Origin of the sequence: Roseomonas alba, assembly GCF_019430885.1 — a bacterium.
In the GTDB taxonomy this organism is placed as follows: Bacteria; Pseudomonadota; Alphaproteobacteria; order Acetobacterales; family Acetobacteraceae; genus Neoroseomonas; species Neoroseomonas alba.
Window position 1 is genome coordinate 56,730 of sequence record NZ_JAHYBZ010000012.1, and the last position, 54,870, is coordinate 111,599.

General features: G+C 68.8%; 57 protein-coding genes, 1 tRNA gene and 1 pseudogene (2 of these 59 running past the window's edge). 40 read left to right on the top strand and 19 right to left on the bottom strand.

Annotated features, from left to right (window positions below; translation table 11 throughout):
- The 3 genes from KPL78_RS26925 to KPL78_RS26935 form a co-directional block, all read left to right on the top strand.
- Window positions 1-628: the 3' portion of an aldolase gene (locus KPL78_RS26925; protein WP_219766236.1), read on the top strand. It extends 161 nt beyond the left edge of the window; the window shows 628 of its 789 coding nt (coding positions 162-789); its start codon lies off the left edge, out of view; its stop codon occupies window positions 626-628.
- A gap of 26 nt (window positions 629-654) precedes the next feature.
- The gene (locus tag KPL78_RS26930; protein WP_219766238.1) at window positions 655-1,536 is read left to right on the top strand and encodes a DMT family transporter; all 882 of its coding nucleotides are present in this window, start codon (window positions 655-657) and stop codon (window positions 1,534-1,536) included.
- Window positions 1,537-1,805: 269 nt separating this feature from the next.
- The gene (locus KPL78_RS26935) at window positions 1,806-3,386 is read left to right on the top strand and encodes an ABC transporter substrate-binding protein (protein ID WP_219766240.1); all 1,581 of its coding nucleotides are present in this window, start codon (window positions 1,806-1,808) and stop codon (window positions 3,384-3,386) included.
- Window positions 3,387-3,614: 228 nt separating this feature from the next.
- On the opposite strand, the gene KPL78_RS26940 is transcribed toward KPL78_RS26935, so the two are convergent.
- Window positions 3,615-4,787 (bottom strand): CaiB/BaiF CoA transferase family protein, encoded by a 1,173-nt coding sequence (locus KPL78_RS26940; RefSeq protein WP_219766242.1) that lies wholly within the window; start codon window positions 4,785-4,787, stop codon window positions 3,615-3,617.
- Between the two features lie 123 nt (window positions 4,788-4,910).
- On the opposite strand from KPL78_RS26940, the gene KPL78_RS26945 reads away from it, so the two are divergent.
- The 4 genes from KPL78_RS26945 (at window position 4,911) to KPL78_RS26960 (ending at window position 6,641) form a co-directional block, all read left to right on the top strand.
- Window positions 4,911-5,693, top strand: a complete 783-nt coding sequence (locus KPL78_RS26945) for an enoyl-CoA hydratase/isomerase family protein (RefSeq protein ID WP_219766243.1) — start codon at window positions 4,911-4,913, stop codon at window positions 5,691-5,693.
- 247 nt (window positions 5,694-5,940) lie between these two features.
- A complete protein-coding gene (locus tag KPL78_RS26950) occupies window positions 5,941-6,147 on the top strand; it encodes a cold-shock protein (protein WP_168043352.1) in 207 nt (68 codons plus the stop codon).
- 63 nt (window positions 6,148-6,210) lie between these two features.
- Window positions 6,211-6,393: a hypothetical protein gene (locus tag KPL78_RS26955; protein WP_219766245.1), complete on the top strand. Its 183-nt coding sequence runs from the start codon at window positions 6,211-6,213 to the stop codon at window positions 6,391-6,393.
- Window positions 6,394-6,413: 20 nt separating this feature from the next.
- Window positions 6,414-6,641 (top strand): hypothetical protein, encoded by a 228-nt coding sequence (locus tag KPL78_RS26960; RefSeq protein WP_219766247.1) that lies wholly within the window; start codon window positions 6,414-6,416, stop codon window positions 6,639-6,641.
- 40 nt (window positions 6,642-6,681) lie between these two features.
- On the opposite strand, the gene KPL78_RS26965 is transcribed toward KPL78_RS26960, so the two are convergent.
- From KPL78_RS26965 to KPL78_RS26985, 5 genes are all read right to left on the bottom strand, one after another.
- Window positions 6,682-8,052 carry an MmgE/PrpD family protein gene (locus KPL78_RS26965; protein WP_219766249.1) on the bottom strand — a complete coding sequence of 457 codons (1,371 nt, stop codon included), beginning with the start codon at window positions 8,050-8,052 and terminating at the stop codon, window positions 6,682-6,684.
- Between the two features lie 10 nt (window positions 8,053-8,062).
- A complete protein-coding gene (locus KPL78_RS26970) occupies window positions 8,063-9,037 on the bottom strand; it encodes a hydroxyacid dehydrogenase (protein ID WP_219766251.1) in 975 nt (324 codons plus the stop codon).
- Between the two features lie 8 nt (window positions 9,038-9,045).
- Complete coding sequence (locus KPL78_RS26975; protein ID WP_219766253.1) at window positions 9,046-10,008, bottom strand: Bug family tripartite tricarboxylate transporter substrate binding protein; 963 nt, start codon at window positions 10,006-10,008, stop codon at window positions 9,046-9,048.
- Window positions 10,009-10,084: 76 nt separating this feature from the next.
- Window positions 10,085-10,687 carry a thiamine pyrophosphate-dependent enzyme gene (locus KPL78_RS26980; protein WP_255569515.1) on the bottom strand — a complete coding sequence of 201 codons (603 nt, stop codon included), beginning with the start codon at window positions 10,685-10,687 and terminating at the stop codon, window positions 10,085-10,087.
- A gap of 4 nt (window positions 10,688-10,691) precedes the next feature.
- Complete coding sequence (locus KPL78_RS26985) at window positions 10,692-11,243, bottom strand: thiamine pyrophosphate-binding protein (protein ID WP_219766255.1); 552 nt, start codon at window positions 11,241-11,243, stop codon at window positions 10,692-10,694.
- A gap of 87 nt (window positions 11,244-11,330) precedes the next feature.
- Between KPL78_RS26985 and KPL78_RS26990 the strand changes: the two genes are divergently transcribed.
- From KPL78_RS26990 to arfB, 3 genes are read left to right on the top strand one after another with little or no spacing between them, the layout of a single operon-like run.
- Window positions 11,331-12,695 (top strand): ethanolamine ammonia-lyase subunit EutB, encoded by a 1,365-nt coding sequence (locus tag KPL78_RS26990; protein WP_219766382.1) that lies wholly within the window; start codon window positions 11,331-11,333, stop codon window positions 12,693-12,695.
- Window positions 12,692-13,420, top strand: a complete 729-nt coding sequence (gene eutC, locus KPL78_RS26995) for an ethanolamine ammonia-lyase subunit EutC (RefSeq protein WP_219766256.1) — start codon at window positions 12,692-12,694, stop codon at window positions 13,418-13,420. Before KPL78_RS26990 ends, eutC begins: the two co-directional genes overlap by 4 nt.
- Window positions 13,417-13,842, top strand: coding sequence for an alternative ribosome rescue aminoacyl-tRNA hydrolase ArfB (arfB, locus tag KPL78_RS27000; RefSeq protein ID WP_219766258.1), 426 nt, complete (start codon window positions 13,417-13,419; stop codon window positions 13,840-13,842). Before eutC ends, arfB begins: the two co-directional genes overlap by 4 nt.
- A 105-nt stretch (window positions 13,843-13,947) precedes the next feature.
- Here the strand turns inward: arfB and lhpI are convergent, their stop codons facing one another.
- Window positions 13,948-14,886 carry a bifunctional Delta(1)-pyrroline-2-carboxylate/Delta(1)-piperideine-2-carboxylate reductase gene (gene lhpI / locus KPL78_RS27005; RefSeq protein ID WP_219766260.1) on the bottom strand — a complete coding sequence of 313 codons (939 nt, stop codon included), beginning with the start codon at window positions 14,884-14,886 and terminating at the stop codon, window positions 13,948-13,950.
- A gap of 301 nt (window positions 14,887-15,187) precedes the next feature.
- Here lhpI and KPL78_RS27010 point away from each other — a divergent pair, with 301 nt between their 5' ends.
- The 6 genes from KPL78_RS27010 (at window position 15,188) to KPL78_RS27035 (ending at window position 21,850) form a co-directional block, all read left to right on the top strand.
- Complete coding sequence (locus tag KPL78_RS27010; RefSeq protein ID WP_219766384.1) at window positions 15,188-16,147, top strand: amino acid ABC transporter substrate-binding protein; 960 nt, start codon at window positions 15,188-15,190, stop codon at window positions 16,145-16,147.
- 96 nt (window positions 16,148-16,243) lie between these two features.
- On the top strand, window positions 16,244-17,446 hold the full coding sequence (locus KPL78_RS27015) for an amino acid ABC transporter permease (protein ID WP_219766262.1): 1,203 nt from the start codon (window positions 16,244-16,246) through the stop codon (window positions 17,444-17,446).
- A 10-nt stretch (window positions 17,447-17,456) separates the two neighbouring features.
- A complete protein-coding gene (locus KPL78_RS27020) occupies window positions 17,457-18,599 on the top strand; it encodes an amino acid ABC transporter permease (RefSeq protein WP_219766264.1) in 1,143 nt (380 codons plus the stop codon).
- Window positions 18,600-18,651: 52 nt separating this feature from the next.
- Window positions 18,652-19,449 (top strand): amino acid ABC transporter ATP-binding protein, encoded by a 798-nt coding sequence (locus KPL78_RS27025; protein WP_219766266.1) that lies wholly within the window; start codon window positions 18,652-18,654, stop codon window positions 19,447-19,449.
- A gap of 143 nt (window positions 19,450-19,592) precedes the next feature.
- Complete coding sequence (locus KPL78_RS27030) at window positions 19,593-21,482, top strand: potassium transporter Kup (RefSeq protein WP_369412875.1); 1,890 nt, start codon at window positions 19,593-19,595, stop codon at window positions 21,480-21,482.
- A 2-nt stretch (window positions 21,483-21,484) separates the two neighbouring features.
- Complete coding sequence (locus tag KPL78_RS27035) at window positions 21,485-21,850, top strand: hypothetical protein (RefSeq protein ID WP_219766268.1); 366 nt, start codon at window positions 21,485-21,487, stop codon at window positions 21,848-21,850.
- 237 nt (window positions 21,851-22,087) lie between these two features.
- Here KPL78_RS27035 and KPL78_RS27040 read toward each other — a convergent pair whose 3' ends face one another.
- From KPL78_RS27040 to KPL78_RS27050, 3 genes are read right to left on the bottom strand one after another with little or no spacing between them, the layout of a single operon-like run.
- On the bottom strand, window positions 22,088-23,056 hold the full coding sequence (locus KPL78_RS27040; protein ID WP_219766270.1) for a membrane dipeptidase: 969 nt from the start codon (window positions 23,054-23,056) through the stop codon (window positions 22,088-22,090).
- Window positions 23,057-23,070: 14 nt separating this feature from the next.
- Entirely contained in the window at window positions 23,071-24,639 is a 1,569-nt protein-coding gene (locus tag KPL78_RS27045) for an ABC transporter substrate-binding protein (protein ID WP_219766272.1), read from the bottom strand.
- 11 nt (window positions 24,640-24,650) lie between these two features.
- Window positions 24,651-25,649, bottom strand: coding sequence for a LacI family DNA-binding transcriptional regulator (locus KPL78_RS27050; protein ID WP_219766274.1), 999 nt, complete (start codon window positions 25,647-25,649; stop codon window positions 24,651-24,653).
- Window positions 25,650-25,806: 157 nt separating this feature from the next.
- Here KPL78_RS27050 and KPL78_RS27055 point away from each other — a divergent pair, with 157 nt between their 5' ends.
- From KPL78_RS27055 to KPL78_RS30940, 6 genes and pseudogenes are all read left to right on the top strand, one after another.
- Window positions 25,807-26,583, top strand: a complete 777-nt coding sequence (locus KPL78_RS27055) for an ABC transporter ATP-binding protein (protein ID WP_219766276.1) — start codon at window positions 25,807-25,809, stop codon at window positions 26,581-26,583.
- Window positions 26,580-27,389 carry an ABC transporter permease gene (locus KPL78_RS27060; RefSeq protein ID WP_219766277.1) on the top strand — a complete coding sequence of 270 codons (810 nt, stop codon included), beginning with the start codon at window positions 26,580-26,582 and terminating at the stop codon, window positions 27,387-27,389. The genes KPL78_RS27055 and KPL78_RS27060 overlap by 4 nt, the downstream gene beginning before the upstream one ends.
- A 14-nt stretch (window positions 27,390-27,403) precedes the next feature.
- Complete coding sequence (locus KPL78_RS27065) at window positions 27,404-28,402, top strand: ABC transporter substrate-binding protein (RefSeq protein ID WP_219766279.1); 999 nt, start codon at window positions 27,404-27,406, stop codon at window positions 28,400-28,402.
- 6 nt (window positions 28,403-28,408) lie between these two features.
- Complete coding sequence (locus KPL78_RS30935) at window positions 28,409-30,022, top strand: phytoene desaturase family protein (RefSeq protein ID WP_219766281.1); 1,614 nt, start codon at window positions 28,409-28,411, stop codon at window positions 30,020-30,022.
- A gap of 2 nt (window positions 30,023-30,024) precedes the next feature.
- The gene (locus KPL78_RS27075; protein WP_219766283.1) at window positions 30,025-31,026 is read left to right on the top strand and encodes an amidohydrolase family protein; all 1,002 of its coding nucleotides are present in this window, start codon (window positions 30,025-30,027) and stop codon (window positions 31,024-31,026) included.
- Window positions 31,027-31,305: 279 nt separating this feature from the next.
- Window positions 31,306-31,512, top strand: a pseudogene (locus tag KPL78_RS30940) (integrase); the annotation flags it as partial.
- Here the strand turns inward: KPL78_RS30940 and KPL78_RS30565 are convergent.
- Both KPL78_RS30565 and KPL78_RS27085 read right to left on the bottom strand, forming a co-directional pair.
- Window positions 31,467-32,087, bottom strand: a complete 621-nt coding sequence (locus KPL78_RS30565; RefSeq protein ID WP_369412876.1) for a LysR family transcriptional regulator — start codon at window positions 32,085-32,087, stop codon at window positions 31,467-31,469. The pseudogene KPL78_RS30940 and the gene KPL78_RS30565 overlap by 46 nt on opposite strands.
- Window positions 32,088-32,451: 364 nt before the next feature.
- A tRNA-Arg gene (locus KPL78_RS27085) sits at window positions 32,452-32,528 on the bottom strand.
- A 105-nt stretch (window positions 32,529-32,633) separates the two neighbouring features.
- Between KPL78_RS27085 and KPL78_RS27090 the strand changes: the two genes are divergently transcribed.
- Window positions 32,634-33,164 carry a GNAT family N-acetyltransferase gene (locus KPL78_RS27090; RefSeq protein ID WP_219766285.1) on the top strand — a complete coding sequence of 177 codons (531 nt, stop codon included), beginning with the start codon at window positions 32,634-32,636 and terminating at the stop codon, window positions 33,162-33,164.
- A gap of 32 nt (window positions 33,165-33,196) precedes the next feature.
- Complete coding sequence (locus KPL78_RS27095) at window positions 33,197-34,909, top strand: cation:proton antiporter (protein ID WP_219766287.1); 1,713 nt, start codon at window positions 33,197-33,199, stop codon at window positions 34,907-34,909.
- 147 nt (window positions 34,910-35,056) lie between these two features.
- On the opposite strand, the gene KPL78_RS27100 is transcribed toward KPL78_RS27095, so the two are convergent.
- Window positions 35,057-35,533, bottom strand: coding sequence for a YbaK/EbsC family protein (locus KPL78_RS27100; RefSeq protein ID WP_219766289.1), 477 nt, complete (start codon window positions 35,531-35,533; stop codon window positions 35,057-35,059).
- A 10-nt stretch (window positions 35,534-35,543) separates the two neighbouring features.
- Window positions 35,544-35,936 (bottom strand): MAPEG family protein, encoded by a 393-nt coding sequence (locus KPL78_RS27105; RefSeq protein WP_219766291.1) that lies wholly within the window; start codon window positions 35,934-35,936, stop codon window positions 35,544-35,546.
- A 40-nt stretch (window positions 35,937-35,976) separates the two neighbouring features.
- Here KPL78_RS27105 and hemW point away from each other — a divergent pair, with 40 nt between their 5' ends.
- The 7 genes from hemW (at window position 35,977) to KPL78_RS27140 (ending at window position 42,427) form a co-directional block, all read left to right on the top strand.
- Window positions 35,977-37,140, top strand: a complete 1,164-nt coding sequence (hemW, locus tag KPL78_RS27110) for a radical SAM family heme chaperone HemW (RefSeq protein ID WP_219766389.1) — start codon at window positions 35,977-35,979, stop codon at window positions 37,138-37,140.
- Window positions 37,141-37,352: 212 nt separating this feature from the next.
- Complete coding sequence (locus tag KPL78_RS27115; RefSeq protein WP_219766292.1) at window positions 37,353-37,595, top strand: YMGG-like glycine zipper-containing protein; 243 nt, start codon at window positions 37,353-37,355, stop codon at window positions 37,593-37,595.
- A 352-nt stretch (window positions 37,596-37,947) separates the two neighbouring features.
- Window positions 37,948-38,517, top strand: a complete 570-nt coding sequence (locus tag KPL78_RS27120) for a NifU family protein (RefSeq protein WP_219766294.1) — start codon at window positions 37,948-37,950, stop codon at window positions 38,515-38,517.
- A gap of 242 nt (window positions 38,518-38,759) precedes the next feature.
- A complete protein-coding gene (locus KPL78_RS27125; protein WP_219766296.1) occupies window positions 38,760-39,356 on the top strand; it encodes a malonic semialdehyde reductase in 597 nt (198 codons plus the stop codon).
- Window positions 39,357-39,553: 197 nt separating this feature from the next.
- On the top strand, window positions 39,554-40,447 hold the full coding sequence (locus tag KPL78_RS27130) for a DUF6683 family protein (protein ID WP_219766298.1): 894 nt from the start codon (window positions 39,554-39,556) through the stop codon (window positions 40,445-40,447).
- A 397-nt stretch (window positions 40,448-40,844) separates the two neighbouring features.
- Window positions 40,845-41,684, top strand: a complete 840-nt coding sequence (gene panC / locus KPL78_RS27135; RefSeq protein WP_219766300.1) for a pantoate--beta-alanine ligase — start codon at window positions 40,845-40,847, stop codon at window positions 41,682-41,684.
- Window positions 41,685-41,794: 110 nt separating this feature from the next.
- The gene (locus KPL78_RS27140) at window positions 41,795-42,427 is read left to right on the top strand and encodes a hypothetical protein (RefSeq protein WP_219766302.1); all 633 of its coding nucleotides are present in this window, start codon (window positions 41,795-41,797) and stop codon (window positions 42,425-42,427) included.
- 225 nt (window positions 42,428-42,652) lie between these two features.
- Here KPL78_RS27140 and KPL78_RS27145 read toward each other — a convergent pair whose 3' ends face one another.
- The 3 genes from KPL78_RS27145 to KPL78_RS27155 form a co-directional block, all read right to left on the bottom strand.
- The gene (locus KPL78_RS27145; RefSeq protein ID WP_219766304.1) at window positions 42,653-43,765 is read right to left on the bottom strand and encodes an NADH:flavin oxidoreductase/NADH oxidase; all 1,113 of its coding nucleotides are present in this window, start codon (window positions 43,763-43,765) and stop codon (window positions 42,653-42,655) included.
- Entirely contained in the window at window positions 43,762-44,580 is an 819-nt protein-coding gene (locus tag KPL78_RS27150) for a DUF2272 domain-containing protein (protein ID WP_369412878.1), read from the bottom strand. Before KPL78_RS27150 ends, KPL78_RS27145 begins: the two co-directional genes overlap by 4 nt.
- Before the next feature lie 101 nt (window positions 44,581-44,681).
- The gene (locus tag KPL78_RS27155; RefSeq protein ID WP_219766308.1) at window positions 44,682-46,472 is read right to left on the bottom strand and encodes a hypothetical protein; all 1,791 of its coding nucleotides are present in this window, start codon (window positions 46,470-46,472) and stop codon (window positions 44,682-44,684) included.
- 46 nt (window positions 46,473-46,518) lie between these two features.
- On the opposite strand from KPL78_RS27155, the gene KPL78_RS27160 reads away from it, so the two are divergent.
- A complete protein-coding gene (locus KPL78_RS27160; RefSeq protein WP_219766310.1) occupies window positions 46,519-47,343 on the top strand; it encodes a hypothetical protein in 825 nt (274 codons plus the stop codon).
- 425 nt (window positions 47,344-47,768) lie between these two features.
- A complete protein-coding gene (locus tag KPL78_RS27165) occupies window positions 47,769-48,248 on the top strand; it encodes a hypothetical protein (RefSeq protein ID WP_219766312.1) in 480 nt (159 codons plus the stop codon).
- Between the two features lie 183 nt (window positions 48,249-48,431).
- Here KPL78_RS27165 and KPL78_RS27170 read toward each other — a convergent pair whose 3' ends face one another.
- On the bottom strand, window positions 48,432-49,133 hold the full coding sequence (locus tag KPL78_RS27170) for a ribonuclease activity regulator RraA (protein WP_219766314.1): 702 nt from the start codon (window positions 49,131-49,133) through the stop codon (window positions 48,432-48,434).
- Window positions 49,134-49,324: 191 nt separating this feature from the next.
- Here KPL78_RS27170 and KPL78_RS27175 point away from each other — a divergent pair, with 191 nt between their 5' ends.
- The 3 genes from KPL78_RS27175 (at window position 49,325) to KPL78_RS27185 (ending at window position 51,262) form a co-directional block, all read left to right on the top strand.
- A complete protein-coding gene (locus KPL78_RS27175) occupies window positions 49,325-49,819 on the top strand; it encodes a hypothetical protein (RefSeq protein WP_219766316.1) in 495 nt (164 codons plus the stop codon).
- A 193-nt stretch (window positions 49,820-50,012) separates the two neighbouring features.
- Window positions 50,013-50,891 carry an alpha/beta hydrolase gene (locus KPL78_RS27180; protein ID WP_255569517.1) on the top strand — a complete coding sequence of 293 codons (879 nt, stop codon included), beginning with the start codon at window positions 50,013-50,015 and terminating at the stop codon, window positions 50,889-50,891.
- A 53-nt stretch (window positions 50,892-50,944) separates the two neighbouring features.
- Window positions 50,945-51,262, top strand: a complete 318-nt coding sequence (locus tag KPL78_RS27185) for a plasmid stabilization protein (protein WP_219766320.1) — start codon at window positions 50,945-50,947, stop codon at window positions 51,260-51,262.
- Window positions 51,263-51,271: 9 nt separating this feature from the next.
- Here the strand turns inward: KPL78_RS27185 and KPL78_RS27190 are convergent, their stop codons facing one another.
- On the bottom strand, window positions 51,272-51,934 hold the full coding sequence (locus KPL78_RS27190; protein WP_219766322.1) for a hypothetical protein: 663 nt from the start codon (window positions 51,932-51,934) through the stop codon (window positions 51,272-51,274).
- A 97-nt stretch (window positions 51,935-52,031) separates the two neighbouring features.
- Here KPL78_RS27190 and hemJ point away from each other — a divergent pair, with 97 nt between their 5' ends.
- The 4 genes from hemJ to KPL78_RS27210 all read left to right on the top strand — a co-directional run.
- Window positions 52,032-52,484: a protoporphyrinogen oxidase HemJ gene (gene hemJ / locus KPL78_RS27195; RefSeq protein ID WP_219766324.1), complete on the top strand. Its 453-nt coding sequence runs from the start codon at window positions 52,032-52,034 to the stop codon at window positions 52,482-52,484.
- A 219-nt stretch (window positions 52,485-52,703) separates the two neighbouring features.
- Window positions 52,704-52,919: a hypothetical protein gene (locus tag KPL78_RS27200; protein ID WP_219766326.1), complete on the top strand. Its 216-nt coding sequence runs from the start codon at window positions 52,704-52,706 to the stop codon at window positions 52,917-52,919.
- A gap of 249 nt (window positions 52,920-53,168) precedes the next feature.
- Window positions 53,169-54,443, top strand: coding sequence for a transcription termination factor Rho (rho, locus tag KPL78_RS27205; RefSeq protein WP_219766327.1), 1,275 nt, complete (start codon window positions 53,169-53,171; stop codon window positions 54,441-54,443).
- Window positions 54,444-54,556: 113 nt separating this feature from the next.
- Window positions 54,557-54,870, top strand: partial view of an AsmA family protein gene (locus KPL78_RS27210; RefSeq protein WP_219766329.1) — the 5' end (the start) only. It continues 1,573 nt past the right edge of the window; the window shows 314 of its 1,887 coding nt (coding positions 1-314); the start codon lies at window positions 54,557-54,559; its stop codon lies off the right edge, out of view.

Below are 54,870 nucleotides of genomic sequence, written 5' to 3' on the forward strand. Positions count from 1 at the left end.
GGTGCCCGGGCGCGACGACCTGTTCCTGGTGAACCCCTATGGCTGGGCGTTCAGCGAGATCACCGCCTCCCGCCTGTTGGTCTGCGACTTCACGGGCAATGTCATCGCCGGGGACGGCGTGCCCGAGGCGACCGCCTTCTTCATCCATGCGCGCGTCCACAAGAATGTCGGCCGCGCCAAGGCCGCCTTCCACACCCACATGCCGAACGCGACCGCGCTCGCCATGCTGGAAGGCCCGCCGCTGGTCTGGGCCGGGCAGACTGCGCTGAAGTTCTACGGCCGTACCTTGGTGGACGAGGAATATGGCGGCCTGGCGCTGGACGAGCAGGAAGGCGACCGCATCGCGGCGAGCATCGGCAATGCCGACATCGTCTTCATGAAGAACCACGGCGTGATGGTGGTCGGCGGCAGCGTCGCCGAGGCCTGGGACGATCTGTATTACCTGGAGCGCGCCGCCGAGGTGCAGCGCATGGCCATGGCCACCGGCCGCACTCTCAAGGCCGTCCCGCCGGAGATGGCCCAGCGCACCTACGAACAGATGCGCGAGGGCGACCGCGAGAGCGCCCGGCTGCATCTGGAAAGCGTGAAGCGCATCCTGTCGCGCGAAGAACCCGACTTCATGCATTGAACGGCGCCTCGGCGCGGACTGTCCCCATGTCACGAACCCTGCGGCCCGATGCGTCGGGTCTCGGCCTGCTGTTCGCCACCACGATCGGCTGGGGGCTGAACTGGCCGGCGATGAAGGTGCTGATCGCGCATCTGCCGGTTCTGAGCACGCGCAGCCTGGCCGGGGTGCTCGGCCTCGCCGTACTGACCGTCGTCGCGCTGGTGCGGCAGGAGTCCCTGGCGGTGCCGCGGCGGCTTTGGCCGCGGCTGGTTCTGGTGTCGCTGCTGAACGTCACCGCCTGGATGGGGCTCGCCTCCTTCTCTCTCCTCTGGCTGGCAGCGGCGGAGGCGACCATCGTCTGCTACACCATGCCGGTCTGGGCTGCCCTGATGGCCTGGGCGGTGCTGGGCGAGAAGCCGGGCCCGGCACGCGTCGCCGGTCTCGCGCTCGCCATGTCGGGGCTGGCGCTGCTGGTGCTCGGCCGCGGCGTCGCGGTCGGGCTGGAGAAGGCGCCCGGCGTCGCGCTCGGCCTCGGCTCGGCCGTGCTCTTCTCGCTCGGCACGGTCATCACCAAACGCTGGCCGCTGGGCCTGCCACCGACAACCGCCTCAGCGTGGCAGGTGGGGATCGGCATCCTGCCGCTGGCGCTGCTGGCGCTGGTCTTTGACGATGCGCGGCTGGACGCCATCACGCCGCGCGATTGGGCTCTGCTGGCCTATGGCGGGGTCTTCGCGCTGGGGCTTTGCTACCTGTCCTGGTTTGGCGCGTTGCGGCGGTTGCCGGCCTCGCTCGCCTCGCTCGGCACGCTGCTGACGCCGATGATCGGCGTGGCAAGCGCCGCGATCTTTCTCGGCGAACCGTTCGGCTGGCGGGAGGCCCTGTCACTCGCCCTGACGCTGTCGGGCGTGGCGCTGGCGCTGCGAGGGTAGAGCCGGTCGCTGCGGGTTCTTCCTGTCGCGGGCTGCGAGCACGGTGCGAGGCCGGGCTGCCGGCCCCGGCGTTCGCGATCCCACACGGCTGCAAGATCGCCCCGGCCGATGTCGGCGTCTCATGCCAAGCCGGCACGGGAGGCGGAGCCACCTCCCGGACCTCGCCTGTTACCTGCGAAGACGCTTGCGGAAGTCGGCCCCCGCCTGCTTTGCTTGGCACAGGGCAGGGCGCAAGTCGTCAACGGCAGTGTCGTTGAGGAGCTATGCGCATGCGACGTCGACACGTCTTCGCCCTTGCGGGAACATCCCTGCTCGCCCGTCCCGCCTTTGCCCAGCCGGCGTCCGCGCGGACTCTGCGATACGTGCCGCAGACCGATCTGACCGTGCTCGATCCGGTCTTCACCACGGCCTACATCACGCGACACCACTCGCTGATGATCTACGATCAACTCTTTGGTCTCGATTCCAACCTGCGGCCGCAGCCGCAGATGGTGGAAGGCTATGAGTCCAGCACCGATGGCCTGACCTGGAGTTTCCGCCTGCGCGAGGGCCTGAAATTCCATGACGGAGAGCCGGTGCGCGGCAAGGACTGCATCGCCTCCATCCGGCGCTGGGGGCAGCGGGATTCGCTCGGCCAGGTGCTGCTGTCTCGCGTGGCGGACATGACGAGCCCGGACGATCGCAGCTTCACCATCCGGCTCAGCCGTCCCTTTGGCCCGATCCTGGACGCGCTGGGCAAGATCGGTCCCTCGGCGCTGTTCATCATGCCAGAACGCATCGCCGCCACCGATCCCAACACGCAGATCCGCGAGACGATCGGCAGCGGTCCCTTCCGTTTCGTCGCGAATGAACGCATCGTGGGCTCCCGCGTCGTCTATGAGCGCAATCCCGACTATCGTCCGCGCGAGGACGGCACGACGAGCTGGGCCGCCGGCCCCAAGCGCGTCCATTTCGATCGCGTCGAATGGACCGTGATGCCTGACCCGGGCACCGCCGCCGCCGCCATCCGCAACAATGAGATCGATTGGTGGGAGAACCCGCCCAATGACCTGGCGCCCGTGCTGCGCCGCGCCCGCGACGTGAATGTGAGGCGTGCGAGCCCGCTCGGCACCTTCGGCACCGGTATCTTCAACTGCCTGCACCCGCCCTTCGACAAGCCGGCGGTCCGGCGCGTCATCCTCAACGCCATGTCGCAGGAGGATTTCATGACCGCTGCCGCGGGCGCCGATCCGTCGCTGTGGAATGCGAAGACGGGCGTCTTCACGCCAGGGTCGCCGCTGGCCAGCGACACGGGCATGGAGGCCATTACCGGTCCGCGCGACATAGAACGCTCCAAGCGCGAGCTGCGCGAGGCCGGTTATGCCGGCGAGACCATCGTCATGCTCGCACCGTCCGACCAACAGGCGCTGATGGGGATTGCGGAGGTCGGCCGCGACCTGTTCATCCGCCTGGGCATGGAGGTCGACTACCGCATCTCGGACTGGGGGACGCTGGTGCAGCGTCGCGCCAGCCGCGAGCCGCCGGACAAGGGCGGCTGGAACTTCTTCCACACCACCTGGAACGGGCTCGATGGCATCAATCCGGGCGTCATGACCTTCCTGCGCGCGAACGGCACGCAGGCCTGGTTCGGCTGGCCGACCGTGCCGAAGCTGGACGCGCTGCGCCAGCAATGGTTCGACGCGCCGGATCTCGCGAGCCAACGCGCCGCGGCGGCGGAAATCCAGAGCACCGTGTTCCAGGAGGCACCCTACCTGCCCTCCGGTCAGTATTTCAGCAACACGGCCTATCGCAGCTCGATCACCCAACCGATCTCGGAAATCTTCGCGTTCTGGGACGTGAAGCGGGTCTGATACCGGCGAGCCGGCGTTCTGATCCGTGGGACCGAGAGGGGCCTTGCCCCTCTCGGTCCCACCAAAGCCCGGAGGGCATCCCTGATGATCGGGCTGGTTTCGCGGTCGAGACGCTGAGGGGCTCTGCCCCTCCGAACCACTCCTCCAATCTTCCGACCTCACAGGTACCGACGGGGACCGCAGGCCCCACGCCGGCCGACCTTGCGGAGTCTTCGTTGCGCGCGGCCGTCACACGGCCTTTGCTGCCTTCAGCGCCGCGATCTCCTCCGTGCTGAAGCCGAACTCCGCCAACACTTCCTCGGTATGCTGACCGCGTTCCGGCGTCGGCTTCTTCGCGCAGTCCACGCCGCCGATCTGCATCGGCGCGCGCACCACGTTCAGCGCGCCCAGGCGCGGATGCTGCAACGTCATCTCCAGGCCGAGATGCTTCACCTGTTCATCCGCGAAGACCTGGTCCATGGCATAGACCGGCCCGCAGGGCACGCCTTCCTTGTTGAACTTCGCGACCCAGTTCGCCGCGGTGTCGGTCTGCGTCACCTTCTCGAGCAGCGCATTGACCTTCACGCGGTTCTGGCTCCGCAGCTTGTCGGTGGCGATGTCGGGGTCCTTCGCCTCCTCCTCGATGCCGAGCACCTTCACGATGCGGTCCCACATCACCTGGCCGCCGCCGGCGATGTTGATGACGCCGTCGGAGGTCTTGAACAGCCCGGTCGGGATGGTGGTGGGGTGGTCGTTGCCGGCCTGCTTCGGGACCTCGTGCTTCATGGTCCAGCGCGTGGCCTGGAAGTCCATCATGGCGATCATGGCTTCGAGCAGGGAGACATGCACCCAGCGCCCCTTGCCGGTGACTTCCCGTTCCAGCAGCGCGACCATGATGCCGAGCGCGCAGTAGAGACCGGCGGTGAGGTCCGCGACGGGAATGCCCGCGCGCACCGGCCCCTGGCCGGGCAGGCCGGTGACCGACATCAGCCCGCCCATGCCCTGGGCGATCTGGTCGAAGCCGGGGCGCCGGGCATAGGGCCCGTCCTGCCCGAAGCCGGAGATCGACCCCAGCACGATGCGCGGATTGATCGCCGACAGCGCGTCATAGTCGATGCCGAGCCGCGTCTTCACGTCGGGGCGGTAGTTCTCGACCACGACATCGGCCTTGGCGACCAGGCGCTTGAAGGCGGCCAGGCCCTCGGGCGACTTCAGGTTCAGCGTCATGCCGCGCTTGTTGCGGTGGACGTGCTGGAAATCGGGGCCATCGCGCTCGCCGCCCAGCCCCTTTCCGGTATCGACCTCGTCGGTTGCCTCGATCTTGATCACGTTGGCACCCCAATCGGCGAGCTGGCGCACGCAGGTCGGGCCCGAACGGACGCGGGTCAGATCAAGCACGGTGAAACGGGACAGCGGCATCATGGTTCAAGGCCCTCCATGGCCGACTCTGTTCGCACCGCGCGGGCGGGCCGGCAAGGTGGCGGCTTGACGCGGTCTGCCATCCCGCTACGCCTTGCACCCGCATCACAGTCGGGACGGAGCGCCATGAGCGACGAGATTCTGCACGAGGTCCGCGAGGGCGGCATCGCCTGGACCACCTTCAACCGCCCCCAGGCGCGCAACGCCATGCTGTTCGGCATGTATGAGCGGTTGCAGGAGCTCGCCGGCGAGATCAGCGCCGACCCGTCCATCCGCGTCTGGGTGCTGACCGGCGCGGGCGGCAAGGCCTTCGCCTCGGGCACCGACATCTCCCAGTTCCGCGAGTTCAAGACCGCCGAGGACGCGCTGAACTACGAGGCGCGCATCGACAAGGTGCTCGGCGCGCTTGAGGATTGTTCCAAGCCGATCATCGCGGCCATTGCCGGCGCCTGCACGGGCGGTGGCCTCGGCATCGCCGGCTGCTGCGACCTGCGCATCTGCGACCAGGGTGCGCGCTTCGGCCTGCCGATCGCGAAGACGCTCGGCAATATTCTCAACATGCACAACTTCGCACGCTTCTATGCGCTGGTCGGTCCGGCGGCGATCGCCGAGATGATCATGACCTCGCGGCTCTTCTCCGCCGCCGAGGCCAAGCATATCGGCCTCGTCTCCGAAGTGCTGGAAAGCCCGGATGCCGTTGCGGCGCGCGCGATGGAGCTGGCGACGACGATGTCGACGCTGGCGCCGCTGACGCTGAAGGCCACGAAGGAAGCGCTGCGCCGCCTGCGCAAGGCGACCAGCGAGGTCGAGGGCGACGATCTGGTGACCATGTGCTTCACCTCGGCCGACTTCCAGGAAGGCGTGGACGCCTTCCTCAACAAGCGCGCGCCGAACTTCCAGGGGAAGTGACCTTGCGTTGCGGACGACCCCGTCCGGGGCCGTCCGCACGCCCGATGGCGCCGATGGGATTTGCATTCGGGCGTCGGAACGCCCATATCCCCGTGCGTCACCTCGTCCGGTCCGTTCCGCGGACCTGCTCTCCGTGCCTTCCCTATGGTTGAGCCGCAGCGATGGCTGGCCCGTCGCGCATACAGCGCGCCGGCATAACCGTTGCGCAATCTCGTGCGACGGCAACGCTCAACCCGGAGACTTCGGCATGAGCATCGGTACCGTGAAGTGGTTCAACGCGACCAAGGGCTATGGCTTCATCCAGCCTGAGGACGGCAGCAAGGACGTGTTCGTCCACATCAGCGACGTGCAGCGCTCGGGCCTCAACGGCCTGAACGAAGGCGACAAGGTCGAGTTCGAGCTGCAGCGTGGCCAGCAGGGCAAGATCTCGGCGGGCAACCTCCGCCTCGCCTGACACGGACAGGGCGGCCCACGGGCCGCCCTTTCTTCTTCTTCATGACGGATGCGGAGCACGCCCATGGCGCGGAAGCCGAACTATGGCCAGCAGCGGGCCGATGTGAACCGCTCGAAGCAGGCGAAGAAGGAAGCGAAGCTGCGCGAACGCGAGGAAGCGGTCGCGAAGCGCAAGGCCGGCGGGCAGGACGCCGAGCCTGAATACGAGCCGGACACGGCCGAGGACCAGGAGCCCGCGCGCGACTGAGGCGCGGAGGAGAGACAGAGATGGCCAAACCTGCCAGCAAATCGAACTTCGTGCTGTTCGACGTGATCTATGAGGACGGCAGCCGCCGGTCCAACCGCAAGGTGCCGGCCGAGATCCTCGGTGGGCTCGACGGCGACGAGCCGGCCCGCAAGGTGATCCAGGAACAGGACAACGAGATCGCCAAGGCGTCCGGCAAGCCGGCGCTGCCGATCTCCCAGATCCTGCGCGTCGGCGGCAAGAAGCGCTGACGCGGGACCGGCGCCGCCCCAGCGGGACGGCGCCCCCCTCTCATTCCGCCGCCTGCGCCTGCTTGGCGATGAGCGGCACGATCCCCGGCAGGGCCGACCCTTCCCAGAGCTGCGCGAGCAGTGCCTTGGCCGGCGCCGATCCCACCGCATCGGCGGTCAGTTCCAGGAACTTGTCCGACAGGTCCTGATCGGATAGCGGCGCATCCGGATCGCCCTTGCGGGTATGCTGGTGGCGGTTCAGCACGCGGCCATCCTTCAGCGTGATCGTCACCTTGGCCGAACGCTTGGAGGGGAAAGCCGCCGCGCATTCCGGATCGAGCGTCACCGTCACCTTCGCCATCAGCGCGCGCGTCGCGGGATCGGCCAGGCGCTCCGGCGTGAAGGCGACCAGGCGCACACCCCCATGACGCAGCATGGTCGCCGCGGTGAACTGGGCGGAGAAGCGGCAATCCTGCTCGGTCACGGCGTTAGGGCGGTCGCAGACTTCCTTGGTGGCCTTGTAGCCACCGATCACCACGCTCTCGACATCGCCGGGCGAGAAGCCATTCTCGAGATGAAGGTCGCGCACCGCATCCAGCGCCGCGAAGATGTGCCCGCAGCAGCCGTGATTCTTGAAGGTCATGTCGGTAATGGCAAAGGGCTTGCCGATGCCGGCCAGCGCCATCTCCCACTTGCCGGTGTCCTCGCTGGTCGCCGCCGCGAAGCCCGCCGGGCCGTGCAGCACGTCGAGTGCCCCGGTCATCCCCTTGGATGCCGCCATGGCGGCGAGCGCGCCGGCCTCGGCGGCATGGCCCGGATGCAGCGGCTTCGACATGCCTTCCCCGCGGAAGGCCTGCTGCAGGCCGGAGGCCATGGTCGCGGCGGTGGCGATGGCATGCGCCGTGCGCGTCTCGTCGCAATCGAGCAGCACCGCGACCGAGGCCGCGGCGCCGAAGGTCCCGACCGTGCCGGTGGTGTGCCAGAAATCGTAATGCGAGGGCTGCACCGCGCGGCCGATGCGGCAGGAGACCTCATACCCAGCGGTCATGGCGCGCAGCAGCCCGTCCATCGTCGCGCCGCGCGACTGCGCGGCGGCCAGCGCCGCCGCGATGGTCGGGCAGCCCGGGTGATAGACCGCGTAGCGGTAGATGTCGTCGAACTCGACCGTGTGGGACGCCGTGCCGTTCAGCAGCGCCGCATGGCGCAGCGGCACGCGTCGGCCCGAGACGTAGCAGACCGCCCCGCCGCCGCCCCGCGTCTCATCTTCCAGCGCCGCCGACATCAGCGTCGCCGGCTCCCGCCAGGCGCCGGCCAGCAGGGCGGCGAACCAGTCCACGAGGGCGCGGCGGGCATGGTGCGCGACATCCGCCGGCAGGTCGCGCGACCGCCAGGACGCCGCATGCTCGGCGAGGATCGGAAGCGGGTTGGTCATGGCGCGCTGCTCACGCGTTGCCGCGGAGCACCTCCTTATTGATCACGACATCGGGGTCGAGCTGGCCCTTGAACAGGCTGATGATACTCTCGGCGCAGGACAATCCCATACGCCGCGTGGACTGTTCCGTCGCCGCCGCCGAATGCGGCGTGACCACGACATTCGGGAAGTCGAGGAAGGGCAGCTTCGTCGTCACCGGTTCCTCCCAGAACACATCGAGGCCCACCGCGCCGAGATGGCCCGATTTCAGCGCATTGGTCAGCGCCGCCTCATCCACCAGCGTGCCTCGCGCCGTGTTGATATAGGCGGCGCCCGGCTTCATGGCCGCGAAGAAGGCGGCGTTCACCATGGCGCGCGTCTCGGTGTTGGACGGGCAGTGGGTGGTCACGATGTCGGCGGCGGCCAGGCCTTCCTGGAGCACCTTCACCGGCTTGAACCCTGCGCCCTTGATGGTGTTCTGCGGGATGTAGGGGTCGTGGACCAGCACATCCATGCCGAAGGCCGCACACAGCCGCGCGACGCGTCCGCCGATTCGGCCGAAGCCCACCACCAGCACGGTCAGTCCCGCGAGGTCCAGCGTCCGCAGCGACGCCTTCGCGCCCCAATCAAGGGCCTTGGTGTTGCGGTCGTAGTCCAGCGTCCGTCGCGCCGTGGTCAGCATCAGCATCAGCGCATGCTCGGCGACCGAGACGGCATTCGCGTCCGGCGTCACGGTCAGCGGAATGCCGCGCTCGGTCAGCGCCCCGACATCCACCGCGTCGTAGCCGACGCCGTGCCGGGCGCAGATGCGCAGCATCGGCGCGTTGTCGAGGAATGCGCGGTCGATCTTCGTCGCGCGGACGATGATCGCCTCGGCGGTCTTCATCGGCTCGGCCAGCGTCTCCGGCGTCACCGGGTCGAGCATGGTCACGGTGACGCCCGGTTCGGCGCGCAGCCGTTCCATGGCATCCGGATGCAGGGGGCGCAGGCAGACGACGTGCGGCATGGAGCGTCCTATTCGACCGTAGCGCCGGAGATGCGGACCAATTCCGCCCATTTCGGGATCTCGGCGGCGATGAAGGTGGCGAAGGCTTCGGGGTTCGACCCGACCGGCTCGCTGCCCTGCTGGGCCAGCTTGGCGCGCAGTTCCTCGGTGCGCAGCACGGTCGCGATCTCGTTCGACAGGCGGAGCACCGCGGGGGGCGGTGTGCCGGCGGGGGCGAAGATGCCGTTCCACAGGGCGACCTCGAAGCCGGGGATGGTCTCGGCGACGGTCGGCACCTCGGGCAGCAAGGCGGAACGCCGGGCGGTGGTGATGGCCAGCGCCCGCAGCCGCCCCGCCTGGACATGGGCGATGACCTCGACCAGCGGCGAGGCCATGGCCTGGATCTTCCCGCCGATCAGGTCGGTGACCGCCGGGGCGCCGCCGCGATAGGCGACATGGGTCACCTCGATCCCCGCCTGGGCGGCGATCATCGCGGCCGAGAGGTGCTGGGAGGTGCCCGACCCGGCATTGCCGAAATTCAGGCTGCCCGGTTGCGCCTTGCCCAGCGCGATCAGCCCGGCGAGGTCCCGTGCCGGCACCTCCGGATTCACCACCAGCAGGTTGGGGATGAAGGCGATCTGGCCGACGGGGGCGAAATCGCGCTGCGGGTTGAACGGCAGGTTGCGATAGAGCGCGGCGTTGGTCGCGTGGGTCGAACTCGTCCCCATCAGAAGCGTGTAGCCATCGGGCGCGGCGCGGGCGACGGCCTCGGAGCCGATATTGCCGCCCGCGCCGGGCCGGTTCTCGACCACCACGGGCTGGCCGAGGCGGGCGGCGATCGCCTCGGCGACGAGCCGCGCCGTGACGTCGGTGCTGCCGCCCGGGGCGAAGGGAACCACCAGGCGGATCGGGCGGTCGGGTGTCCAGGTGCCTTGCGCCCGCGCCAGGGCGGGCGTGGCCAGCAGGGCGGCGATGAGGCTGCGGCGATGCATGGGTTTCCTCCTCACGCCGGTCTTTGCCGGCTTGGTTGGGGCGATGGTCGCGATGTCCGCGACCATCGCTTAAGCATCAGAGCTGGTGGAAGGCGGCCTCCCCCAGGATCGCCTCGCGCATCCGGTTCTGGATGATCGACCCGTCGCGCGGCGGCAGGACCAGCTTCTTGCTGGAGGCATCGATCTTCGCCACGGCGAAGAAAGGCCCGTCCCCGGCATGGATGGCCGCGCGCAGGGCGGGCACTTCCTCGGGCTTGGTGACGAACATCGTGTGCTTGAAGCCCGCGCCCTTTGCCATGGCGACCAGGTCGACGCCGTATTTGGTCGCCGTCTCCTGCATGCCGGTCTCGCCGTAATGCTCGTTGTCCTGCACGACGATCGAGAGGTTCTTCGGCTTCTTCACCGCGATGGTGGCGAGCGAGCCGATGCCCATCAGCATCTCCCCATCGCCGGTCAGAACCAGCACGGGGCGGTTCGGCTGCGCCTGGGCAAGACCCAGGCCGATCATCGCCGCCGCCCCCATGCCGCCCCACAGCGGCAGGTTCAGCTTGTGGTCGCCCACGGCCGTGATGTCCCAGCAGGGCGCGCCGAGGCCGGCGATGACCGCCAGTTCCCCGCGGTCGGCCAGCAGGGCGCGCGTCAATTCGCGCCGGTCGAGCTTTCCGGATTCCGCCAGCATCGTCTCAGTCCTTGCCGAAGGTCTTGGCGCCGATGACGCGCTGCCCGATCAGGGTCGCGGTCGGGCGGAATGTGTTGAAGGCCATGCGGATGGTGGCATCCACGGTGGGTGCGATGTCCTCCGGTGTGTCGGCGCGCTTCACCAGCGTGCCCATGGCTTCCAGCACCGCCTGGGTGGCGTTGCCCATCGGAATCTGGGCCGGGTTGAACTCGCCGAAATCGCCCCGCATCGTCACCAGCATCGGCATCGGGCAGCGATGGATGTGGGACAGCGACAGCATGTTGATGCAGTTGCCCACGCCCGAGGACTGCATCAGCAGCACCGCCTTGTGCCCGCCCAACCAGGCGCCCTGCATCAGGGCGATGCCCTCTTCCTCGGTGGTCAGGGTGGTGACGATGATCTCGTTGTCGGCCAGGCAGCGCTTGATCAGGCGGGAATGCCCAGCATCGGGGACCAGGCAGACCTGGCGGATCTCATGCTTCTTCAGCAGGTCATAGATCTGGTCAGGCCAGATCGAGGCCACATCAGGGGCCTTGTCGATGGCGTCGTCGTCCATAGTCTTCCTCGGCAGTTTCCTGCGGGGCATCCTAGGGCGAGGCGAGAGGCTGGCAAGACGGCCCCGGGACGCGGCATCATGGCCGCCATGCCCTTCGCGCAGACCATCGGTGGCACGCGCTACCGCTTCGACGACCTGAAGACCCTGCTGGCGCGCGCTACGCCGCTGCGGTCCGGCGACGCGCTGGCCGGTGTGGCGGCGGAGAGTGCGGCCGAACGCATCGCTGCGCAGCGGGCGCTCGCCGACCTGCCGCTGGCGCATTTCCTGAACGAGGTCGTGATCCCCTATGAGGCCGATGAGGTGACGCGGCTGATCGTGGATCGCCACGATCCGGTGGCCTTCGCGCCGGTCCGCCACCTGACGGTGGGCGGGTTCCGCGACTGGCTTCTGGCGGCGGAAGCCGCGGCGGTCACGGCGCTCGCGCCCGGCCTGACGCCCGAGATGGTCGCCGCCGTGTCCAAGATCATGCGCATCGCGGACCTGATCCAGGTCGCGGCGAAATGCCGCGTCGTCACGCGCTTCCGCAACACCATCGGCCTGCCGGGGACGCTGTCCATCCGATTGCAGCCGAACCACCCGACCGATGATCCGCGCGGCATCGCGGCGTCCGTGCTGGATGGGCTGCTGCTGGGCGCGGGCGATGCGGTGATCGGGGTCAACCCGGCGACCGATAATGTCGAGGCGGTGATGCGCGTGCTCGACATGCTCGACACGGTGCGGGACCGCTTCGACATCCCGACGCAATCCTGCGTTCTGTCGCATGTCACGACGACGATGCTGGCGATGGAACGCGGCGCGCCGGTCGATCTGGTGTTCCAATCCATCGGCGGGACAGAGGGCGTGAACACCTCCTTCGGCGTGTCGCTGTCCGTGCTGCGCGAGGCGCGGGAGCAGGCGCTGACGCTGGGCCGCGGCACGCTCGGCGACAACGTGATGTATTTCGAGACCGGGCAGGGCAGCGCGCTGTCCGCCGATGCGCATCACGGCGTGGACCAGCAGACCATCGAGGCGCGGGCCTATGCCGTGGCGCGGGAGTTCTCGCCCCTGCTGGTGAACACCGTCGTCGGCTTCATCGGCCCGGAATACCTGTTCGACGGCAAGCAGATCCTGCGTGCGGGGCTGGAGGACCATTTCTGCGGCAAGCTGCTCGGCCTGCCGATGGGCGTCGACGTCTGCTACACCAACCACGCCGAGGCCGATCAGGACGACATGGACACGCTGCTCACCTGCCTCGGGGTCGCGGGCGTGACCTATGTGATGGGCGTGCCCGGCGCGGATGACGTGATGCTCGCCTATCAATCGACCTCCTTCCATGACGGGCTTTCCGCGCGGGCGATGCTGGGCAAGCGCGCCGCGCCGGAATTCGAGGCGTGGCTCGCCCGCATGGGCATCGGCGCGGATGCGGAGCGCATCCCGGCGCGGCTGTCCCCGGCGCTGATCGGGCTGGCATGACGGCGCCCTCCCTCTGGCGCGACCTGCGGCGCTTCACCGGGGCGCGCGTCGGGCTGGGCCGCGCCGGCACGGCGCAGCCGACGGCGGCGCATCTCGACTTCCAGGAATCCCATGCGCGGGCGCGGGATGCGGTGTGGTCGGCGCTCGACGTGCCGGCGATGGAAGCCGCGCTCGCGCCGCTCGGCCTGCCGGTGCTGCGCGTGGCGAGCGCGGTGGCGGACCGGCGCGCCTATCTGCTGCGGCCCGATCTCGGCCGGCGCCTGGCCGAGGGCACGGACCTGCCCCGCGATCCCGGCAGCGTCGCCTTCGTCGTGGCGGATGGCCTCTGCGCGACCGGCGTGCAGCGCCACGCGCCCGGCGTGCTGGAGCGGCTGATCCCGGCGCTGAGCCTGCCCCCTGGCCCCATCGTCATCGCCGAGCAGGCGCGCGTCGCGCTGGGTGACGCCATCGGCGAGGCGATCGGCGCCGCCGCCGTGGTCGTGCTGATCGGCGAGCGCCCGGGTCTGTCAGCGACGGACAGCCTCGGCCTCTACATCACCTGGGCGCCGCGCCGTGGCCGCACCGACGCCGATCGCAACTGCATCAGCAATGTCCGCCCCGGCGGCCTGACCTATGATGAGGCCGCCGCCAAGGCCGCCTGGCTGCTGCGCGCCGCCCAGGGCCTGGGCGCGACCGGCGTCGCCCTGAAGGACGAGATGCCGGCCGGCGCTCTGCCCGCCCCATGATCCGCGTGACCGGCCGCATCTCGCTCGACGAATCGGAGATCAGCGAGGACTTCCTGCGCGCCTCGGGCCCGGGCGGGCAGAACGTCAACAAGCTCGAGACCGCGGTGCAGCTCCGCTTCGCTGCCATGGCCTCGCCCAATCTGTCGGATGCGGTGAAGGCGCGGCTGGCGACGCTGGCCGGCCGGCGCATGACCAAGGATGGCGTGCTGGTGATCACCGCCCAGCGTCATCGCACCCGCGAACGCAACCGGGAGGATGCGCTGGATCGCCTGCTGGTGCTGATCCGTGAGGCCGCCACGCCCCCGCCGCCGCCCCGCAAGGCGACCAAGCCGACGCTGGGGTCGCAGAAGCGGCGGCTGGAATCGAAGACGCGGCGCGGGACGACCAAGAAGCTGCGGTCGGGAAGGCCGGGGGAGGAGTGATCGCCCGCCGTTCGGTGGGGTGCGATCCCTGTGGCGCGGCCGGCATTGGAGAGGGGCTCAGCCCCTCTCCGGCTCCATCGTTGCCAGCGCGGCGTGCAAGCCCCTTCAGCCCCCGCTCGCCCGCTGAAACGCCAGCACTGCCGCGGCCAGGTCCTCGCCCGCCCAGCCGACCGACTTGAACAGGGTGATCTCCTCGGCGCTGCGTCGGCCGGGATGCACGCCCCGGCACAGCTCGGTGAGTTCCGCGGCGACGCTGCCCTCGGTGATCGCGCCTTCGGCGATGGCCTGGACCACGTCGCCGGCTTCGGCCAGGGCGCCGGCGCGGGTATCCACGATCAGTGTCGCGCGGGCGAGCGCCGCGCCGTCCGATTCGCGCATGTCGCGACGGAAGGCGCCGACCAGGTCGACATGGGTGCCGGGGAGCAGCGCCGCCCCGCGCAGCAGCGGCGCCGTGGACAGTGTCGCCGCCGCAACGATGTCGAATCCCGCCGGGTCCGGTGACGCCACCGGGCGTGCGGACAGGCCCTCCGCGGCCAGGCCCGCCGCCAGCCGTGCCGCGTTCGCCGCGGTGGGCGACCAGATCGCGATGTCGGTGATCGGGAAGCGGGACGCATAGCCCTCGGCCAGGGCGCGCGCGACCTTGCCGCTGCCCAGCAGCAGCAGCCGCGTGCTGTTCGGCCGCGCGAGATACCGCGCGGCGAGCAGGCTGGCCGCCGCGGTCCGCCGGTCGGTCAGCTCGCCGCCATCCATGAGGGCGAGCGGCGCCCCTGTCGCGGCATCCGACAGCAGATAGGCGGCGTGGACGGCCGGTTCGCCCCGAGCCGCATTGGCCGGCGCGACATGGACGATCTTCACCCCAGTGTGCTCGCCGGCCCGCCAGGCAGGCATCAGCAACAGGGTGTTCTCCCGGCCATCGGGACCGGGCATGAAATGCCGGTGCCGCAATGGGGAGTCGCAGCCCTGGCGGAACATCGTTTCCAGCGCGGCGATCAGGTCGTTCCAGGGTAGGGCCCGGCGCAGGGCCGCCCGATCCAACTGCAACATGAGAGGCCTCTTCTGCCGGCCGTGGCGGATCGATGGCGGGCCCGCAAAGGTGTGCCTGCCCGGCCCGTCATTTGCTAGGTCTCGCGGAACGGAGGAGTGCCGTTGGGCCATGGATGTATTGCGCGTTGATCCGTGCCGTCTCGTGGCGCAGCATGCCTGCGTGTTAGGCAACAACGCCGTGCGGCCCGCCCATGGGCGGTCACGGGACTAGGGGAGAACTGGCGTGACACAAGTATCACGGCCTTCATTCCTGCGCCTGCTGGGCGCGGCGCTGGTGGCTTCGGTGGCGGCTTTGCCGGCCATGGCGCAGCAGGCCCCGACCCTTGATGCCATCCGGGCCCGCGGCACGCTCGTCTGCGGCGTGAACACCGGCCTGGCCGGCTTCGCGCAGCCCGACAGCCAGGGCGTCTGGCGCGGCTTCGACGTGGATTACTGCCGCGCCGTCGCCGTCGCGCTGTTCAACGACGCCTCGAAGGTCCGCTACGTGCCGACCACGGCGCAGAACCGCTTCACCGCGCTGCAGTCGGGCGAGGTGGACATGCTGAGCCGCAACACGACCTGGACGCTGTCGCGCGACACCTCGCTGGGCTTCGACTTCCCGGCGATCAGCTTCTTCGACGGGCAGGGCTTCATGGTGAAGGCCTCGCTCGGCGTGCGCACGGCGCGGGAACTGGATGGCGCGACCATCTGCGTGCAGCCCGGCACTACCACGGAACAGAACCTGACCGACTGGGCGCGCGCCAACCGCGTGAACTTCACCCCGGTTGTGATCGAGCGGCTTGAGGAATTGGTCGGCGCCTTCGTCGGCGGGCGCTGCGACGCCTTCACCACCGACGTGTCCGGCCTCGCCGCGACCCGCGCGGCGCAGGCGCGGCCGGCCGACTACACCATCCTGCCCGACGTGATCAGCAAGGAGCCGCTGGGCCCGCTGGTGCGCCATGGCGACCAGCGCATGACCGACCTGGTGCGCTGGGTGCATTTCGGCCTGATCGCGTCCGAGGAGCTGGGCATTACCGCCGCCAATGTCCGCCAGATGGCGGCCAATGACACGCGGCCGGAAGTGCAGCGCATGCTCGGCCGCAACGGCGATCTCGGGCAGATGCTGGGCGTCGACAATGCCTGGCTGGTCAACGTAATCGCCGCCATCGGCAATTACGGCGAGATCTTCGAGCGCAACCTGACGCCGATCGGCATCCAGCGTGGCCCGAACGCGCTGTGGACGACGCCGGGCGGTCTGCAATACGCACCGCCCTTCCGGTGATCGACATGGCCGCGGGGCGGGGGGGTGCACCCTTCGCCCCGTGGTGCTTTCCCGCCCCGTCCGGCGGGCAACAGGGACAGGTGAGGCTGAAAAACAATGTCCGACGCAACCGTCGATCCCCGATTCCGGCGCAAGCCACCAAAACGGCCACTGCGCCTGTCCTGGGCGGATGAACGCGTCCGCGGCATCGTCTGGCAGGTGGTCGTTGTCGCCATCATCGGCGGCATCATCTACTGGCTCTGGTCCAACACGGTGCACAACCTGGAAGTCCGCCGCATCGCGACCGGCTTCGGCTTCCTGTGGCGCGAGGCCGGCTTGCCGATCGCCGAGCACGTGATCCCCTACGAACCGACCGACACCTATTTCCGCGCTTTGACCGTCGGCGTGCTGAACACGTTGAAGGTGGCCGTCGTGGGCATTGTGCTTGCGACCATCCTCGGCACGGTGGTCGGTATCGCGCGGCTGTCGAAGAACTTTCTCGTGTCCAAGATCGCCGGCTTTTATGTCGAAGTGATCCGTGACCTGCCGCTGCTGCTGCAGCTGTTGTTCTGGTACACGGTCATGCAGGGGCTACCTGGCCCCCGGCAGGCTTTCCATCCGGCGGAAGGCCTCTATTTCTCCAATCGTGGCTTCCGCTTTCCGGCGCTGGAATGGGAAGGCGCGCATACCGCGGCCCTGGCCGCGTGCGTCGTCGGCACCGTGCTGACTTGGCTGTATGCTCGCGTCGCCCGCGCGAAGCAGATGGCCGATGGCCAGCCCCGCAAGATCTGGCCGGCGGCCATCGCGCTGATCCTCGGCCTGCCGATCTTCGTCTGGTTGGCCCTGGGCGCGCCCTGGACCATCGACTGGCCGGCGCTGCGCGGCTTCAATTTCCGTGGCGGCATGGCGGTCAGCCCCGAATATGCGGCGCTGCTGATCGGCCTCGTCACCTACACCGCCGGCTTCATCGCCGAGGTGGTGCGCGCCGGCATCCTGTCGGTGAACCAGGGGCAATGGGAAGCGGCACAGGCGCTCGGCCTGCGCCATGGCTCCGTGCTGCGGCTGATCGTGCTGCCGCAGGCGCTGCGCGTCATCATCCCGCCGATGACGTCGAACTACCTGAACCTGACCAAGAACTCCTCCCTGGCGGTGGCGATCGGCTACCAGGACATCGTGTCCATCGCCAATACGACGCTGAACCAGACCGGCCAGGCGATCGAGGGCATCGCCATCATCATGCTGGTCTATCTGACGATCAGCCTGTCCATCAGCCTCTTCATGAACTGGTACAACGCGAAGATCGCGTTGGTGGAACGGTGAGGGCCCGGCCATGAGCGACATCACCGCCAACACCCCGATCCACGGCAGCAGCGCGCCGCGCGATGCGCCGATGGCGACCACCGGCCCGATCGCCTGGCTGCGGGCCAACCTGTTCTCCGGCTGGCTGTCCACCGCGGTCACGCTGCTGCTCGGCTATCTGATCGTCCGGGCCGTTGTCGGCATCGTGGACTGGGCCTTCATCAACGCCATCTGGTCGGTGCCCCTATCGCCGACTGGCGTGGCACAGACCCAGGTCTGCCGCGACCTGCAAGGGGCAGGCGCCTGCTGGGCCGTGGTGACGGAAAAGCACCGCTTCATGCTGTTCGGCACCTATCCGTACGAGCAGCATTGGCGGCCCGCCATCGTCTGTCTGTTGTTCATAGGGCTTTACATCGTCTCGGCGATGCGGCGCTTCTGGAACTGGACGCTGGTGCCGATCTGGATCGTCACGCTGACTGCGATCGGCATCCTGATGTGGGGCGGCGTGCTTGGCCTGCCCTATGTGCCTCAGGAACGCTGGGGCGGCCTGCCGATCACCCTGATCCTGGCCACCTTCGGCCTCGCCTTCGCCTTCCCGCTGTCGATCCTGGTCGCGCTCGGGCGACGGTCGAGCCTGCCGGCGATCAAGGTGCTCTGCGTCGTCTATGTCGAGCTGATCCGCGGCGTGCCGCTGATCTCGCTGCTCTTCATGGCGTCGGTGATGTTCCCGCTCTTCCTTCCGGAGGGAATGAACATCGACAAGCTGCTGCGCGCGCAGATCGCCATCATCCTCTTCGCCGGGGCTTATCTGGCCGAGGTGGTGCGCGGTGGCCTGCAGGCGCTGCCGAAGGGCCAGTACGAAGCTGCCGACGCGATGGGCCTGTCCTATTGGCAGAAGACCGGGCTGATCATCCTGCCGCAGGCGCTGCGGCTGGTGATCCCACCTTTGGTGAATACTTTCATCGGCTTCTTCAAGGACACCTCCCTGGTGCTGATCATCGGCATCTTCGACCTGCTGACGGCAGGCAAGACAGCGATCGTCGAGCCTGCCTGGCAGGGCTTCGGCGTCGAGGTCTACGTCTTCGTCGGCCTGATCTACCTGTGCTTCTGCTTCGCCATGTCGAAGTACAGCCAGGGGCTGGAGGCGGAGTTGAACCGCCACCGCCGGCGCTGAGGCACCCGACGATGAACGACAACAACACCTTCACCCTGGGACACGTAACCGCATGAGCGCAGCCATCGAGACGCCGGGGGTGCATGTCGCCTCCTCGGTCCGCACCGACGCCCCGCCGGCGATCGTGCTGGACAAGGTCAACAAGTGGTATGGCGCCATGCACGTGCTGCGCGACGTCGACCTGCAGGTCGCGCTCGGTGAGCGCGTGGTGGTCTGCGGCCCTTCGGGGTCCGGCAAATCCACCATGATCCGCTGCATCAACCGGCTGGAAACCCACCAGGAGGGCCACATCCTGGTCGATGGCATCGAACTGTCCGACGATCTCCGGGCATTGGACGCCATCCGCCGCGACGTCGGTATGGTGTTCCAGTCCTTCAACCTGTTCCCGCACCTGACCATCCTCGAGAACTGCACGCTTGCCCCCATCTGGGTGCGCAAGATGCCGAAGAAGCACGCCGAGGAGCTGGCGATGGAATACCTGACCCGGGTACGCATCCCGGAGCAGGCGAAGAAGTATCCCGGTCAGCTCTCGGGCGGGCAGCAGCAGCGCGTGGCAATCGCCCGCGCGCTGTGCATGAAGCCCAAGATCATGCTGTTCGACGAGCCGACCTCGGCTCTCGACCCCGAAATGATCAAGGAGGTGCTCGACACCATGGTCATGCTGGCGGCCGAGGGCATGACGATGATCTGCGTGACCCACGAAATGGGCTTCGCGCGCCAGGTCGCCGACCGCGTGGTGTTCATGGACCGCGGGGAGATCGTCGAATCCGGCACGCCGGATGCGGTGTTCAACGATCCGAAGACCGAACGGCTGAAGCTGTTCCTCAGCCAGATCCTGCGGGGGCACTGAGAGCGGGTTTGGCGGCGCCGGCACATGGCATCCGGTGCCGCCTATGCCGTTCCGACATCGGAAAGGAGACTTTGCGGCGCGATTGCGGCAGGCGGGCGGGTCGGCATATCACTGCCGCCTCTGTCCCTTAGCAGCGAGGCCCCGTGACCGCGCACGATCCCAACCCGGACAAACCGCAGCCTCTGACGCCCGCCCTGATCCTCGGCGTGCTCGGGGTGGTCTACGGGGATATCGGCACCTCGCCACTCTATGCGTTGCGTGCCGCATTGCTGCACTTCTCGGATGACGGGCTCGAGCGCTGGGAGATCCTCGGCATCCTAAGCCTCATCATCTGGTCGCTGATCCTGACGGTGACGGTGAAGTACGTCGTCTTCATCCTGCAGGCCGACAACCGGGGGGAGGGTGGCATCCTCGCCCTGATGGCGCTGGCGCAGCGCAGCGTCGAATCGCCGCGGGCGCGCTGGAGCCTGGCGCTGCTTGGCATCATCGGCGCCTGCCTGTTCTTCGGTGACGGCATCATCACACCGGCCATCTCGGTGCTGTCGGCGGTCGAGGGTTTGAAGGTGGTTGACGACACCTTCGATCGCGCGGTGATCCCGATTGCGGTCGTCATCCTGCTCGGGCTGTTCCTGGTGCAGTTCCGCGGGACGGGCAGCATGGGCCGCGTGTTCGGGCCGATCTGCGCGCTGTGGTTTCTCGTGCTCGGCCTGTTGGGGCTGATCGAGATCGTCCGGGAACCTGGCGTCCTCGTCGCGCTGTCACCGCACTACGCGGTGCAATTCTGCGTCGCCTACCGCCTGTTAGCCTTCATCGCCTTCGGCTCGGTCGTGCTGGCGGTAACGGGTGCCGAGGCGCTCTACGCCGATATGGGGCATTTCGGACGCCGGCCGATCCGTTGGGCCTGGTTGTGGCTTGTCCTGCCGGCATTGACGCTCAACTATCTCGGGCAAGGCGCGTTGATCCTGAATGCGCCCTCGGCCCTCGAGAACCCGTTCTACCTGCTGGCACCGGAGTGGTTCCGGCTGCCGTTGGTCCTACTGGCGACGGCTGCGACCATCATCGCGAGCCAAGCCATGATCTCCGGTGCGTACACCATCGCACGGCAATGCGTGCAACTCGGCTTCATCCCGCGGCTCGAGGTGCGCCACACGAGTGAGACCGAGGAGGGGCAGATCTATATGCCCCAGGTGAATACGCTGCTGCTGATCGGCGTGCTGATCCTGGTGATGGCCTTCCACACCTCGGACAATCTGGCGGCGGCCTATGGAATCGCGGTGACGGGGACCTTCGTCTGCACGTCCTGCCTCGCCATCATCGTGTTCCGCCGGCGCTTCGGCTGGGCATGGCCGCTGGTCATCGGCGTGTTCGGGCCCCTGCTGGTCCTCGACGTGCTGTTCTTCCTGTCCAACGTGCTGAAGATTCCCGATGGGGGCTATGTGCCGCTGGTGCTCGGCGCGGGTCTCTTCGCCATGATGACGACCTGGCATCGCGGGCGGGAACTGCTGTTCGCGCGCTTCCGGCAGGATGGGCTGCCGCTCAAGTCCTTCATCGCGCGGCTGCCGCAGTCGCGCACCATCCGCGTGCCGGGTACCGCAGTGTTCATGACCAGCCAGGCCGATTTCCTGCCCGGCGCGCTGCTGCACAACCTGAAACACAACAAGGTACTGCATGAGCGCGTGCTGTTCGTGACCGTGCAGAACGAGGGGATCCCCGCCGTGCCGGTCGAACGGCGCCGCGAGGTTGAATCGCTCGCCCCCGACATCCATAGGGTCTTCCTGCGCTACGGCTTCCAGGAAAGCCCGAACATCCCGAAGGAACTCGAGGCACTGAAAGAGGTCGGCATTCCCTTCGAACCGATGCAGACCTCCTACTTCCTCGGGCGTGAAACCGTGGTCGCCGCCGCCGTGCCGAAGATGTCGCGCTGGCGACAATGGCTGTTCACCATCATGTCGCGCAACGCCGTGCCGGCGACGGAGTTCTTCCGCATCCCGTCCGACCGCGTGGTGGAGCTCGGCGTGCGCGTGGCGATCTGATCATGGCGCGGGTGCTGCTCGCACTGGCCGCCGGCCCGGGCTTCCCGGAAGGGAGCCCGGAGCATCGCTACGAGATCGAGCTGATGCTCGATGCCGCCGGACGGCCGGATGGCCGGGCCTGGGCAGCGGACCCCACGCCCTGGCGGGCGCAGCGGATCGTACCCGATGCACCGCCGACCCAGGGAGACGTGCAACACGATCCTGACCATGGCTGGACGATCCGTTTCTACGGCGCGACCCCGGAAAGCCCGGATGCCCCGGAAAGCAGTCTGGAATTCGGGGCGGAACCGGTGCGGCCGGGAGAATATGTGACGGTGACCGAACCGGACGGGCAGGCATACGCCTATCGCGTCGTGGGCATCACCTGACGCACGAAGGGCGCCAACCTCACGGCGTGGTGCCGGCTGCCATACTGCCTTCGAGCCGGCGCGCAGGGGGGATGATCCGCGTGCTGCACCTGGGCCGCGGGGACGATGATGGCACGCGCCTCTCCATCGGCAGTGCCGGCTCACCGCCGCATGCGAGAAGAGGCGGCGATGCTGTGACCCCTGTGACCAGGTGCTCGGGCGTCGATATGCGCCGGTCTATGATCCTCGGCTTGAGGCTCAGGAGGCGAAAACCGCCTCGTAGACGCGCAGCCAATTGCCATGGGTGATCTTGGCGACTTCCTCGGGCGTGAAACCCACCGCCGCCAGGCCGCCTTCGATCTTCCCGATATCCTCGACGCGAGGGAACCAATCGGGTGGGGCTGCCTTGCCGGGCTTCGCCGCCGAAGCCGCGCCGTAGTCCACCCCGCGCGTCCAGCGCCCCATGCGCATCCAGTCATAGTCCGGCTTAGTGAAGTTGTGACTGCGGTCGGTGCCGACGCCCACATGGTCGATGCCCGCGATCTCGACCGTGCGCATCACCATGGTGCACCAGTTCTCGATGGTGGCGCAGTAATGGTCGCCGGTGATGTTGCGATAGGTCGCACAGCCGATGATGCCGCCATTGTCACGCAGCGCATGCAGCACGTCGTCCGTCTTGTTCCGCTTGTGCGGGAAAAGGCTGTCGGCGTTGGCATGCGTGACCGCCACGGGCTTCTTCGAGAACCTTACCGCGTCCAGCGTGGAGCCATTGCCGACATGGCTGAGGTCTACCAGGATACCGGCCCGGTTCATCTCGGTGATGAGTTCCCGCCCGAAGCGGGACAGGCCGCTATCCTCAGCCTCGTAGCAACTGCCCGCGTAGCAGTTCTGGTTGTTGTAGGTGAGCTGGACGGAGCGCACGCCAAGCTCGGCGAAGAGTTCCACCAGACGGATGCGGTTGCCGAACAACTCGGTGTTCTGGAAGCCGATGATGATGGCGAGCTTTCCTTCGCCGGCGATGCGGCGGATGTCGGCCGCCGTGCGGGCGATCTCCGCGATGTCGGCATTGGCCGTGCAGAGGTCACGCCAGCGGCCGATGGAATCGAGCGATTCCGTCACATCCTCCCAGAAGCCCGCGGTGATGGTCACCGCGCCGACATTGCCGCGGCGCAGCGCCTCGAAGGCGTCGCGGTCGAAATGCCCGCATTGCAAGCCGTCGATGAGCATCGTCTGGTTCCTTCCTATCGAGCGGCCGGGACGGCGCGCATGGCGAGCGTCCCCTCGTCGAAGCCGGGGGTGAAGGTGATGCCGCGGCGGGCCGCCCAGATCCATGCCGCGGTGTAGAGAGGGATCACCGCGCCGTCGCGCATCGCGGCCGCCATCGCCTGCTGTTGCAGGGCCTCGCGCCGGCCATTGTCGAAAGTCGCTGCGGCCGTCTCGATCAGGCGATCGACTTCGGGGTTCGCATAGCGGCCGCGGTTGAAGCCGCCATAGCCGCGCGCGGGATCGACCGAATGCACCGCCTGGCGTAGCACGATCAGGTTGTCGCCATAGCTGCCCCATCCGTTCAGCAGCAGCGAGGCGTTGAAGGCCGTCATGCGCGTCATGAAGACGGTCTGCGGCTCGGCCTCGGCCGAGGCCTCGATGCCGATGCGCGTGAGCATCTGCGCAACCGCGAGACAGGTTTGCCGGTCATTGACGTAGCGGCCGGAGGAACAGTGCAGGACCAGCCGGAAGCCGTTCGGATAGCCGGCCTCGGCAAGCAGGCGCCGCGCCGCGATGGGATCGTAGGTCGTGGCGGGCAGGTCGGGCGTCCAGCCGAACATGCCTTCCGGCGCGGCCTGATTGGCTGGGCTTGCCTGGCCTTCCATCGCGCGTTCGGTCAGTGCCTGCCGGTTGATGGCGAGAGAAAGCGCCTCGCGTACGCGCACGTCACGCAGCGGATTGGGATCGAGCGGCTGGCTCTGTCGGTCGGTGACGAAGGGCGAGACGTCGCGCGCGGTATCGGGCACCAGGAACATGGTGCGGTTGCCGTCATGCTGGAAGATCGCGATGCGGGCATCGCCGCGCAGCCGCGCGACGTCGTTCATCGGCACCTTGTCGATCAGATCAACCGTGCCACTGAGCAGTGCCGCGAGCCGCGCCGCATCGTTCGCGATCGGCCGGAAGCTGACATTGGCCCAGGCCGGGGCCTGACCCCAATAGGTGGGGTTGCGCGTGAATTCGAGCCGCTCGCCTGGCGTCCAGCGCAGCAGGCGATAGGGCCCGGTGCCGATCGCCGCGCGTCCCTGATTGAAGTCGGCGGTCGTCGCATCACGCGCCGCGGTCGCCGAGACCATCCGCAGTCGCGACACATCGAGCAGGAGCTGCGGGTAGGGTGTCGATGTCTCGAGCCGCACGCGATGCGGGCCCAGCACGGTCACCGCCTTGATCGGCCGGGCATAGGGCGCATAGGTGCCCGCGCCATGGCGCACCGACTGCACGCGGGCGAGGGAAAAGGCCACATCGTCCGCCGTGAAGGGCGTGCCGTCGGAAAAGGTGACGCCCTCGCGGATGTCGAATTCCCACACGGTCTCGCTGACCGCGCGCCAGGCGGTGGCAAGGTCGGGATGGATGGCGAGCTTCTCATCGACCGCGACGAGCGTATCGAAGACATGCTGGTGCAGCGCCGAGCTGGTGAAGGTCGGCGCGACATGCGGGTCCATCGAGGTCGCGTCGGTCTGCAACGCGATGCCGATGTCCTGCGCACGCGCCGCGCCGGCCACGAGCACGGCGGCCATCGCCGCCAGCCTGATCATCCTGCCTGTCATGGTGTTCTGCCTCATGCCGAGCGCCGCCGGATCAGCGAACGGGCGATGGTGACGAGGGGCGGGACGTCGCGCCCCGCCTCGGCGGCCGCGAAGGCCGAACGCGCGGCCATCGCCGCCGCTTCGTGATGCACGCTCAACGTGGTCAGCGCCGGACGCGTGAAGGCGGTCCAGTTGGCATTGCCGAAGCCGATCACCGCGACATCCTCCGGCACGCGCCGGCCACGATCGGCCAGGGCCGCAACGGCGCCCAGCGCGATGACATCGCTGCCCGCCTGCACCGACCCGAAGCACAGGCCGGCATCGAGTGCGCGCGTCACGGCCTCGTACCCCGCCTCGTAGCTGAAGCGCACATCCTGCACGAGCTCGCGGCGCAGAGGTTCCCCCGCCTCGGCCAGGGCGGCGCGATAGCCGCGGTAGCGCTCGGCGCCGAGATCCGACGTGCTGATGCGCCCGACATACATCACCGGCGCACGGCCGGTGCCGAGGAGGTAGGATACCGCCTCCCGCGTCGCGGCGAATTCCTCATGCACGATTGAGGGCACGCCGCGCAGGTCGAGCCGCTGGATCATCGACAGCAGGGTCAGACCGCGCGCCTGAAGGTCGGCCAGCTGCGGGTCGAATTCCGGGCCGATGCGATCCGATGTCGCCAGCACGACGCCGCGTAGCCCCAGCGCCGGAGCGAGGGCGAGGAAACTCTTCAGCCGTTCCGGGCTGTGGTCGAGGTTGTAGAGCAGCACGTCGAGCCCGATCTCGGCGACGCTCGCCTGCAGATGCTTGGTGAGGCTGGAATAGAGGTTCTGCTCGATGTCGCCGACGAGCAGTGCGAGCGTATTGCTGCGTCCCCGCCGCAGGCTCTGGGCCATGCGATTCGGCCGGTAGCCGGTTTCCAGCGCGGCGGCGAGCACGCGGTCGCGGGCGTCGGCCTTCACGCCGGCATTGCCGTTCAGGACGCGCGACACGGTGGCCGAGGACACGCCGGCCAGCCGGGCGATGTCGAGGACTGTGGTCATGCCGCGCGAGGACCCATGGAATAAGCCTAACCCTCCGTGAAATCCTTTTCCAGATCCCGTCGCAGGGAGGATGCTGAAATTGGCCGCTTGACTCGCTCCCAAAGGCGGCATGAGACTTTCATTTGTAATCGTTTTCACTATCCAGGAGAGCAGGCGCGTGGCGGCTGGCGACATCCGGATCGAGGCGGTGTCACGGATCTATGGGTCGCGGACCGGCGACGTGCATGCGCTCGGGCCGGTCTCGACGGTTCTGGAGGCCGGGCAGACCACGGCCATCGTCGGACCCAGCGGTTGCGGCAAGAGCACCCTGCTGCGCATCATCGGGGGCCTCGACCGCCCTTCGGCCGGCCGCGTCGTTCTTGGCGGGCAGGTGGTGCAGGAGGGGCTCACCGGCATTGGTGTCGTCTTCCAGCGCGACCTACTGCTCGACTGGCGCAACGTGCTCGACAATGTGCTGCTGCCCGCGCAGTTGCAGAAGCGCGATGCCGCCTGGGCCAGGACGCGCGCCATGGCACTGCTCGATGAGCTTGGCATCGGCGAGTTCGCCCTGCGTCACCCCTGGGAGCTGTCGGGCGGCATGCGCCAGCGTGTCGCGATCGCACGCGCCCTGCTCTGCGAGCCCGCCTACCTCCTGCTCGATGAGCCGTTCAGCGCCCTCGACGCGCTCACCCGCGACCAGATGGGGGTGTTGCTCCAGCGCGTGCAGGGCGCGGGGCGCACCACCTCCGTGCTGATCACACACAGCATTCCGGAAGCGGTCTTCCTCGCGGACCGCGTGCTCGTGATGTCCGGCCGGCCTGGCGCGCTGCTGGACGACATACCGGTTCCGCTGCCCCGCCCGCGCAGGCTGTCCATGCGCGAGGAGGCGGATTTCGCGGCGCTGGTGCGCCGCATCAGGACGCATTTCGAGCGCACGGGAGTCCTGACGGGATGAGCGACACGCCGAGCCTCACGACGACGGAACCCCTGCGCGTGCCAAGCGGCGGCATCATGCTGCCGACGCTCAGCATACTCGGTGGGCTGCTGCTCTGGGAACTGGCGGTGCGGGCTTTCGAGTTGCCCTCCTATCTCCTTCCCGCGCCAAGCGAGGTGCTGGAGGTCATGGCGGAGCGATGGCCGCTGCTGCTCGACCAGCTCGGCTACACCGCCTTCGCGGCATGCGTCGGCTTTGTCATCGCGCTCGTGGTCGCCATCGCGCTCGGCGCGCTCATCGCCGCGTCCCCGGCATTCGAGCGGGTCATCTATGTCTGGCTCGTGATTATCCATGCCATTCCGAAGGTGGTGGTGGCGCCGCTGCTGCTGGTGTGGATCGGCTTCGGGTTGAAGAGCAGCATCATCTTCGTCGTCGTCTTCACCTTCTTCCCCATGCTGGTGAACACCGTGAGCGGCCTGCGCTCAGCCGACCCGGACCTGCTGCTGCTGACGCGCTCCATGGGGGCCAATGCCTGGCAGACACTGCGCTGCGTCCGCCTGCCGAGCGCCCTGCCGAGCATCATGGCGGGCATCAAGATCTCGATCACGCTGGCGCCATTGGGTGCTGTCATCGGCGAGTTCGTGGCCTCCAACAAGGGGCTCGGACACATGCTGATCCAGTCGGTCGGCAGCCTCGAGGTACCGACGGCCTTTGCCGCGGTGGTGGTGGTGTCGATCCTCGGCATTGCAACCTGGTATCTTGCTGAATTCGTTGAACGAATCGCGATCCCCTGGCACGCCAGCCAGCGCGCGACGCCCCGGGACTGACAAGGAGAAGCCGCATGCCGAGGATGCCGACCCCCCTCCATCGCCGCGCCCTGCTCGTGGGCGCCGCCGGAACCCTTGCGGCGCCTGCCGCGATCCGCGCGCAGAATGTCGAGCGTCTCAAGCTGCTGCTCGACTGGGGCTGGCTGCCCTACCACTCCACCTTCTTCCTGGCGCAGGAGAAGGGCTACTTCCGCGACGCCGGCGTCGAAGTGGAAGTCGAACAGGGGCGCGGTTCCAACACCACGGCCATCGTGGTCGGGCAGCGCGGCTTCGATATGGGCCATATCAACACGACGAACGTCGCGGCCGCGATCGCCCGCGGCGTGCCGCTGAAATCGGTGGCGCTCTACCAGCATCGCACCTCCGCCTCCTTCGTGGGCATCAAGGGCCGTGTCCGCCTGAGCAGCCCGGAATCGCTGCGCAACATCAAGATCGGCAGCACGCCGGGCGGGTCGGACGGGCTCAGTCTGTCCGTCTTCCGCCGCGCCAACCGCATCCCGGAGAATGCGCTGAACATCATCTCTCTCGATGCCTCGGCGAAGACCGCGGCGCTGCTGACCGGGCAGGTGGATTGCGTCAGCGGCGACAGCCATGCCTATCGCGCTATCGTCCAGGGCGCGGGCTTCGAGCCCGAAGTGATGGAACTGGCAAGCTTCGGCGTGCCGCTGCTCGGCTTCGGCTTCGCGGCGAATGAGCAAGCGATCCGCGAGAAGCCCGAGGCGATCCGCCGCACCCTCGTCGCGGTCAAGCGCGCCATGGCCGACCAGGCCGCCGACACCGACGCCGCCTGCGCGCTGATCAAGAGCAAGGTGCAGGTTGCCGGCAACCAGGCGCAATGCGTGAATTACGCGCGCGGCCTGCAGGCGCTCAGCCAGCCGCCGGCCGACGCGGATTGGGGCCGCGCCAGCGAGGCCGAATGGAGGGCTCTGGTCGACACCCTGACCGCGGTCGGCGAGATCCGCCAGCAAAGACCGCTCGACGCTTACTACACCAACGACTTCGTGCCGGCCTGATCCTCCGTGCACAGTGACCGCTTCGATGCGATCGTCCTCGGTGGCGGCCATAGCGGCCTTGTCTCCGCGGGCTACCTGTCCGGTGCCGGGTTGTCCGTCCTGCTGCTCGAAGCCGGGCCGCGCCTTGGCGGGCCGGTAGCGACGGTCGAATTCATGCCGGGCTATCGCACCGCGATCGCGAATTCGCCGGGGTCGCTGGAGCCCCTGATCGTGCGCGATCTCGAACTCGAGGCCCATGGGCTGCGCATGCAGCCGATCGACCCGACGCTCGTGCATCCGCTCGCCGATGGGAGCCTCTTTGTCGGCTGGCGCGACAAGGCGCGCAGCGCGGCGCAGATGGAAGCCTTCGCGCCAGGGGAGGCCGCCCGCTACGACGCATTCTTCGCCTATCTCCAGGCCTTCGCCGACAAACTCGGCGTGTCGATGTTTGCGCCGCCCCCGGACCTGCAGACGCTGGTGCGGAATCTGACGGCAATCGAGGACCAGGAGGCGTTCGGCCGTATTTTCTTCGGCAGCGTGCGTGACCTCATGGCCCAGTTCGATCTCGCCTGGCAGACCCAGGCGCTGATCGGGCCGATGGCGATCGTGGGCGGCAGCGTCACGCCGTCCAGTCCGGGCACGCCGGCCAATCTGCTCGCGCGGCCGCTATCCCTGGCGTCGCTGCGCGCGGGCGATACCAATGATCCGCGGCGGATGCCACTGCGCGGATCGACCGGCATGCCGATCGGCGGCATGGGTGCGATCATCGACAGCATGGCGGCTTCGGCGCGCGCGCGCGGTGTGGTGATGAAGCTGGATGCGCCGGCGCATCGAATCCTCACCCGCGATGGCATCGTTGATGGCGTCGTAACCCGGCAGGGGGATGTGTATCGCGCATCTCTCGTCATGGCTGCGATCAATCCGCGCGTCACGGTATGCGACCTGCTGCAGGACGACGCCGGGTGGCAGCCTTGGCGCGACCGGATGCGCAAGCGGCCGATGGCCGGCAAGGCCTTCAAGGTCGTCGTCGCGCTGGATGGCGTGCCGCGCTGGCGCAACGCGCCGGCGGATGCCGATCCGCGTGCTCTCATGGCCGCGCAGTTCCGTATCGCGCCGTCGCTCGATTACCTTGAGGATGCGCATGCCGATCTGCTGCTCGGCCGCATTGCAGAAAAGCCCGTCGTCTGGGGTCTGTGCCCGTCTCTGAGCTCGCCCGGCCTCGCGCCGGAGGGCAAGCATGTCCTCAGCCTCAATGTCGGCACCGCGCCCTATCACCTACGTAAGGGCGACTGGGCTGCCGAGCGGGACAGCCTTGCCCGGCGCACCCTCGCCGCCTGCGCCGAGTGGATGCCGAACCTGCCCGACCTCATCACTGATTGGCGGTGCATGGATCCCGAAGACTTCGAGCGTGAATTCGGTCTCGTGGAAGCGAACATGACGCATGGCGACCTCGCGCCCTGGAACAATTTCTGGATGCGCCCCTTGCCTGGCCTGCACGGCTACCGCACGCCGACGCGTGGTCTCTATCTGAGCGGCAACGGTACCTGGCCCGGCAACTTCATTTCCGGTCTGTCGGGCTACAATGCCACGCAGCTCGCCTTGGCCGATCTACGGGCAGGCCAGCTTGCCAAGGCAGTATAGTCATGTCGCACAGAAGCATCGCCCTGGACTGCCACACGCATCTGGCGCCGGTCGTGCCGGAATTGCTGCGGGGCCTGCCTGGCATCGCCTGGCACCCTGACGACAGCCGACTGGTGCTCGACGGCACGGTGACGCTGGCCTCGCCCTCGGTCTTCCGGCCGGAGGCGCTGCTGGCCTGGATGGATGCGCAAGGTGTGCGATGCGCGTGGTATTCGGTGCCGCCGCCGATGTATCGCGATGGCCTTGACGCCGAAGCGGCTGCTACCTGGTGCGCCTATGTGAACCGGGCGTTGCAGATCATCGGGGAACCGCATGGCGGGCGGATCTCACCGACCTTCCTGCTCCCGGTGCGCCATCCGTCTCTCGCTGCCCGCATCGTCGCGGAATGCGGGCCGCAGGGGGCGCGCTTTGCCATGGCGGCCGGCCATGCGGCGTCGGGGGTGATGCTGTCCGATGCGGCCTATGACCCGCTCTGGGCGGCGCTCAATGCGTCAGGCGCCTGCGTGCTGCTCCATCCGACAGCCGGAAGTGACACGCGGCTCAATGCCTTCTTCCTGCACAACCTGCTCGGTGGGCCGGGCGAGACTGCCCTGGCGGCTGCGCATCTCGCACTCGGGCGGGTGATCGAGCGCTTTCCGCGCATCCGGTTCATCCTCTCCCATGGCGGCGGCAGCACGGCGCTGGTAGCGGGTCGGATCGCGCGGGGCCAGGCGGTGCGGCGCCCGGGCGCGGATACCGGCGCACCGCCGATGACGACAGCCCTGCGGCACTTCTTCGTGGACTGCATCACCCATTCCGGCCCGGCCCTGGCGCTGGTCGAGAGGGCTTTCGGACCGGATCGGATCCTCTTCGGGTCGGACTGGCCGTTCTCGATGGGGCTGACCGACCCTTGGGCGCAGCTTGCCGATGTGGCGCCTGACACGCTTGAGCGCCTTCGCATCGCAACGGTGGAGGCCGGCGGTACGAACCCGTCCGATGCGACAGGGACGATATCGGGACGATAGGCGTCAACGGGAGGCAGGCCTGGCCGCATTGCCTGGGTCGTGGCCCGGCGGTGGCCGTTTGTTCGCTGCCTCGCCATCAGGGGACTGCGGTATCGGTGTCGTTGCTTTGCATCAGGCTGCGGCAGTCCCGCTGGCCATCGCACCTCCACCAGTCGGCATGCAGGAGTTGTCCCTCAGTCGGCGGGCTTTTCGTTCTAGCCCAGGCTTTGTGGAGCGCACCATCGAGCCATTGGTGCCCAATGGAGCGCAACGTCCGGACCTGCGGCTGCGCCAGCTCGCGTGCTCCTGGGCCGGATCGCGCAAGGCGACAATCCGGCGGAGCAGCGGGAGCTCGACCACCGCGCAATCACGGTCAAAGAGCTTTGTGAGCGCTATCTCGGGGACGCCAAGGCGAGTCTGATCCTAGGCAAGACGCAACGGCCGAAGAAGGCCTCGACGATCTACACCGACGAGGGGCGCATCAAGCGCCATATCGTCCCGCTGCTCGGCACGTGGCGCGTGAAGGACCTCACCATCCCGGCCTCCTGCCAGAGCGAAAGGCGGTCCAAGCCCGGTTCGGCATGCGGCCCGAGGAGCATCGCCACGTCCGCCCGGCCGCGACGCAGGTCGCTGAGGAGATGCGCGCGATCGCCCTCGATCACGGAGAGATCGACACGACTATGTCGCCCGACAAACCGAAGCAGGGCATCGCGAAACCGACCGAGCGAAGCCGAGAAATAGGTCCCAACGACAAGCTGACCGACGAGGCCTGAGCCAGCGGCTCGCGCCGCACCTTTGGCACCTTCGAGCTCAGCGAACATGCGGAGCGCAGCCCGCAGGAAACGTTCACCAGCAGCGGTCGTCCTGATCCCCGACGGTCGCCGCTCGAACAGCGATACGCCGAGCTCGTCCTCAAGCCCCCTGATCCTTCGACTGACGACCGAGGGCGAGAGCCTCGCCGTTCGTGCCGCCAGGCGGATGCTGCCGTGACGCTCGACATCGCTCGCGAGCTGGAGAGCCCGGAGATTGATCGATCCGTCGAGGTGCCCACGCGTCGGGGCGGAACCGCGCTTCCTTTCCATCGCAGCCAGCCGGACCCTCCGGCCGACCCCGATCCCGGTGGTGCATGGGCCTTGGAGCGCGCCGATGGCGCGCAGGACCGGCCCTCACTGAACATCACGCGCCCGAGCCTGCGAACCGGCTGCAATCACATTTCAGCGGGAGGTGCTTCAGGAAGCGTCAGTGGCGGAACCGTTGCGGGAGAGCCCTCGCTGCGGCGATTCGAATCTGCGGACAAACGAGAACATCGCCCGCCAAGCCAGCTTCGGCTGGCCCGCCCTGCGGAGCCTTTTTCCGCCGACTGCTTCCGTGGTGCTTCCATGAGCACCTGCAGCACGCGGCGGCTGAAAAACGCTTCTGCTAGCGCGTTGATTAGTGTGGAGAATTTGGCGGACCCGAAAGGATTCGAACCTTCGACCTCTGCCTTCGGAGGGCAGCGCTCTATCCAGCTGAGCTACGGGTCCATCGCAGAACCGCATAGCCCAGCCGCGCGCGCGAAGGAAGCCCCACGGCCAAATGGTCTGGTCCTCCGTCTTTCCGCCTGGCCCTGCCTCGCTACCCTGGCGCGTATGACCAAGCCCGCCATCCGCGACAGCCGCCACGAGGACATCCCCGCCATCGCCGCCATCTATGGTCATTGGGTCACCCACGGCCTGGCGAGCTTCGAGCTCGACGCCCCGCCGCCGCCCGAGATGGCCCGCCGGCGCGATGCAATCCTTGGCGCCGGCTATCCCTATCTCGTCGCCGAGCGCGACGGCCGGGTCCTCGGCTACGCCTATGCCTCCGCCTACCGCCCTCGCCCGGCCTACCGCTTCACGGTCGAGAACTCGGTCTATGTCGCCCCCGACGCCGGCCGCGGCGGGGTCGGCCGGACCCTGCTCGCCGCGCTGATCGACCGCTGCGCCGCGCGCGGCTTCCGCCTGATGGTCGCCGTGATCGGCGATTCGGCCAACACACCCTCGATCGCCCTGCACCAGGCCGCCGGCTTCACCCGGGCCGGGCTGCTGCCGGCGGTGGGATGGAAGCACGACCGCTGGGTGGACAGCGTGCTGATGACGCGCCCGCTCGGCCCCGGTGCGGCCATCGCGCCGCTGGGCTGACGCCGCGGCGCAACGCGGTATCCTGTCCGGCAATGACCCATGCCGGACCGCTGGTCGCGACCCTCGTCGTCGGCCTTGCCCTTGCGTTTGCCCTTGGCTTCGCGGCCCGGTTGCTGCGTCTGCCGCCCCTGTTGGGCTACATCGCCGCTGGCGTCGCGGTCGGGCCGCATACGCCGGGCTTCGTCGCCGATCCGACACTGACCGCCGCGCTGGCCGAGATCGGCGTGGCCCTGCTGCTCTTCGCCGTGGGCCTGCATTTCCGGGCGCGGGACCTGATGGCGGTCTGGCGCATCGCGGTGCCGGGCGCGCTCGCGCAGATCGCCCTCGCCACGCTGCTCGGGGCCGGAACGGGGATGCTCGCCTTCGGCCTCGGCGGGCCGCCGGCGCTGGTATTCGGGCTGGCGCTGGCCATTTCCTCCACCGCCGTCGCGACCCGCGCGCTGGATGAACGCGGGCGACTCGGCGGCGAGGCCGGGCGGATCGCCCTCGGCTGGCTGGTCATGCAGGATCTGGTGGTGGTGCTCGCCCTGGTACTGCTGCCTGCGCTCGCCGATGCGCACCAGGCAGACAATTTGGCTGCCACGCTCGGCGCAACGCTTCTGCAACTGGTCGGCTTCATCGCCGCCATGGCGATCGGTGGGCGGGTGCTGCTGCCCTGGCTGCTCGCCCGCGTCGCGGCGACGGGCTCGCGGGAGCTCTTCACCCTCGCCGTCATCGTCGCCGCGCTCGGCACGGCCTTCGGCGCGTCGGCACTGTTCGGCGTGTCGCCCGCGCTCGGCGCCTTCTTCGCCGGGGTGCTGCTGGGGGAAAGCCCGCTCGGCCACCAGGCCGCGGCCGATACCGTGCCGCTGCAACGTGTCTTCGTCGCCCTGTTCTTCGTGTCGATCGGCGCGGTGGTGGAACCGGAGGCGATGCTCGCCCTACCCGGTGCGTCCTTCGCGACCCTGCTCAGCGTGCTGCTCGGCACAGGCGGCGCGATTCTCGGCCTGCTGCTGCTGATGCGCGTGCCGCTGCCGGCCGCCGCAACGGTCGCCGGCGCCATGGCGCAGATCGGCGAATTCTCCTTCCTGCTCGCGCAGCTCGCCATCGGCGCCGGCCTATTGCCGGTGGAAACGCGCGGCCCGCTGCTCGTCGCGGCGACCCTGACCATCGTCGCGACGCCCCTGACGCAGTTCCTCACCGATCGCCTGGCGCTGTGGATCGAGGGCACGCGCCGCGTCCAGGTCTGGCTCGCGCGCCGGGGCAGGGCACGGCTGTCCAGCCCGCCGCCGCAGGGGCTGGAAGACCATGCCATCCTGGTCGGGCATGGCCGCGTCGGGCGCGTCGTCGCCCAGGCGCTGCAACGCCACGGCCGGCCCTATGTGGTGATCGAGGCCGACCACGCCGCGGCCTCGGCCCTGCGCGCCGCCGGCACTCCGGTCGTCTGGGGCGACGCCGCGCGGCCCGAGGTGCTGCACGCCGCGCGGCCCGAAACGGCCCGCATGATCGTGCTCGCCATGCCCGAGGCCGCCGGCTGCCGCCGCGTGCTTGACATCGCCCGCGCCGCCAACCCCGCCATCATCGCCGCCGCCCGCGCGCATGATGAGGAGGAAGCCGCCTTCCTCGAACGCGAACAGGGCATGGGCCTGGTGGTGATGGGGGAGCGGGAGATCGCCCTTGGCATGGCCGACTACGCCATGACGCGGCTCGGCGTCACGGTCGAGGCATCCCAGCGCACGGTGGAGGATCTGCGCGCCGGACGCTGAGAGACCGTTTGAAAAGTCCGGCACCGGCCCGCACCCCCACCCGGCCTCCCAACGACAGTATGCTGAATTGGGTGACCGGGTGGGGGTGCGGGCCGGTGCCGGACATGGAAATGCGCCGAACGGCGCGTTTCCAGACGGTCTCTGACCCTATCCGTCCTCTCGCACATCGGCCGCCGCGGCGCCGGAGATGCGCAGCAGCTCCTTGGGCGTCGAACGGAATACATGCCGCGGCGATCCCGCCGCCGCCCAGACGTCGCCCAGCGCCAGCAGATCCTGATCCAGCAGCACGATCGGCGGTGCCAGGTGCCCGACCGGCGAGACCCCACCGATCGCGAAGCCCGTGGTGTCGCGCACCCAGGTCCCGTCCGCGCGCTTCACCGGCTGGCCGATGGCGGCCGCGACCTTGCCCATATCGACCCTGTTGGCGCCGGACGCGATGACCAGCACCGCCCGCGCGCCGGCGCGGAAGACAATGGATTTGGCGATCTGCGCGACGTCGCAGCCGACCGCCGCGGCGGCATCGGCGGCGCTGCGCGTGCCTTCGGGGAAGGCGGCAATGGTGTCCGGATGCCCCGCCTCCGCCAGCGCGGCGCGGACCCGGTCGATGGAAGAGGAACCGCTCATGCCCCCGCCGCTACCACAGCCCGAGCCCGCCGCCGAGGGCCAGCACCCCGGCGATGACCAGCGCCAGCAGCGTCAGGGCGATGCCGGCCGCGCGCAGCGGAACGATGTCGGGTTCCTGCGACAGGCCGATCGCATGCAGCACGCGCCCGACCAGCATCGCCATCCCCGCCGCATGCAGCGCCCAGCCCGGCGCGCCGCATAGCTCCGCCGCCGCAATCGCCACCAGAAACAGCGGCACGTATTCGGCGAAGTTGGCATGGACGCGGACCGCCCGTTCCAGCAGCCGGTTCCCGCCGGTGCCGAGCATGATCCCGCTCGGCTGCCGCACGGCGAAGACGCGCAGGGTCAACAGGATGAACAGGGCGATCAGCAGCCCGGCATAACTTGCGGTGATCTGGGGCATGCGCTCTCCACGGTTCGACAGGGGCGGCCCGACGCGCCATATGCCCGCCGTGACCGAACCTCTCGCCCTCTACATCCACTGGCCCTTCTGTGCCGCCAAGTGCCCGTATTGCGACTTCAACTCGCATGTCCGGGACCGTGTGGACGAGACCCGCTTCCGCGCCGCCCTGCGCCGCGAGCTGGCACATGAGGCCGCGCGGGTCGGTCGCCGCCCGCTGGCCAGCATTTTCTTCGGCGGCGGCACGCCCTCCCTGATGTCCCCCGACACCGTCGCGGCGCTGATCGAGGACGCCCGCACGCATTTCGACATGGCAGAGGACATCGAGATCACCCTCGAAGCCAATCCGACCAGCGTCGAATCCGCCAAGCTGCGCGCCTTCCGCGAGGCCGGCGTGAACCGCGCCAGCCTCGGCGTTCAGTCGCTCGAGGAGGAGGCGCTGCGCTTCCTCGGCCGCCGCCACGACACCGCGCAGGCGATCGCGGCGCTGGAGGCCGCGCGTGCCATCTTCCCCCGCCTATCCTTCGACCTGATCTATGCCCGCCCCGGCCAGGCCGAATCCGCCTGGCGCGCCGAACTCCGCCGCGCCCTGGCGCTCGCCGCGGATCACCTCTCGCTCTACCAGCTCACCATCGAGCCGGGCACGCAGTTCGCCACGCTGCACGCCCGCGGCGCCTTCGCCCTGCCCGAAGGCGACGACGCCGCCCGCCTGTATCTCGCCACCGCCGAGGAAGCCGCGCGCTTCGGCCTCGCCGCCTATGAGGTCAGCAACTACGCCAAGCCCGGCGCGGAGAGCCGCCACAACCTCGCCTATTGGCGCTATGGCGACTATCTCGGCATCGGCGCCGGCGCGCATCAGCGCCTGCTGCGCGACGGCACCATGATCGCCACGCGCCGCCACCGCGCGCCCGAGGAATGGGCCGCCCGCGTCGAACGCGACGGCCATGCGGCGGTGGAGGAAGAACACCTCGCCCCCGCCGAGCGCGCCCGCGAGGCCCTGCTGATGGGCCTGCGCCTCACCGAAGGCATCGACCCCGCACGCATCGAAGCGCGATCCGGCCTGCCCTTCGCCACGACCGTCGACCCGGCCATGCTCGCCGCCCTGATCGACGAGGACTACCTGGTCTGGACGCAAGCTGGCCGTCTGCGTGCGACGGAGGAGGGAATCCTCCGCCTCGACGCTCTGCTCCCCGTACTCCTGCGGTAGCACGCGGTTTCGGCAACCATTCCGCGATCCTCCGCGTTTCCCCGTCAGATGGCCGCATGGCGCGGCCCGGAACAGGAGGTCGGGACCATGCGTTCGATCATTCTCTACCTGCTGGGTGTGCCCATCGTGGTCATCATCCTGCTCAACGTTTTCCACCTGATCTGATCGGGCGGCCCGCGCCTTTCCACACATTGAGAGAGGAGAAGCCAACCATGATCCGCAGCTTTCCCGCCATCATCGCCCTCGCCGCCGGCCTCGGCCTCGCCGCCTGCGGCACCTCGCCCGGCGAGCGCGCCGTGTCCGGCGGCCTGCTCGGCGCCGGCGCGGGCGCCGCGGTGGGGTCCTTCTCCGGCAACGCCGGCACCGGCGCCCTGATCGGCGGCGCGCTGGGCGCGGTGGGCGGCGCGGCGACGTCGCCGAATACCGTGAACCTGGGCGACCCCGCCTGGCGGTAAGCGGCGGCCAAGCGTTTAGGCGCGCATCGGAGGGGCCCTGCCCCTCCGAACCACCCCGCGAGGTGCTTGGAGCACCTGGACCGCAATCGATTGGCGCCAAGCACGACAGACACGCCGCACCCGCCAAAACGCGCTCCGGGCGTAAGGGTGGGTTTCGGCTCTCATGCTGTCAGGGGCGCCCAGCGCCAAGTTGAGGTTGCAAAGGTCTTTCGGCCTTTGCCGGGATGGCTTGGAGGAGCAAAGCCCCTCCAATTCCACGGTCGAGGCCCGAACGGGCCGCCCTGTCCGGTTGCATGCGCCGGGTTTCCGGACCACATAGGTCGGGAATTCAGACCTTCCGCGGAAGTTCGCCATGTTCATCGAGACCGAAGCCACCCCCAATCCCGCCACGCTGAAGTTCCTGCCCGGGCGCGACGTCCTGGGCGATCGCGGCACGGCGGATTTCACCGCGGCCGAGGACACGGCCGGACGATCCCCGCTCGCCGAGCGTGTCTTCCAGGTCGGCGAGGTGGCGCGCGTCTTCCTCGGTGGCGATTTCGTCACCGTTACGAAGACGACGGACGCCGACTGGACACTGCTGCGCCCGCGCGTGCTCGGCGCGATCATGGAGCACTATCTGTCGGGCCTGCCCGTGCTCGAGGCCGGTGAGGCCGAGGGTGAACACGGCGAGGACTACGACCCGGTGGATGAGGAAGTCGTCTCGCAGATCAAGGAACTGCTCGACACCCGCGTCCGCCCGGCGGTCGCCGGCGATGGCGGCGACATCGTCTTCCGCGGCTTCCGCGAGGGTATCGTGCGACTGCACATGCAGGGGGCCTGCTCGGGCTGCCCGTCCTCCCGCGCCACCCTGAAGCACGGCGTCGAGAACATGCTGCGCCATTACGTGCCGGAAGTGGTCGCGGTGGAGCAGGTCGAAGCCTGAGAGACCGTTTGAATCGTCCGGCACCCCCACCCGGCCACCCATCCAGGATACTGCCGTTGGGTGACCGGGTGGGGGTGCCGGCCGGTGCCGGACATGGATATGCGCCGATCGGCGCATTTCCAAACGGTCTCTGACCCGTCATTCACGGAACTGATCGCCGCCATCAGCCCCACGCCCTGGTGGGGTTGCGGCGCGCGGGCTTATGCGGTGGCATCGCAGCATTTCCCATCCAGGACATCGACATGGCCCACGAGACGATCGACGCCGCCGCACTCGACCAGCTGTTCCGCGAGGCCCGCACGCAGAACAAATGGCAGGACCGGCCGGTGCCGGATGCCAAGCTCCACGAACTCTACGACCTGGTGAAGCTCGGCCCGACCAGCGCCAATGCCTCGCCGGCCCGCTTCGTCTTCGTGCGCACGCCGGAAGGCAAGGCCAAGCTGAAGGAGGCGCTGTCCTCGGGCAACATGGAGAAGACGATGACCGCCCCGGTCACCGTTATCGTCGCCCATGACCTCGACTTCCACGAGAAGCTGCCGACGCTCTTCCCGCATGCGCCGGATGCGAAGAACTGGTTCACCTCGAGCCCGTCCTTCGCCGAGCAGACCGCCTTCCGCAACGGCTCGCTGCAGGGCGCCTACCTGATCCTGGCGGCCCGCGCGGTCGGCCTCGATGCCGGTCCGATGAGCGGCTTCAACAACGCCAAGGTGGATGAGCTGTTCTTCGCCGGCACGCGCTGGAAGTCGAACTTCCTGATCAACCTCGGCTATGGCGACCCCGCGGGCCTGTTCGAGCGCAACCCGCGCCTGAGCTTCGAGGAAGCCGCCCGTTTCGAGTAATCCGGGTCACAGCGCATCGGGCCGGCCGCGATGGTTCGCCTGTTCGCCTCCTTCGCTGGAAATCTGGCGAAGTGGGCGAGCAGGACATCGGGGGGCGACCTGAAACGCTTCACGGCACGATTCGTATCCAGCTTGAAACTGTCGGCGCGGCGGTCGATCCTTGTGGCCACATCGCTATTTCGGCAGGAACGCGCAGCATGCCTCGACGCCTTCTGACCGCCGCCGCCGCGCTGATCGGGCTAATGGCCGCGCCGGAATTTGCCTTCGCCCAGAAGGGCCAGAACCCGGCCGAGAGTCGGCCCGCCGTGATGCCATTCGGCAGCGTGGGCGCTGACGGTGCTGCCGCGATCGGGGCCGGGCTGCGCCTGTTCCCGGCCGCGGCCGGTTCGCCCATGGCCCCAGCCAACCCGGCACCGGCACCCGCCTCGGTGCCCGTGGCGCCGTCGGGTGCTGCCGGTCCGGCGGTGAAGCCCGTCGCTGCTGCCGCACGGCCGGCTCAGCCCAACTTGCCTACGACCAAGCCAGCCGCAGCGGGCGCGCCCGCCGGGGCGCCCGCCGTGCTGCGCAGCCCGACGGCCTTCGCGCCGGATCCGTCCATCACGGCACGTGTGCGCCAGCAGGTCTTGGCTACTGCCCTGCCGACCAGCCCCGATCCGGACGCTCTCCGTGCCACCGTGAACAGCGGCCGGCCCTGGCAGGAATTCGACCAGCTGTTGACCCAGCATGGCTATGACCCGCGCGACTTGGCCGATGTCGTCGCGGCCTTCTACCTGATCGCCTGGGAGGTCGCGACCGGCGGCGATGCGCTTGCCCAGCCTGCCGGCATTGCCGCGGTGCGCGGCCAGGCGCGGCAGATGCTCGCGACCAACCAGGCGATGGCGCGCTTATCCGAGGCGGAACGCCAGGCGACGGCGGAGACCCTCGCCTTTCACGCCATGGCCATCGCCGCGCGCAACCAGGACCTGCACAATGCCGGCGGAGGGCCTCAGGTGGCCGCATACCGCACCGAAGTGGCGAATGCGGTCGCGCAATGGCAGGGGATCGACCTGCGGCGCTTCGCCCTGATGCCGAGCGGGTTCCAGGAGCGCTGAGGGAGCGTTGGAGGATTGTCCCTCCGAATCGTCCATGATCCGGGGGGGGGAGGTGCCGAGGCTCGGCGCGGATCTGACAGACCCGTGAAATATGCGTGGGGAAGGATCAGGCGCCGATCGTCGACGGGCACCTACAGCAGATCCTGTCCGGATGAACTCATCTGGACAGGTGAAGATGCTCGCAAAAACAAGCATCTAGAGCATTGCAGGTGAACGGAAGTTTGCCGGAAACGCTCTAGCGTCGCTCCGACGTTTCCGGGCGCTCTGACGCCAGCGGCCTTGCCGATCCGATACTCCGCATTGCCGCATTCGTGCCTGCGGTGGCGACAACGTCGTCAAGGTTGATGTCGCGCTGCCTGGTTGAGACGGGGCTCCGACAGGCTGCTAGAAGGCCTGGATGCTGATCTGCCGTGACCTCGCCTCCCTCCGCGCCGCTACCGCCTCGCTGCGGGCTGCCGGTAAACGCCTCGCCCTGGTGCCCACCATGGGGGCACTGCATGACGGGCACCTCGCCCTGGTTGCCGCCGGGCGCCAGGCCGCTGATGCCGTGGCCACGTCCATCTTCGTCAATCCGCTGCAATTCAATGCGAATGAGGATCTGTCGCGCTATCCGCGCGACGAGGAGGGCGACCTCGGGAAGCTGCAGGCCGCCGGCTGTGACCTGGTTTGGATGCCGCCCGTCGAGGCCATGTATCCGCCCGGCAGTGCCACGGTGATCGAGGTCGCGGGCCCGACCGCCGGGTGGGAAGGCGATGCCCGCCCCGGCCATTTCCGTGGTGTCGCGACGGTCTGCTGCAAGCTGTTCCTGCAATCCCAGGCCGAGGTTGCCGCCTTCGGCGAGAAGGACTGGCAGCAGTTGCAGGTCGTCACCCGCATGGCCACCGATCTCGACATTCCCATCCGCATCCTTCCGGTGCCGACCGTGCGGGAGCCGGATGGGCTCGCCATGTCCTCGCGCAACCGGTTCCTCTCTGTCGAGGACCGCGCGACCGCACCCGTGCTGTACCGGACAATGACCCGCGCGGCATCGGAGATCGCCGCCGGCCGCGCGGTCGGCCCCGCGCTGGCTGATAGCATCGAGGCGCTGCGTGACACCGGCTTCGCGCCGGACTACCTCGCGCTGGTAGAAGCCGAGACGCTGAAGCCGCTGACCGCGCGGCGCCCGGGCGGCCCGATGCGGATCATCGCGGCAGCACGGCTCGGGACGGTGCGGCTGTTGGACAACATTCCCGTCTGACAGCCGACGGACCTGGGGGGATCTGCCTCTGCACTTGCCCGAAGGATTTCGCTGCGATCCCGGATCGGCCATGCCATGATCCGGCTATCGAGCCCTTCGGGATCTGCGCCATGCGCCACCTCGCCGTCGCCCTGCTTCTTGCCGTCGCCATCGCCGCGCCCGCTGGCGCCCAGGTGATGTACAATGGCTGGAATATTGGCCCCGACTATGGGGCCATGGTCGACCAGGTGAACCGCGACCGCGCCGCCCAGATGCAGCAGATGCAACAGGGTGAGCAATGGGTCATCCAGCAGGCCATGCAGGACCCCATCTGCCAGCAATACTATGCCCAGCACCGCGCCCAGGGCGGCCAGACCCCTTGGCCCGCCTTCGCCTACCAATGCGCCGCCACCGGCCGCTTCTCACGCGAAGGCATGCAGGCTTTTCGCGACAATGAAAGCCGCAATCAGCGCGCCGAGCAGGATCGCTACCGCGCCTTGCAGGACGCCGAGCGTCAGCGCGGCATGGCCCAGGGCCAATGGGCGGACGGTTACGGCCGCAACCAAGCCGAGATGGGTCGCGTGATGCAGGGCCAGCAGACCTGGACGGACCCGCGGACTGGCCAGCAACAGGTGTTGCCCTACACGGGCGGCGCCATCACGCGCGACCCCGCCACCGGCCGCGTCTACGGCCGCGACGCCAGCGGACAGCAATATGTCCAGGGCTCCGATGGCCTGTGGTACGCCCTGCGGCCTGGCTGGTGAGCCGAGCTCCGCCTGCTCCCCCGTGCATGGCGGATCACTGGAATTTCCGCGAACGCACCGGGTCAACAGGCATCTGAAGGCGGCGTCTTTCCAAGTGCCCGCTTCGATCCGCGACTGCGGCTATCGGAGGGGCAACGCCCCTCCGGTTCTACAGCCGAAGCAGCCCAGTAGGGTCTGCAGCGAGGAGAAGTCCGGAGGGGAACGATACCCCTCCGCTCTCATCCCTCACAGCGCGTGCATGGGCGCCGCGATCGCCTGGTCCATGTCCCACTTCGCGAGCGTATTCCAGCCGCGCTCATACTGCGGCGGGATGCCAAGCGCCCCAGCGCGGCCCAGTTCCGCCGCCGCGCGCATCGGCCAGTAGGGTTCGCGAAGCAGCACGCGGGCCAGCAGGATCAGGTCGGCCTTGCCCTCGGCCAGGATCTGCTGGGCCTGCTTCGGCTCGGTGATCAGGCCGACGGCCGCGACGGGGATGCCCGCGCCGTGCTTCACCGCCTCGGCGCCCGGCACCTGGTAGCCCGGCCCAAGCACGATCTTCTGCCCGGCATCGAGACCGCCGGAGGACACGTCCATCAGGTCCACGCCGAGCGCCTTCACGCGGCGGGCGAGTTCGACGCTCTCCTCGGTCGTCCAGCCGCCATCCACCCAGTCGGTGTGGGAGATACGCAGTGCCAGCGGCATGTCGGCCGGGATCGCGGCGCGGACAGCCGTCGCCATTTCCCGCACGAAGCGGGTGCGGCCTTCGAAGTCACCGCCCCAGGAATCATTGCGGCGGTTGCTGATCGGGCTGAGGAACTGGTGGCCGAGATAGCCATGCGCGCCATGGATCTCGATGAAGCGGTAACCGGCCTTCACGGCGCGCTTCGCGGCTTCGGCGAAGGCGGTGATGGTGGCGCCGATCTCGGCCTCGGTCATGGCGTGCGGCACGGCGAAGCCTTCGAAGGCCTCAGCCGAAGGCGCCATGGTGGTCCAGGAGTTCTTCGCCGGGCCGTGCACCCAGGGCGCGGCGCGCGATGCCTTGCGCCCGGCATGGGCGATCTGGATGCCGGCGACCGACCCGGCCGCGTGAATGGCCGCGACCATGCGCGCATGGGCGGCCATCTGCGTGTCGTTCCAGATGCCGACATCGGCGGGGGTGATGCGGCCTTCCGGCAGCACGGCCGAGGCTTCGGTGATCACCAGGCCCGCGCCGCCCACGGCGCGCGAGACGAGGTGCTGCATGTGCCAGTCGGTCGGCACTCCATCCTCACGGCACGAATACATGCACATGGGCGAGACGCCGATGCGGTTCTTCAGCGTGAGGCCACGCAGGGTGAAGGGCGAGAAGAGATCGCTCACGAGGCAGGACCCTCAGTGTTGGGTGGCGAGGACCATGGGGGCAGCCGCCCCAGCCGGTTCTCCAGGATGGCGAACCATGTGGGCTGTCCGGCCGGTCTGGGAAGAAGGAAACCCGCGGCGTCGGTCGGGAAGCGCGAGAGCGTCACGGCATCGCGGACATTGCCGCCCACCGCCTCGACGACGCCCGACGCGACGCGCACCACGATATCGCAATGCATGGGGCGGAAGTGGCCGGTCTCGGCCACGCGGTCGCGCCAGGACGTCAGTGGCGCGCGCGACCGGTCCGCGCAGACCAGGTCGCCGACCCGCGGGGCACGCTCGGTGACCTCACGGGGCACGAAGGGCGCGGTCGCCGGGAAGCGCTGCGCATCGGCGATCAGCGCATCCAGGTAGAAGGCGTGCGCGGCCGAAGGCGGGAACTCCCGCGCATCGATCCCGGCGCTGCGCATGACGAAGGAGATGAAGGCGGCCGACCAGGCAGGCTCCCGCCAGAGCTGCGGACTGTTCTCGCGATACAGGACGCGGTTTCGCGCGATCGGCGCTGCGCCTTCCGGCACTGCGCGCCAATAGGCCAGGACGCGAGGGAAATTCGCCGGAGCGGATTCAAGGTCAGGCGATATGGCCGCGGCATCCTGGCGCCCCCAGTCGATCCATTCGGCCTCGGCGATGCGCAGCACGCGCTCGCGGGCGGCGGGCGGGTAGGAGAGCGGCGGTTCCGGGGGCGGCTGGGCGGCGCAGGCGGCGAGGGACAGCGCGGCAGCGAGGAGGGGGGCTTTGCCCCCCTCCGAACCCGCGAAGCAGTGCTTCGCGCCCACCAAAGGCCACAGTGCCTTTGGAAACCATGACCTGGCGCCCTGCGCCACGGCTGCGCCGGATGGCGGAAGCACCCGCTGGGCTCGGCGGCGGGTTGCGATGGTCATTTCGACAGTTCGGCCACGCGCCAGGTATCGGTTTCCAAAGGCCCTGTGGCCTTTGGTGGGGTGGTTTGGAGGGGCAAGGCCCCTCCAACGGCGCCCTCCGCCGGCACCAGTGCCGCCAGCACCGCCGCCTGGACCGCCACCCCGCCCTCGACGACGAGCGCGTCGCCGTCCGGCCGAATGCGCGCCTGCACGAAGCGCAGCGCGAGATCGGCCAGGAAGGCGAGCCGCCGCACCTCTTCCTCGGGCATCGCCAGACGCCCCTGTGAGCGGGCGAGCTGCGCCGCGCGAAGGGCGCGCAGCAGCAACGCCAGTTCTTCCGTATCCGCCGCCGGCGCGCCCGGCAGGGTCATGGTGTCCACCGGACCCGGCTGAGTGATCAACGCCAGCGCCGCGATGCCACGCCGCAGGGCTTCGGCGGTCTCCGCGCCGCCGCAGCGCGCGAGCGCCAACAGCGCCGCGGCGTGTTCAGCGACCGAGGCCGTACCGCCCGGCTCGACGAACACGCCGTCGCCCGATTGGAGCGCCAGCAGCCGCGCTGCCAGGGCCGCCGCATGCTCCGGCGCTTCGCCATCGACGCGGTGCAGGGTCTCGGCCGCCATGATTGCGGCAGCGAGCTCGGACGGCGCGGTTTCCGTTTCGGGTAGGGCCGACAGCAGGCGCCGTGCCGCCGCGCCGGCCTTCTTCGCGCGACCGAACAGCGCCTGGGCGGCGAGCGCGGCGCCAATACGCTGCGTAGGCCCGGCACAGGCAGCATCGACACCGCGCGCGGCGACGATGGGCGCCTCGGTCCCGCGTAACAGCAGGCGGTCCTCGCGCGCCGACAGCGTCTCGCCGGGCCCGAGGCGTTCGGCGGCGTAGCGTGTCAGCAGCCAGTGCAGCCGCCCCTCGGCCGGGCCGCTCGCCTTGACGCTCAACAGGCGGGCGGGGCCCGCTGGGGTGACGGTCAGCGACAGCGCATGGGACGGCGTACGGTCCTGCTGCGCGCCGAAGGTAGCGATCGGGCCCTGATGGACGGTCACGTTCTCGCCGGCGGGGCTCGGGCGCATCGCATCGCCGAGCATCAGGCGCGCATAGGTTACGCCATCGCCGGGGCTCATCGCGTCGCAGGCAGTGGTGATGCGGGGTCGCTCGAAGGACACGCCCGGCAGGGGTGTCAGCGTGACCTCCAGTGTCACCATCGGCGTGTCGGGCCGCAGCAGATAGGCGTAGCGTAGCCGCGCGACCTCCTGGGGGCCGCTGCGCGAGAAGCGGCCGCCGCGGCCCGAGAGCATGCTTTCGTGGAACAGCCGCACGCCGCCTTCGGCATCCTCGATGCCGGCTGTGACGATGGCGTCCTCGACATCCAGGCAGTGCCAGCGACGGCGAAAGGCGAATTCAACCAAGTTGCCGCCATGGATCGCAGCGGGCGGGCCGTCCTGGCCGTGGAAATGCTGGTGGATCTCGCCGCGGAACAGATCGCCGGTGAACAGGTGGTGTGGCGTGGCGATGCGGAAGTTCCGCGGTGTCTCGTCCTCCACCACGATTCGGGCCGGGCCGATGGAGCGCGGTGCCGGGCCGGGTCCGGCCGCAAGGGCGAGCAGCAGGGCCACCGCGCCTTCGGCCCCGCCCAGCATCGGGTGGGCCAGCGCCTCGGCCGCCGCGGCATTGTCGGCCAGGACGAAGACCGTGCCCTCTGGCTTCTGCGCGAAGGCGGGGGCGTAGCCATCGGGCAGGCGCACCGGGGCCAGGAAGCGTGCCAGCCCCCGCGCCAGACCATCCCGCACCACATCCATGCCATTGCTACTCATCGAGCCTGTTCTAGCCGCGCTATGCTGCGGCGCGATAGGGTGCGTCATGACCATGATTCTCAGGGCCTGGACCGCCGCCGCTGTACTGGCCGGCCTCGCCACCGTGGCGCGGGCCGAAGATGCCGCCGCGCTGCTCGCCCGCGCGCCGGCGCTTTCGCTGGATGGACCGGTCACGTCGCTCACCGCGCCGGTCGAGGTCGCGCAGGCCGGCTGGGGCCCTTTTCGCCGGCTTTGCGTCGCGCAGGTGTTACTGCGCCCGTCCGACGGGGCGGAGGTCGCGGCCGCTCCGCCTACCTGCTTCACCGTCGAGGACGCACGGAACGATAACGGCACTTGGCGGCTTTCCCTGCGCGCCGAACTGGGCGGCGCGGGACCCGACATCCCCATCGCGGTGACACGCGACGCCACCGGGCATTTCGGCCAGGTCCGGATCACCGTGCCGGAGGGCGTCCCGCCCATCCCGCCGCCGCAGCTTGAACGACTGCACGCGGTGATGCAGGCGGCGGTGCAGGCGCATGGCCTGGAACGCGCAACCATCGCTCCGAACATGCCCTTCGTGATCCCGCTGCCGATAAGCGCTGTGAATCCGGGCATGCATGTCGATGGCGGCGGCTTCACCTGCTCCCCCGAAGGCCAGGGTCAGGTGCGCGGCCGGTCGGTCATCGTCGCGTCGTGCCAGGCGAGCCTGTCGGCAGAGGTCTCGCCAGGGCGATCCATGCGGATCACCGCCGCCGGGCACTTCGCGATTGATGTCGAGACCGGGTTGGTCCTGCGCCATGGCTACGGGTCTTTCCTCGTGCTCGACGCAGACCCGAACGGCAGCATGGGCCGGACGGAAATGCGCGGGGTGTCGCGGCAGAGCCTGCAATGATGGGCCGTGGCGATCGGAGAGGGACTTTGCCTCCCTCCGGACCTCTCCTCACCAAAGGCCTTTCGGCCTTTGGCGGGCGCGAAGCTCTGCTTCGTGGTGCACGAGGGGAGCAGAGCCCCTTTACATTCGCCTTTGCCAGCCCCGGGACCACGCGCAGGGCCATTTCGTGGCTTGTCCTGGCCTCGCTTGCCGCCGCCGCTCCTGCCGTCGCCCAACCTGCCGATTGGCGTCGCGTCGCGCCTGTCCTGCCCATCCAGGGCGTCATCCGCCCGCTGACAGCGCCGATTGCGATCGGCGGTGCCGGCTGGGGGACTTGGAGTGCCCTGTGCCGGGAGCAGGCCATTCAGCCGGGCCGACCGGCGCAGCGGGACTGCCTGAACGTTGTCGAGGCGCGGACGGAGGCAGATGGCACACGGCTGGCGCTGGTGCAGGACAGGCTTGGGTTGCGGATGACGGTGCTGCGGGGAACCGATGGACGGATCCGGGAATTCGCGGCGCAGCGACCGGATGGAACGCCGGCGGCACCGGATGAGGCTCGGGACGCGCTGCTCGCCACCTGGCGGGGACAGTTCCAGACTCTCAGCCTGACCACACGGCGGATCGCGCCGCGCGAAGATTTCCCGCTGGCGATCGAAGGGTCTGCCCGCGGTGGGGTATGCCGGCCGGAAGGGACCGCGATGATTGCGCAGCGCAACGTCGTCGTCGCGCGCTGCGCGGTGGAACTGGCGGGGCGGCTGCGCGGCGGGGAGGCCAATGCCCGCATCGCCATCTTTGCCCGCGTCGCGGTGGATGTTGCGACGGGGATGGTCTCGGCGCAGCACTACGCCACGCGCATCGAGACCTTCGCGGCGAATGGGCGCTCGAACGGCGTGGTGGTCACGCCGTCCAAGGTCGTCCTGGAGTAGTTCATTATGCCAACGGCCCCTGTGCGGGACGGTTGGTATTCGCTTTTGCATGCCCTCAAACGCCGGGCGCAGACCTCCGGCTTGCTCGGCGTCGTGCCGAGGGCAGGCCCTCCGCGCGACGCCGGAGTGCCGGCGCGCCGCATTCGCGGCGTCGGCACGAGCCAAAGACTCGTGCCGTTGGCATTACTTCTTCGTCGCCTCGTAGCGCGCCTTGGTCTCGGCATTGGGCGGATAGAGGCCGGGTAGCGGCACGCCCCGATCGACCTCGGTCATGATCCAGGCTTCGAGGCGTTCCTGTTCCACCGCGGCCTCGACCACCGCGTCCAGCATCGCTTGGGGGATGACCACGGCCCCGTCGGCGTCCGCCACGATGATATCGCCGGGGATGACGGTGACGCCACCACAGCCGATGGTTTCTTCCCAGCCCACGAAGTTCAGGGCCGCGACGGAGGCGGGGGCGACATAGCCCTGGCAGAAGACCGGCAGGCCGGTGCCGATGACGCCGGCGCCATCACGCAGCACGCCGTCCGTCACCAGGCCGGCAACGCCCTTCTTCGCCATGCGGGCGCAGAGGATGTCTCCGAAGATCCCGGCGGCGGTGGAACCCATAGCATCGGCGACGGCAACACAGCCTTCGGGCATCGCCTCGATCGCCGCGCGGGTCGAGCGCGGGGAGGACCAGGAATCGACAGTGGCGAGGTCTTCGCGGGTGGGCGTGAAGCGCAAGGTGAAAGCAGGCCCGACGATGCGCTTCGTGTTGCCTGGGACGATGGGGCGGGAGCCGGCAATATAGCAGAAGCGTACGCCCTTCTTGAGCAGCACGGTCGTCAGGGTGGCGGTGGTGACGCCCTCGAGGGCGGTCTTCTGGTCGGGGGTCAGGGGCATGGAGCGTCTCCTTCAGGGCGCCAGAGTGCATCGCAGGGGGCGCGGACGGGGGCAAGGGGGGTAGGGCGATCGGCACTGCGGCGGCGCGAAGGCGACGTTCCGGCACAGGCCCTCTGCCTGGCCGTTGCGCTTGCGCGCCGGCCAGCGGCACCGGATGCTGTCGGCTCGCCCGCCACAGGAGCCTTCCTCGCGTGACCCGCCACCTCCCCCGTCGGCTTCTGCTTGCCGTCCTGCCGCTGGCCGGCTGCGTGCCGCCGAGCACGCCCACGGCGACCGCCCCCGCTGCGCCGTCGCCGCCGACGCTGAACAGCCTTGCCGCGCTGGCCACGGTGCGGTTTCTCGACCCGTCCCGCAACCAGGCGACGCTGGAACTCGGCGGAGGGTCGATCATCGACATGACGGCGGCGCCGGAAGTGCGGAACTTCAACACGCTGCGGCCCGGGGCGCGGGTGGTGGTGGAGTATGAAGCTTCAGGCACGGTGCGCATCGCGCGGGCGGCGCAACTCGACCGCGTCGGGCGGCAGCGGGCGACGGTCAAGGAAATCGCGGTGGGCGGCGCCTTCCTGGTGCTGACGCTGCCGGATGGGTCCTCTCAGGAGGTCGCACTGAACAATCCGGCGATGATGGCCTTCGCGACCCGGCTGCATGCGGGGGATGCGGTAGCGGTGACGATCGCGCCCGGCTGACGGTTGGATTCCGACGCCTTTCGGTCTCGGTTCTCAAGGCTACATGCCCTCCTGAAGCGGAGAGGAACCGGGAAGGGGCGAAGTTCCGCCCGCTTGCCGCGGTCCTTGCGGCGCCGAGTCTGTTGCAAAAGCATTACTAACTTTCGACGATCCGGCGCCCGCATAGTCTCGCCTCTGTTTCAGGAGAGGGATGATGGCCGAGATCGACGATGTCCGTTCCCTTCTGAGCGGCCGCCCACGCCCCGTCGGCTGGACCGAACGCCGCGCTCGTATCGAGGAGGTCGCAGCCGTCGATCCACCGCCCGAGGGCGTGACCTTCACCCCCGCCACCATCGCCGGCGTGCCCGCGGAATGGTCCGTTGCGTCCGACGCCGATCCCCGGCGCGTGCTACTGTTCCTGCATGGCGGCGGGTATTGCTCAGGGTCGATCGTCAGCCACCGCAACCTGGCGTCGCGGTCCGGCCAGGCGGCGGGGATGCGCTGCCTCGCGCTGCAATACCGACTGGCGCCGGAGCATCCCTTCCCCGCGGCGCTGGAGGATGCGCGTGGGGTCTACGAGGCCCTGCTGGACCAGGGCTTCGCACCGGGGGATATCGTGGTCGGCGGGGACAGCGCCGGGGGTGGGCTGACGCTCGCGCTGATGGTGGCGCTGCGGGATGCCGGGCGGCCGCTGCCGGGCTGCGCCTGGCTGATCTCGCCCTGGATCGACCTTGCCATGACCGGTGCGACGATCGACTGCAAGGACGCCGTCGATCCCCTGATCCACCGTGCCTATCTCGAGGACCTGTCCGAAGCCTATCGCGGCGGCCGGCCGGCGGAGGACCCGCTCATTTCCCCGCTGCATGCGGACCTTGTGGGGCTGCCGCCGGTGCTGGTGCAGGTCGGCTCGGCCGAGGCGCTGCTGGACGACGCCGTGCGCATCGCCGGGCGGCTGGGCGCTGCGGATGTGCCGGTGCGGCTGGAGGTCTGGCCGGCGATGATCCATGCCTGGATGCTGTGGGCGGCCCGGCTTGCGGACGGGCGCCGCGCGCTGGCCGCGGCCGGCGACTTCCTGCGGCGGCGCGGGATCTGAAACCGTGGGGCGGAGATTGCGTTCCCTGATGTGGGAATCCCGAGGAGGTCGCCGTGCCCCGTGGAGACAAAACCGCCTACACCGACAAGCAGAAGCGCAAGGCCGCCCACATCGAGGAAGGCTACCGCAAGCGCGGCGTCAGCGAGGAGGAAGCCGAGGCCCGTGCCTGGGCCACCGTCAACAAGGAGGACGGCGGCGGGAACAAGTCTGGCAGCGGCCGCGGCGTGCGCGACACCAATGTGTCGAGCCGTAAGGGCGGGCGTATCGGCGGTGCCGCGTCGGCGGCGCGGCCGGCGGCGGATCGCAGCGCCGCGGCGCGCAAGGCGGCCGCCACGCGTAAGCGTAATGCCGCGGCGCGTTCCGGGACCTAGGCGCGGCGCTCAGTCTTCCGCCGGCTCGAAGGCCGCGACTTCCATCAGGTATTCGATGTTGCGGATGATGTCCTCGACGGACAGTCCGAAGATGTCGGCCATGCGGGAGGCATGCGCGTAGATATCCGATGGAAGCGGCATGCCCTTGCGCGGCGTGCGCAGTCCGCAGAGCTTCAGCAGGTTCACCTCATCCACCCCGCGCGGCCGCCCCGCCGTGCCGATCAGGCCGTTGGTGCGCGACTTCTCATAGCCGGCGCCATGGGAGGTGTTCACCCCGCGCGGCAACAGCACCATGCGGACCCAGTGCAGCCCCAGCGCGCGGGCGCGCTCGCGGTTGAACAAGTGGTCCACATGCAGGGTCTGCGGCAGTTCCGTCAGCCCGGCGCCATATTCGGCATTGGCGAAGGCCAGGTAGTCCGAGCGATAGTCGTCATTGTCCGCGTGGCACCACAGGAACCGGTAGCCGAGGCTGGGGCAGGACTGCACCCGCGCGAGGCCCGGCGGCACGTCGGGGCAGGCGGCGAACCAGCAGGGGTGCGGGATGCGCAGCATGCTCGGCGTGCGCATCACCTCGTCCAGCGCATCAACCGCGGCATAGGGCGGCACCCCGCCCAGCGCGTATTCGCCGAGCAGCGAGTCCCGTTCGGTCGCCATGATTTCCGCGAGGTCCAAGGTCCGGCTCCTTTTCCGTCCGGCCACAGTGTGGCATGGGCGGCCGCCGCGCTGCGTGACGCTTCGCACCACACCACCCCGCGGGGGAGTTCCGCCCATGACCATCGACGCCCTCGCGCCCTGGTATGTCTGGATCAAGTCGGCGCATCTGATCGGCGCCTTCGCCTGGATGGCAGGGCTGTTCTATCTGCCGCGGCTGTTCGTCTATCACTGTCAGGTGCCGGCAGGGTCGGCACAGTCGGAACTGTTCAAGGTGATGGAACGCCGCCTGCTGCGCGCCATCATGAACCCCGCGATGATCTGGACGTGGACCTTCGGCGTGCTGCTGGTGCTGACGCCGGGGATCGTCGACTGGAAGGCCGGCTGGTGGCACGGGAAGATGCTCGGCCTGGTCATCATGACCGTGGTGCATCACGATCTGGCGCTGGCCCGGAAGAGGTTCGACCGCGACGCCAACACCCGCGGCGAGCGCACCTGGCGCATCCTGAACGAGATACCGACCCTCGCCCTGATCCTCATCGTGGTTATGGTGATCGCGAAGCCCTTCTGACCGGCGCAGCCTTCCGCGATAGGGCTGCGACCGTCATGCGGCCTTCGGAACTGCTGGCGGATGGCGAGGGCAGAAGATCCTGGCCGTGGCAGGGGCGGTACGGCGGTGACGGCCGCCCCCCTTGTCAACGCGGTCGCGACTGCCCGGAATTCGCCTGCGATGCGGGAGTGCGGGGCTCGCTGGGCCTTCCCACCATGAATCGACGGGGTGGATGCGGGCGTGCAACGCGCCGCCGGTATGCCGCTGTTCTTCGCCGGGACGCGCATGCCGGGTCTGGCGATCGGACTGGTCAGCGGCCTCGGCGTCTTCGTCACGCTGGCCCGGGATCGCGAATTTGGCCATGTCGGGCCGGGGGTAGTTCTGCCCGCCGCGAACCCGGCTTGCATCACCGGGGTCGTCGCCCAGGCCGAAAGCCCGCTTTCCTTGAAAACCTGATCCCCCGCCCGCATATCCCCGTTGACGGCAGCCGCGAGCCTCCATAGGGTTCGCCCGCTTCCCACCAGCGGTGCGGGGCGTTTCGCGCCAGGCGCCGCCAGAATCCTTCCTTCCTCTCGGGACTTCGCCCATCGCGCCATCCACGGCGCCGGTCTGGGCGAGCAGGCCGCTGCCACGCGGGTCCTCCGCGTTCATGCTGCCCTTGGGAACGTCCCGGTCACTCCCTCTACCGGACAGCGTCCAACACCCATGCACCTTTCCGAACTCAAGGCCAAAAGCCCCGCCGACCTTCTTGCCTTCGCCGAGGAGGTGGGCGTCGAGAACGCGTCCTCGCTCCGCAAGCAGGACATGATGTTCGGCATCCTCAAGACGCTCGCCGAGAACGAGCAGGCGATCTACGGGGAAGGCACGCTCGAGATCCTGCCCGATGGCTTCGGCTATCTCCGTTCCCCGCAGGCGAACTTCCTCCCCGGGCCGGACGACATCTACATCTCGCCGGCCCAGGTGCGCCGCTTCGGCCTGCGCACCGGCGATACGGTCGAAGGCCAGATCCGCGCCCCCAAGGACGGCGAGCGCTACTTCGCGATGCTGAAGGTCAACAGCATCAACTTCGAGCCGCCCGAATCCCTCAAGCACCGCATCAACTTCGACAACCTCACGCCGCTCTATCCGCAGCGCCGGCTGAAGATGGAGAACGCGGAGGTCGAGAGCGTCGGCAAGGGTCCGACCAAGGACAACACCCACCGCGTCATTGACCTGATCGCGCCGATCGGCATGGGGCAGCGCGCGCTGATCGTCGCCCCGCCGCGCACCGGCAAGACGGTGATGCTGCAGAACATCGCGAAGTCGATCTCGGCCAACAACCCCGAGGTCTTCCTGATGGTGCTGCTGATCGACGAGCGCCCCGAGGAAGTCACCGACATGGCCCGGACCGTGAAGGGCGAGGTCGTGGCGTCCACCTTCGACGAACCGGCCACCCGCCACGTGCAGGTGACGGAGATGGTGCTGGAAAAGGCCAAGCGCCTGGTCGAGCACAAGCGCGACGTCGTCATCCTGCTTGACTCCATCACCCGCCTCGGCCGCGCCTACAACTCGGTCGTGCCGTCGTCGGGCAAGGTGCTGACCGGCGGTGTCGACGCCAACGCCCTGCAGCGCCCCAAGCGCTTCTTCGGCGCGGCGCGCAACATCGAAGAAGGCGGCTCGCTGACCATCATCGCGACCGCCCTGATCGACACCGGCAGCCGCATGGACGAAGTCATCTTCGAAGAGTTCAAGGGTACCGGTAACTCGGAAATCGTCCTCGACCGCAAGCTGTCCGACAAGCGCACCTTCCCGGCGATCGACATCACCAAGTCCGGTACCCGCAAGGAGGAGCTGCTGGTCGACCGCGGCACGCTGTCGAAGATGTGGGTGCTGCGCCGCATCCTGAACCCGATGGGCACCCAGGACGCGATGGAATTCCTGATCGACAAGCTGAAGTACAGCAAGACGAACCAGGACTTCTTCGACGCGATGAACACCTGACGGCGCTCGCCGCATCGTTCGACATGCGGCGATGACCATCTGAACCCGGCCGTCGCGCTTTCCCGGCGCGGCGGCTGTCGCGTATCCTGGGCTTTTTCCGGGAGACGCCGGCCATGACGCGCCGCAGCAAGATCATCCTCGGCACCTTGCTGGCCCTGCCGGTCCTGGCGATCGTCGCCCTCCTCGCGATCGTCCTCATTCTCCCGCGCGTCGATCTTGCCGACCGCGTGGCGGCGCGCCTCAGCGCCTCCCTCGGCCGCGCGGTGACGATCGAAAGCCTGCGGGTGACGCCGGGCTTCCCGACCATGGTCGCCGTCAGCGGCCTTGGCCTCGCCAATATCGACGGCGGTAGCGCGCCGCAGATGGCGAGCCTCGCCACCGCCACCGCCACACTCGACCTGCTGCCTCTGCTGCAAGGCTTGGTCGT

Bases quoted from the DNA above. Each gene is read 5' to 3' on its own strand.
- KPL78_RS26930 (WP_219766238.1), top strand. From the start codon at position 655: ATGTCACGAACCCTGCGGCCCGATGCGTCGGGTCTCGGCCTGCTGTTC.
- KPL78_RS26935 (WP_219766240.1), top strand. From the start codon at position 1,806: ATGCGACGTCGACACGTCTTCGCCCTTGCGGGAACATCCCTGCTCGCC.
- KPL78_RS26940 (WP_219766242.1), bottom strand. From the start codon at position 4,787: ATGATGCCGCTGTCCCGTTTCACCGTGCTTGATCTGACCCGCGTCCGT.
- KPL78_RS26945 (WP_219766243.1), top strand. From the start codon at position 4,911: ATGAGCGACGAGATTCTGCACGAGGTCCGCGAGGGCGGCATCGCCTGG.
- KPL78_RS26950 (WP_168043352.1), top strand. From the start codon at position 5,941: ATGAGCATCGGTACCGTGAAGTGGTTCAACGCGACCAAGGGCTATGGC.
- KPL78_RS26955 (WP_219766245.1), top strand. From the start codon at position 6,211: ATGGCGCGGAAGCCGAACTATGGCCAGCAGCGGGCCGATGTGAACCGC.
- KPL78_RS26960 (WP_219766247.1), top strand. From the start codon at position 6,414: ATGGCCAAACCTGCCAGCAAATCGAACTTCGTGCTGTTCGACGTGATC.
- KPL78_RS26965 (WP_219766249.1), bottom strand. From the start codon at position 8,052: ATGACCAACCCGCTTCCGATCCTCGCCGAGCATGCGGCGTCCTGGCGG.
- KPL78_RS26970 (WP_219766251.1), bottom strand. From the start codon at position 9,037: ATGCCGCACGTCGTCTGCCTGCGCCCCCTGCATCCGGATGCCATGGAA.
- KPL78_RS26975 (WP_219766253.1), bottom strand. From the start codon at position 10,008: ATGCATCGCCGCAGCCTCATCGCCGCCCTGCTGGCCACGCCCGCCCTG.
- KPL78_RS26980 (WP_255569515.1), bottom strand. From the start codon at position 10,687: ATGCTGGCGGAATCCGGAAAGCTCGACCGGCGCGAATTGACGCGCGCC.
- KPL78_RS26985 (WP_219766255.1), bottom strand. From the start codon at position 11,243: ATGGACGACGACGCCATCGACAAGGCCCCTGATGTGGCCTCGATCTGG.
- KPL78_RS26990 (WP_219766382.1), top strand. From the start codon at position 11,331: ATGCCCTTCGCGCAGACCATCGGTGGCACGCGCTACCGCTTCGACGAC.
- eutC (WP_219766256.1), top strand. From the start codon at position 12,692: ATGACGGCGCCCTCCCTCTGGCGCGACCTGCGGCGCTTCACCGGGGCG.
- arfB (WP_219766258.1), top strand. From the start codon at position 13,417: ATGATCCGCGTGACCGGCCGCATCTCGCTCGACGAATCGGAGATCAGC.
- lhpI (WP_219766260.1), bottom strand. From the start codon at position 14,886: ATGTTGCAGTTGGATCGGGCGGCCCTGCGCCGGGCCCTACCCTGGAAC.
- KPL78_RS27010 (WP_219766384.1), top strand. From the start codon at position 15,188: ATGGCGCAGCAGGCCCCGACCCTTGATGCCATCCGGGCCCGCGGCACG.
- KPL78_RS27015 (WP_219766262.1), top strand. From the start codon at position 16,244: ATGTCCGACGCAACCGTCGATCCCCGATTCCGGCGCAAGCCACCAAAA.
- KPL78_RS27020 (WP_219766264.1), top strand. From the start codon at position 17,457: ATGAGCGACATCACCGCCAACACCCCGATCCACGGCAGCAGCGCGCCG.
- KPL78_RS27025 (WP_219766266.1), top strand. From the start codon at position 18,652: ATGAGCGCAGCCATCGAGACGCCGGGGGTGCATGTCGCCTCCTCGGTC.
- KPL78_RS27035 (WP_219766268.1), top strand. From the start codon at position 21,485: ATGGCGCGGGTGCTGCTCGCACTGGCCGCCGGCCCGGGCTTCCCGGAA.
- KPL78_RS27040 (WP_219766270.1), bottom strand. From the start codon at position 23,056: ATGCTCATCGACGGCTTGCAATGCGGGCATTTCGACCGCGACGCCTTC.
- KPL78_RS27045 (WP_219766272.1), bottom strand. From the start codon at position 24,639: ATGACAGGCAGGATGATCAGGCTGGCGGCGATGGCCGCCGTGCTCGTG.
- KPL78_RS27050 (WP_219766274.1), bottom strand. From the start codon at position 25,649: ATGACCACAGTCCTCGACATCGCCCGGCTGGCCGGCGTGTCCTCGGCC.
- KPL78_RS27060 (WP_219766277.1), top strand. From the start codon at position 26,580: ATGAGCGACACGCCGAGCCTCACGACGACGGAACCCCTGCGCGTGCCA.
- KPL78_RS27065 (WP_219766279.1), top strand. From the start codon at position 27,404: ATGCCGAGGATGCCGACCCCCCTCCATCGCCGCGCCCTGCTCGTGGGC.
- KPL78_RS27075 (WP_219766283.1), top strand. From the start codon at position 30,025: ATGTCGCACAGAAGCATCGCCCTGGACTGCCACACGCATCTGGCGCCG.
- KPL78_RS30565 (WP_369412876.1), bottom strand. From the start codon at position 32,087: ATGGAAAGGAAGCGCGGTTCCGCCCCGACGCGTGGGCACCTCGACGGA.
- KPL78_RS27090 (WP_219766285.1), top strand. From the start codon at position 32,634: ATGACCAAGCCCGCCATCCGCGACAGCCGCCACGAGGACATCCCCGCC.
- KPL78_RS27095 (WP_219766287.1), top strand. From the start codon at position 33,197: ATGACCCATGCCGGACCGCTGGTCGCGACCCTCGTCGTCGGCCTTGCC.
- KPL78_RS27100 (WP_219766289.1), bottom strand. From the start codon at position 35,533: ATGAGCGGTTCCTCTTCCATCGACCGGGTCCGCGCCGCGCTGGCGGAG.
- KPL78_RS27105 (WP_219766291.1), bottom strand. From the start codon at position 35,936: ATGCCCCAGATCACCGCAAGTTATGCCGGGCTGCTGATCGCCCTGTTC.
- hemW (WP_219766389.1), top strand. From the start codon at position 35,977: ATGCCCGCCGTGACCGAACCTCTCGCCCTCTACATCCACTGGCCCTTC.
- KPL78_RS27115 (WP_219766292.1), top strand. From the start codon at position 37,353: ATGATCCGCAGCTTTCCCGCCATCATCGCCCTCGCCGCCGGCCTCGGC.
- KPL78_RS27120 (WP_219766294.1), top strand. From the start codon at position 37,948: ATGTTCATCGAGACCGAAGCCACCCCCAATCCCGCCACGCTGAAGTTC.
- KPL78_RS27125 (WP_219766296.1), top strand. From the start codon at position 38,760: ATGGCCCACGAGACGATCGACGCCGCCGCACTCGACCAGCTGTTCCGC.
- KPL78_RS27130 (WP_219766298.1), top strand. From the start codon at position 39,554: ATGCCTCGACGCCTTCTGACCGCCGCCGCCGCGCTGATCGGGCTAATG.
- panC (WP_219766300.1), top strand. From the start codon at position 40,845: ATGCTGATCTGCCGTGACCTCGCCTCCCTCCGCGCCGCTACCGCCTCG.
- KPL78_RS27140 (WP_219766302.1), top strand. From the start codon at position 41,795: ATGCGCCACCTCGCCGTCGCCCTGCTTCTTGCCGTCGCCATCGCCGCG.
- KPL78_RS27155 (WP_219766308.1), bottom strand. From the start codon at position 46,472: ATGAGTAGCAATGGCATGGATGTGGTGCGGGATGGTCTGGCGCGGGGG.
- KPL78_RS27160 (WP_219766310.1), top strand. From the start codon at position 46,519: ATGACCATGATTCTCAGGGCCTGGACCGCCGCCGCTGTACTGGCCGGC.
- KPL78_RS27170 (WP_219766314.1), bottom strand. From the start codon at position 49,133: ATGCCCCTGACCCCCGACCAGAAGACCGCCCTCGAGGGCGTCACCACC.
- KPL78_RS27180 (WP_255569517.1), top strand. From the start codon at position 50,013: ATGGCCGAGATCGACGATGTCCGTTCCCTTCTGAGCGGCCGCCCACGC.
- hemJ (WP_219766324.1), top strand. From the start codon at position 52,032: ATGACCATCGACGCCCTCGCGCCCTGGTATGTCTGGATCAAGTCGGCG.
- rho (WP_219766327.1), top strand. From the start codon at position 53,169: ATGCACCTTTCCGAACTCAAGGCCAAAAGCCCCGCCGACCTTCTTGCC.